General features: G+C 71.9%; 51 protein-coding genes (1 of these 51 cut by a window edge). 30 read left to right on the forward strand and 21 right to left on the reverse strand.

Features of this window, described 5'->3' with window-relative positions:
- The first annotated feature begins 10 nt into the window (after window positions 1-10).
- Window positions 11-541, forward strand: coding sequence for a hypothetical protein (locus tag V2J85_RS20410; RefSeq protein ID WP_330822394.1), 531 nt, complete (start codon window positions 11-13; stop codon window positions 539-541).
- A gap of 249 nt (window positions 542-790) precedes the next feature.
- On the opposite strand, the gene glpK is transcribed toward V2J85_RS20410, so the two are convergent.
- Together glpK and V2J85_RS20420 are read right to left on the reverse strand one after the other, a co-directional pair.
- The gene (gene glpK, locus V2J85_RS20415; RefSeq protein WP_261955895.1) at window positions 791-2305 is read right to left on the reverse strand and encodes a glycerol kinase GlpK; all 1515 of its coding nucleotides are present in this window, start codon (window positions 2303-2305) and stop codon (window positions 791-793) included.
- Window positions 2306-2342: 37 nt separating this feature from the next.
- Complete coding sequence (locus V2J85_RS20420) at window positions 2343-3110, reverse strand: IclR family transcriptional regulator (protein WP_261955894.1); 768 nt, start codon at window positions 3108-3110, stop codon at window positions 2343-2345.
- 163 nt (window positions 3111-3273) lie between these two features.
- On the opposite strand from V2J85_RS20420, the gene V2J85_RS20425 reads away from it, so the two are divergent.
- Both V2J85_RS20425 and V2J85_RS20430 read left to right on the forward strand, forming a co-directional pair.
- On the forward strand, window positions 3274-3684 hold the full coding sequence (locus tag V2J85_RS20425) for an ATP-binding protein (RefSeq protein ID WP_261955893.1): 411 nt from the start codon (window positions 3274-3276) through the stop codon (window positions 3682-3684).
- Between the two features lie 205 nt (window positions 3685-3889).
- Window positions 3890-4870 carry an alpha/beta fold hydrolase gene (locus tag V2J85_RS20430; protein ID WP_330822395.1) on the forward strand — a complete coding sequence of 327 codons (981 nt, stop codon included), beginning with the start codon at window positions 3890-3892 and terminating at the stop codon, window positions 4868-4870.
- Window positions 4871-4884: 14 nt separating this feature from the next.
- On the opposite strand, the gene V2J85_RS20435 is transcribed toward V2J85_RS20430, so the two are convergent.
- Complete coding sequence (locus V2J85_RS20435; RefSeq protein ID WP_261955891.1) at window positions 4885-5634, reverse strand: PIG-L deacetylase family protein; 750 nt, start codon at window positions 5632-5634, stop codon at window positions 4885-4887.
- Between the two features lie 397 nt (window positions 5635-6031).
- On the opposite strand from V2J85_RS20435, the gene V2J85_RS20440 reads away from it, so the two are divergent.
- From V2J85_RS20440 to V2J85_RS20465, 6 genes are all read left to right on the forward strand, one after another.
- On the forward strand, window positions 6032-6784 hold the full coding sequence (locus V2J85_RS20440; RefSeq protein ID WP_261955890.1) for a GntR family transcriptional regulator: 753 nt from the start codon (window positions 6032-6034) through the stop codon (window positions 6782-6784).
- Window positions 6785-7325: 541 nt separating this feature from the next.
- Window positions 7326-9044, forward strand: a complete 1719-nt coding sequence (locus V2J85_RS20445; RefSeq protein ID WP_261955889.1) for an APC family permease — start codon at window positions 7326-7328, stop codon at window positions 9042-9044.
- Window positions 9045-9307: 263 nt separating this feature from the next.
- Window positions 9308-9487: an SPOR domain-containing protein gene (locus tag V2J85_RS20450; protein ID WP_261955888.1), complete on the forward strand. Its 180-nt coding sequence runs from the start codon at window positions 9308-9310 to the stop codon at window positions 9485-9487.
- Window positions 9488-9537: 50 nt separating this feature from the next.
- Window positions 9538-9963, forward strand: coding sequence for a (deoxy)nucleoside triphosphate pyrophosphohydrolase (locus V2J85_RS20455; RefSeq protein ID WP_330822396.1), 426 nt, complete (start codon window positions 9538-9540; stop codon window positions 9961-9963).
- A 266-nt stretch (window positions 9964-10229) separates the two neighbouring features.
- Entirely contained in the window at window positions 10230-10691 is a 462-nt protein-coding gene (locus V2J85_RS20460) for an ATP-binding protein (protein WP_261957451.1), read from the forward strand.
- A gap of 171 nt (window positions 10692-10862) precedes the next feature.
- Entirely contained in the window at window positions 10863-13538 is a 2676-nt protein-coding gene (locus V2J85_RS20465; protein WP_261957450.1) for a SpoIIE family protein phosphatase, read from the forward strand.
- Window positions 13539-13587: 49 nt separating this feature from the next.
- Here V2J85_RS20465 and V2J85_RS20470 read toward each other — a convergent pair whose 3' ends face one another.
- From V2J85_RS20470 to V2J85_RS20495, 6 genes are all read right to left on the reverse strand, one after another.
- A complete protein-coding gene (locus tag V2J85_RS20470; protein ID WP_330822397.1) occupies window positions 13588-14475 on the reverse strand; it encodes an amidohydrolase family protein in 888 nt (295 codons plus the stop codon).
- Window positions 14472-14825 carry a hypothetical protein gene (locus V2J85_RS20475; RefSeq protein WP_330822398.1) on the reverse strand — a complete coding sequence of 118 codons (354 nt, stop codon included), beginning with the start codon at window positions 14823-14825 and terminating at the stop codon, window positions 14472-14474. The genes V2J85_RS20470 and V2J85_RS20475 overlap by 4 nt, the downstream gene beginning before the upstream one ends.
- A gap of 139 nt (window positions 14826-14964) precedes the next feature.
- Window positions 14965-15783 carry a succinate dehydrogenase/fumarate reductase iron-sulfur subunit gene (locus V2J85_RS20480; protein ID WP_410011273.1) on the reverse strand — a complete coding sequence of 273 codons (819 nt, stop codon included), beginning with the start codon at window positions 15781-15783 and terminating at the stop codon, window positions 14965-14967.
- A complete protein-coding gene (locus V2J85_RS20485; protein WP_330822399.1) occupies window positions 15780-17747 on the reverse strand; it encodes a fumarate reductase/succinate dehydrogenase flavoprotein subunit in 1968 nt (655 codons plus the stop codon). The genes V2J85_RS20480 and V2J85_RS20485 overlap by 4 nt, the downstream gene beginning before the upstream one ends.
- Before the next feature lie 88 nt (window positions 17748-17835).
- Window positions 17836-18663, reverse strand: a complete 828-nt coding sequence (locus tag V2J85_RS20490; protein ID WP_261955883.1) for a hypothetical protein — start codon at window positions 18661-18663, stop codon at window positions 17836-17838.
- A gap of 107 nt (window positions 18664-18770) precedes the next feature.
- Window positions 18771-19070 carry a hypothetical protein gene (locus V2J85_RS20495; RefSeq protein ID WP_261955882.1) on the reverse strand — a complete coding sequence of 100 codons (300 nt, stop codon included), beginning with the start codon at window positions 19068-19070 and terminating at the stop codon, window positions 18771-18773.
- 407 nt (window positions 19071-19477) lie between these two features.
- Between V2J85_RS20495 and V2J85_RS20500 the strand changes: the two genes are divergently transcribed.
- From V2J85_RS20500 to V2J85_RS20530, 7 genes are all read left to right on the forward strand, one after another.
- Window positions 19478-21883: an ABC transporter family substrate-binding protein gene (locus V2J85_RS20500; RefSeq protein WP_261955881.1), complete on the forward strand. Its 2406-nt coding sequence runs from the start codon at window positions 19478-19480 to the stop codon at window positions 21881-21883.
- A 183-nt stretch (window positions 21884-22066) separates the two neighbouring features.
- On the forward strand, window positions 22067-23971 hold the full coding sequence (gene typA, locus V2J85_RS20505) for a translational GTPase TypA (RefSeq protein ID WP_261955880.1): 1905 nt from the start codon (window positions 22067-22069) through the stop codon (window positions 23969-23971).
- 205 nt (window positions 23972-24176) lie between these two features.
- Window positions 24177-25799, forward strand: a complete 1623-nt coding sequence (locus V2J85_RS20510) for a peptide ABC transporter substrate-binding protein (protein ID WP_330822400.1) — start codon at window positions 24177-24179, stop codon at window positions 25797-25799.
- Between the two features lie 24 nt (window positions 25800-25823).
- On the forward strand, window positions 25824-26747 hold the full coding sequence (locus tag V2J85_RS20515; RefSeq protein ID WP_261955878.1) for an ABC transporter permease: 924 nt from the start codon (window positions 25824-25826) through the stop codon (window positions 26745-26747).
- Window positions 26740-27729, forward strand: a complete 990-nt coding sequence (locus V2J85_RS20520; protein WP_261955877.1) for an ABC transporter permease — start codon at window positions 26740-26742, stop codon at window positions 27727-27729. Before V2J85_RS20515 ends, V2J85_RS20520 begins: the two co-directional genes overlap by 8 nt.
- A gap of 11 nt (window positions 27730-27740) precedes the next feature.
- Window positions 27741-28760, forward strand: coding sequence for an ABC transporter ATP-binding protein (locus V2J85_RS20525; RefSeq protein ID WP_261955876.1), 1020 nt, complete (start codon window positions 27741-27743; stop codon window positions 28758-28760).
- Window positions 28747-29781, forward strand: coding sequence for an ABC transporter ATP-binding protein (locus V2J85_RS20530; RefSeq protein WP_261955875.1), 1035 nt, complete (start codon window positions 28747-28749; stop codon window positions 29779-29781). Before V2J85_RS20525 ends, V2J85_RS20530 begins: the two co-directional genes overlap by 14 nt.
- Window positions 29782-29789: 8 nt before the next feature.
- On the opposite strand, the gene V2J85_RS20535 is transcribed toward V2J85_RS20530, so the two are convergent.
- From V2J85_RS20535 to V2J85_RS20560, 6 genes are all read right to left on the reverse strand, one after another.
- Window positions 29790-30158, reverse strand: a complete 369-nt coding sequence (locus V2J85_RS20535; protein ID WP_261955874.1) for a MerR family transcriptional regulator — start codon at window positions 30156-30158, stop codon at window positions 29790-29792.
- Between the two features lie 84 nt (window positions 30159-30242).
- Window positions 30243-31376 (reverse strand): ABC transporter ATP-binding protein, encoded by a 1134-nt coding sequence (locus tag V2J85_RS20540; protein ID WP_261955873.1) that lies wholly within the window; start codon window positions 31374-31376, stop codon window positions 30243-30245.
- Between the two features lie 12 nt (window positions 31377-31388).
- The gene (locus tag V2J85_RS20545; RefSeq protein WP_330822401.1) at window positions 31389-32450 is read right to left on the reverse strand and encodes an ABC transporter ATP-binding protein; all 1062 of its coding nucleotides are present in this window, start codon (window positions 32448-32450) and stop codon (window positions 31389-31391) included.
- Between the two features lie 11 nt (window positions 32451-32461).
- Complete coding sequence (locus V2J85_RS20550) at window positions 32462-33433, reverse strand: ABC transporter permease (protein WP_261955871.1); 972 nt, start codon at window positions 33431-33433, stop codon at window positions 32462-32464.
- 142 nt (window positions 33434-33575) lie between these two features.
- Window positions 33576-35375: an ABC transporter substrate-binding protein gene (locus V2J85_RS20555; protein ID WP_261955870.1), complete on the reverse strand. Its 1800-nt coding sequence runs from the start codon at window positions 35373-35375 to the stop codon at window positions 33576-33578.
- Window positions 35376-35484: 109 nt separating this feature from the next.
- Window positions 35485-36519 carry an ABC transporter permease gene (locus V2J85_RS20560; protein ID WP_261955869.1) on the reverse strand — a complete coding sequence of 345 codons (1035 nt, stop codon included), beginning with the start codon at window positions 36517-36519 and terminating at the stop codon, window positions 35485-35487.
- A gap of 506 nt (window positions 36520-37025) precedes the next feature.
- On the opposite strand from V2J85_RS20560, the gene V2J85_RS20565 reads away from it, so the two are divergent.
- Window positions 37026-38147 (forward strand): hypothetical protein, encoded by a 1122-nt coding sequence (locus tag V2J85_RS20565; protein ID WP_330822402.1) that lies wholly within the window; start codon window positions 37026-37028, stop codon window positions 38145-38147.
- Window positions 38148-38299: 152 nt separating this feature from the next.
- Here V2J85_RS20565 and V2J85_RS20570 read toward each other — a convergent pair whose 3' ends face one another.
- A complete protein-coding gene (locus V2J85_RS20570; protein WP_330822403.1) occupies window positions 38300-40486 on the reverse strand; it encodes a S9 family peptidase in 2187 nt (728 codons plus the stop codon).
- 268 nt (window positions 40487-40754) lie between these two features.
- Here V2J85_RS20570 and V2J85_RS20575 point away from each other — a divergent pair, with 268 nt between their 5' ends.
- From V2J85_RS20575 to V2J85_RS20615, 9 genes are all read left to right on the forward strand, one after another.
- On the forward strand, window positions 40755-40949 hold the full coding sequence (locus V2J85_RS20575) for a hypothetical protein (protein ID WP_261955866.1): 195 nt from the start codon (window positions 40755-40757) through the stop codon (window positions 40947-40949).
- Between the two features lie 150 nt (window positions 40950-41099).
- Complete coding sequence (gene mshB / locus V2J85_RS20580) at window positions 41100-42041, forward strand: N-acetyl-1-D-myo-inositol-2-amino-2-deoxy-alpha-D-glucopyranoside deacetylase (RefSeq protein WP_330822404.1); 942 nt, start codon at window positions 41100-41102, stop codon at window positions 42039-42041.
- A complete protein-coding gene (locus V2J85_RS20585; protein WP_330822405.1) occupies window positions 42038-42565 on the forward strand; it encodes a DUF6113 family protein in 528 nt (175 codons plus the stop codon). Before mshB ends, V2J85_RS20585 begins: the two co-directional genes overlap by 4 nt.
- A 218-nt stretch (window positions 42566-42783) precedes the next feature.
- Complete coding sequence (locus V2J85_RS20590) at window positions 42784-44946, forward strand: hypothetical protein (protein WP_330822406.1); 2163 nt, start codon at window positions 42784-42786, stop codon at window positions 44944-44946.
- Window positions 44947-45123: 177 nt separating this feature from the next.
- Window positions 45124-46119: an ABC transporter ATP-binding protein gene (locus tag V2J85_RS20595; RefSeq protein WP_261955862.1), complete on the forward strand. Its 996-nt coding sequence runs from the start codon at window positions 45124-45126 to the stop codon at window positions 46117-46119.
- A complete protein-coding gene (locus tag V2J85_RS20600) occupies window positions 46116-46853 on the forward strand; it encodes an ABC transporter permease (protein ID WP_261955861.1) in 738 nt (245 codons plus the stop codon). The genes V2J85_RS20595 and V2J85_RS20600 overlap by 4 nt, the downstream gene beginning before the upstream one ends.
- Window positions 46850-48091: a sensor histidine kinase gene (locus V2J85_RS20605; RefSeq protein ID WP_261955860.1), complete on the forward strand. Its 1242-nt coding sequence runs from the start codon at window positions 46850-46852 to the stop codon at window positions 48089-48091. Before V2J85_RS20600 ends, V2J85_RS20605 begins: the two co-directional genes overlap by 4 nt.
- Window positions 48092-48145: 54 nt before the next feature.
- Window positions 48146-48751, forward strand: coding sequence for a response regulator transcription factor (locus V2J85_RS20610; RefSeq protein WP_261955859.1), 606 nt, complete (start codon window positions 48146-48148; stop codon window positions 48749-48751).
- Between the two features lie 80 nt (window positions 48752-48831).
- Window positions 48832-49965, forward strand: a complete 1134-nt coding sequence (locus tag V2J85_RS20615; RefSeq protein ID WP_330822407.1) for a PP2C family protein-serine/threonine phosphatase — start codon at window positions 48832-48834, stop codon at window positions 49963-49965.
- Here V2J85_RS20615 and V2J85_RS20620 read toward each other — a convergent pair.
- Both V2J85_RS20620 and V2J85_RS20625 read right to left on the reverse strand, forming a co-directional pair.
- Window positions 49932-50801 carry a transglutaminase-like domain-containing protein gene (locus V2J85_RS20620; RefSeq protein WP_330822408.1) on the reverse strand — a complete coding sequence of 290 codons (870 nt, stop codon included), beginning with the start codon at window positions 50799-50801 and terminating at the stop codon, window positions 49932-49934. The genes V2J85_RS20615 and V2J85_RS20620 overlap by 34 nt on opposite strands.
- 17 nt (window positions 50802-50818) lie before the next feature.
- Window positions 50819-51835, reverse strand: coding sequence for a GNAT family N-acetyltransferase (locus V2J85_RS20625; RefSeq protein ID WP_261955856.1), 1017 nt, complete (start codon window positions 51833-51835; stop codon window positions 50819-50821).
- 140 nt (window positions 51836-51975) lie between these two features.
- Here V2J85_RS20625 and fdxA point away from each other — a divergent pair, with 140 nt between their 5' ends.
- Together fdxA and V2J85_RS20635 are read left to right on the forward strand one after the other, a co-directional pair.
- Complete coding sequence (gene fdxA, locus V2J85_RS20630; RefSeq protein WP_018089397.1) at window positions 51976-52296, forward strand: ferredoxin; 321 nt, start codon at window positions 51976-51978, stop codon at window positions 52294-52296.
- Window positions 52297-52445: 149 nt separating this feature from the next.
- A complete protein-coding gene (locus V2J85_RS20635; RefSeq protein ID WP_261955855.1) occupies window positions 52446-53543 on the forward strand; it encodes a bifunctional succinyldiaminopimelate transaminase/glutamate-prephenate aminotransferase in 1098 nt (365 codons plus the stop codon).
- A gap of 79 nt (window positions 53544-53622) precedes the next feature.
- Here the strand turns inward: V2J85_RS20635 and V2J85_RS20640 are convergent, their stop codons facing one another.
- Window positions 53623-54162, reverse strand: a complete 540-nt coding sequence (locus V2J85_RS20640) for an ATP-binding protein (protein ID WP_261955854.1) — start codon at window positions 54160-54162, stop codon at window positions 53623-53625.
- 318 nt (window positions 54163-54480) lie between these two features.
- Window positions 54481-55416, reverse strand: coding sequence for a VldE C-terminal domain-containing protein (locus V2J85_RS20645; protein ID WP_261955853.1), 936 nt, complete (start codon window positions 55414-55416; stop codon window positions 54481-54483).
- Window positions 55417-55456: 40 nt separating this feature from the next.
- Here V2J85_RS20645 and dapE point away from each other — a divergent pair, with 40 nt between their 5' ends.
- Both dapE and V2J85_RS20655 read left to right on the forward strand, forming a co-directional pair.
- The gene (gene dapE / locus V2J85_RS20650; protein ID WP_330822409.1) at window positions 55457-56548 is read left to right on the forward strand and encodes a succinyl-diaminopimelate desuccinylase; all 1092 of its coding nucleotides are present in this window, start codon (window positions 55457-55459) and stop codon (window positions 56546-56548) included.
- Between the two features lie 124 nt (window positions 56549-56672).
- A complete protein-coding gene (locus tag V2J85_RS20655; protein WP_261955851.1) occupies window positions 56673-57428 on the forward strand; it encodes an LOG family protein in 756 nt (251 codons plus the stop codon).
- 53 nt (window positions 57429-57481) lie between these two features.
- On the opposite strand, the gene folP is transcribed toward V2J85_RS20655, so the two are convergent.
- Window positions 57482-57551, reverse strand: the final stretch of a protein-coding gene (gene folP / locus V2J85_RS20660; protein WP_261955850.1) for a dihydropteroate synthase. 791 nt of this gene lie beyond the right edge of the window; the window shows 70 of its 861 coding nt (coding positions 792-861); its start codon lies off the right edge, out of view — the gene reads right to left on this strand; the stop codon is at window positions 57482-57484.

Genomic DNA, 57551 nt, shown 5'->3' on the forward strand with positions numbered 1-57551 from the left:
GCAACCGGTCATGAGCGACTCATCCGTCCAGATCGCCACTGTGGTCATCTCCGTGGCGGCTCTCGTCTTCTCAACGACGGCGGCGTTCTGGGCCCTCGTCTACAACCGGCGCCAGGCGAGAGCAGTTGCCCAAGCCAATGCCCTCACAGAGAAGGCGCAACGCGAGCAGGCGGAGCCGTACGTCATCGTCGACATCCGGCCTCGTATCCCTGGGTCATCGCTGCTCGTGCTGGTGATTGAAACGTTCGGCCGCGTGGACCCGCTCATCTACACGGTGGATCTTGAAGCCCTCCGGGACAGTGCCCTAGAGACCGACTCGGTGGAGTGGAGTACCCATCAGATCGCGAAACATCTCAAGAGGAGCGCAGACGCGCAGGAGGAGCCGTCCCGCTCCGTCGAAGCGCTGAGCATTGAGGTCCGGAAGCGGCTGGGACGGCAGAGCTCGGAGCGGACCTCGGGTGTGGAGGCCCCCGAGTTGGCAGAACCCGCCCTCCTTGAGATCCCCATGAGACCGCTGAGAGATGACGGCGATCTCGAGTAAAGGGCAGCGGCATAATCCCGTGCTGATTCTGTGCTGACTTGAGCCTGCTGTAGGTACGTTTTCGCAGGTGAGAGCGTCGTTACGTACGTTCCGCTGCAACGTCTAGCGCCTGCCACGGCATCGACGTAGCGGTGCCCAAAGTGCGCAGGTCCAGCGGGGCCGGTTCCCTCCGGGGTCCGGCCCCGTTCGCGTGCCGATCGCCGGATCCGGGCCGTCCGCCGGTGGTCGGTTCGGCCGCGGGGCGGGGCGTCAGGGCGGGGGTGGTGGGGCGATCCAGCCGAGGGAGCGCTCGACCGCGCGCTTCCAGTCCGCGTACTCCGCCTGCCGCCGCTCGGGGGCCATGTCCGGCAGCCACTGTGCGGCCCGGTGCCAATTGCGGCGCAGGACCTCCAGGTCGGGCCAGTAGCCGGCGGCGAGCCCGGCGGCGTAGGCGGCGCCCAGGGAGACCGTTTCCACGGCCATGGGGCGCACCACGGGCACGTCGAGCACATCGGCCAGGAACTGCATGAGCAGGTTGTCCGACGTCATCCCGCCGTCCACCTTGAGCACCTTCAGGGCGAGCGAGGAGTCGGCGTTCATGGCGTCGACCACCTCCCGGGTCTGCCAGCCGGTGGCCTCCAGCACCGCCCGGGCCAGGTGCCCCTTGGTGATGTACGAGGTGAGGCCGACGATGACCCCGCGGGCGTCGCTGCGCCAGTGCGGTGCGTACAGGCCGGAGAACGCCGGGACGATGTAGCAGCCGCCGTTGTTCTCGACGGTGCGCGCGAGGGTCTCGATCTCGGGGGCGCTGCTGATCAGCCCCAGCCGGTCGCGGAACCACTGGACCAGCGCGCCGGTGACGGCGATCGGGCCTTCGAGCGCGTAGACCGCGGGCTGGTCCTCGATCTTGTAGGCGACGGTGGTGAGCAGTCCGTGCCGGGACCGTACGAGGTCGGTGCCGGTGTTGAGCAGCAGGAAGCTGCCGGTCCCGTAGGTGCACTTCGCCTCGCCCGGAGCGAAGCAGGTCTGTCCGAACAGCGCCGCCTGCTGGTCACCCAGCGCCGCGGAGATGCGGACGCCCGGGATGACGGAACGGGCGGTCCCGTAGGTCTCGGCCGAGGGGCGGATCTCCGGGAGCATCGACCGGGGGACCTCGAAGAACTCCAGCAGCTCCTCGTCCCAGTCGAGGGTGCTGATGTTCATGAGCATGGTGCGGCTGGCGTTGGTGACGTCGGTGATGTGTATGCCGCCGGCCGGCCCGCCGGTGAGGTTCCAGATCAGCCAGCTCTCCATCGTGCCGAACAGCACCTCGCCGTCCTCGGCGCGTTGCCGCAGCCCGTCGACGTGGTCGAACAGCCAGCGGATCCGGGGGGCCGAGAAGTACGTGGAAGGGGCCAGGCAGCAGCGCCGGAGGAAGAACTCGTCCCCGGGCCGGCTCCTGAGATCCTCGACCAGCGAACCCGTACGGGTGTCCTGCCAGACGATCGCCCTGCCCAGCGGGACGCCGGTACGCGGGTCCCACAGCACGGTCGTCTCGCGCTGGTTGGCGATGCCGACGGCGGCGACCTCATCGGGGCCGACATCGGCGTGGGAGAGCGCCTGCGGCACCACGCGCTGCAGGGTGTGCCAGATCTCGACCGCGTCGTGCTCGACCCACCCGGGCCGGGGGAAGTGCTGCTGGTGCTCCCGCTGGACGACCGACACCAGCCGCCCCTGGTGGTCGAAGAGGATGCATCGGGTGGAGGTGGTGCCCTGATCGATGGACATCACATACCGCTCAACCATGATCAGCCTTCCGTTGCGGGGCATGAGGCGGCGGGACTCACCAGCGGGCGGCCCCCAGATCCCTGGAGATCGCCTGGGCGGCGTGGCGGACCTGGCTGACCAGGGCCGACTGTGGGACCCCTTTGGAGTCACAGATCCGCTCGACCGTGCCGGAGGCACCGATGGCGCCCACCACGAGGCCACCGTGGCCCCGGATCGGCGCGGCGACGCCGGCGTCGCCCATGACCATCTCCTGCACTTCGGCGGCCCACCCGAGCTCCCGGACCTCGTTGAGCGCCCGGGTCAGGTGCCCCGGGTCGACCAGGGTGTGGCGGGTGTACGCCTCCAGCCCGGCCTCCACGGCCGGCTCCAGGGGCACACTGCCGAACGCCAGCAGCACCTTGCCGAGCGAGGAGGCGTGCAGGGGCAGCAGGGCGCCCACATCCAGCGTCTGCAGGGTGTCGTCGGGGCGGAAGACGTGGTGGACGATGAGCACCTTGCCCTCCAGGGGCGCGCCCAGGCGGACCGCCTCCCCGCTGCGGGCGGCCAGGGCGTCGGCCCAGTTGATGGAGCGGGACCGCAGCTCGTTCACGTCGAGGTAGCTGGTGCCCAGGTGCAGCAGCGCCGCCCCGAGCTGGTACTTCCCGGTCGCGGGGTCCTGCTCGACGAAGTCGATGTTCTGCAGGGTGCGCAGGATGCCGTGGGTGGTGCCCTTCGCCAGCCCGAGCGACACGGCCACCTCACCCAGCCCGAGCCGACGGGGCCCACTGGCGAGCAGACGCAGGATTGCCGCCGCCCGTTCGATCGACTGGACCGGGCCGGCCATGAGGCCATCGTAGTCCCGCGGTCGGCATCTGCCGGGGGAGAGGGCCCTGCGCGGGCGAGCGTTCGGTAATGCCGACCGGTGTTCATTGACCGCCTCCACCGTGCCTCATAGCGTCCCTCTCAAGCCCGGCGTTCCAGCCGGTAGAGGCCTCGGAGGAGGCGGCATGGCGGCACAGCTTGACGCGGCGGTTCGGGAAACGTCCGAACATGTCTTTCCGCTGCCGCACATCCCCGAGTCCGTTTCGGTCGTTCGCCGGCGGGCGCGTGCGGTCCTGGCCGACTGGAACCTGGCACCGGACCTCGCCGAGGACGCGCTCCTGGTGATCTCGGAGCTCATCACCAACGCCGTCGTCCACGCCCTGCCGCCGGCGGTGCTGCGGCTGTCGCGGGTCGCCGGCGGGCGCAACGGCCTGCGGGTCGAGGTGACCGACGCCGGGGCCGGCCGGCCGGCCGCCGAGCCCTGCCCGGGCGAGCACGGACGCGGGCTCGGCATCGTCACCGCCCTGGCGGCCGAGTGCGGCACACGGGTCCACCCGGGCGGCATCACATGGTGGGCGGAGCTCCGCGCCGCGTGAACCGTCAGTTCTGACCGGGCCGGGGCGGCGCACGCACGAGGGCGGCCGTCTCGGCAGTCCGTACCGCGGCGTCCCGGCGCCGGGACGAGGGCGGGCGGCAGCGCGCCGGGTGGAGGGGGATGATCCATTCTCTCCCGGAAAGGGGCCCCGGCGCATCGACTTCGCGGATGATCTTGAACGCGTTCGGCGGCCCTAGCGTGGACGCATGACACGAAGCGCGGGGAATACGGGCCGGGACCTGGTGTGCGAGGCCGGCGACGGGGTGGAGCTGGCGGTGCGGGACCACGGCGGGGCCGGGACGGCGGTGCTGTTGCTGCACGGGGCCGGACGGACGCTCCTGGACTGGGAACGGGCGGCGCCGCTGCTGGCCGCCGGGCACCGGGTGCTGGCGATGGACCTGCGGGGGCACGGGCGGTCGGGGGACGGCGCGGTGCCGTGGACGTTCGGGACGGCCGTCGAGGACGTACGGGCCGTGCTGGCGGGGTGCGGGATACCGCGGGCCGTGGTGGTCGGGCACTCCCTGGGCGGGATGGTGGCCGTGCGGTGCCTGGAGGCCCTGGCGGACCTCGTGCCCGCGGCGGTGAACCTCGACGGGCACGGAATGGGACGGCCGGAGCAGTACGCCGGGCTGGACCCGGAGTGGGTGCGGGAACGGCTCGCCGAGGCACGGCAGTTCGCCGAGGAGGCGGGCGGACGACCCTTCGGCACCGAGGCGTTGGCGGGCGTGATCGGCTATCAGACCGGTATGGCCGCCGAGTTGGGGATTCCCGCCGACGTGATGGAGGCGGGCGTGCGGCGGGCGCTGGCGGAGACCGGGGACGGGCGGCTCTTCCTGCGGCCCGGGCGGCAACAGGCCGGGGAACTGCAGGAGGCGATGGCCGGGATCGACCTGTTCGGCCGGTACCGGACCGTTTCCCGGCCGCTGCTGATCGCCCGGGCACTGCGCCCCAACCCGCCGGTGCCGGGCGTGCCGTCGTGGTTCGACGACCTGATGGCGGCCTATACGGAGGGCCTGCGGCACGATCTGGCGGAACTGGCCCGGACACAGCCGCACGTCACCGTCGCCGGGGTGGACGCGACCCATGCGATGGTGCTGGAACGGCCGCAGGAGATCGCGGAGTTGGTGACCACGTTCGTGGCCGTGGAGGTGAACGGGAGCTCGGGGCCCGGGACTCGGGATTCCTGACCGTACGGTGGGGCCTAGCGCGGGAACAGCTCGAACAGGGTCGCCGGCCGGCCCCGGTGGCGTTCCCCGCCGGTGCGGAGGGTCTGTTCGATGAAGGCGCGGGCGTAGGACTGCGCGTCCTGCCCGTGACCGCGCAGGCCGTTGATGTACGTACCGTGCGCCGCCAGGGAGGCCACCGCGCGGTCGATGCCGGGGCCGACCTCGGCGGCGTGGGTGGGGTACGGCGAGCCCGCCACGGCCACCCAGCGGACGCCGTTCCAGGGGGCGAGGCCGAGGGCGTCGGCGAGCTCCGGGAAGATCCAGCGGTTGCCGGCGTCGCCCGCCGCGTCCAGGACCGCCCGGCCGACCACCCGGTGGTCCGGGGTGTTCCAGTGCCCCCCGGCCCAGGTGTCGTGGTGGTTGAGGGTGATCAGGAGCTCCGGGCGGTGGCGGCGGATGGCCGCGGAGAGGTCGCGGCGCAGCGCCGTTCCGCCCTCGACCGTGCCGTCCCGGTGGTGGTCGAGGAATTCCACGGTGTGGACGCCGACGAGCGCGGCGCCGGCCCGCTGTTCGGTCTCCCGCACCCGGGCGCACTCCTCGGGGGCCAACCCGTCGATACCAGCCTCGCCACGGGTGACCAGGAGGTAGCTGACCTCGCGCCCGGCGGCGGTCCATTCGGCGATGGCCGCCGCGGCGCCGTATTCGAGGTCGTCGGGGTGGGCGGCGACGGCGAGGGCCCGCTGCCACTCCTTGGGCATGGGGGAGAGGTGGGACTCGGCGGGCATGGGCGCCTTCCTTCCTGCTCCGGGGTGGTCGTTTCCGTTCCGGGGTGGTCCGGTCCGCTCCGGGATGGTCCGGCACGGTCGCTTTTCGGTCGCTTTTCGGGGCGGTCGTCCGGCCGTCCCGTCGGGGCGTCGTCGGGCCGCCTGTTTGCCGTGGTCGTCATCGTGCCTGCCCCGTGGGTGGGGCATGTGGACGATCGTGACATGACGAGGTGGCGCGTGCGGGTGTGACGCCGGAGGTGGGCGAGGCGGAAGATGCGCACGGCCGGTGCCGGCGCGGACGGCCCCCAGGTGGCTGAGCTGGGTTTCATCACAACAGGTGAATATCTGGCCCGAGGTTGCGGTCGACCACGCGCGGTTGCCACGCTGTTGCTGACTGTCAAGCTGTTGGGAGGGGCACGTGCCTTTCGGTGAGCAGCCCGCGTACCTACGCGTCGCCGGCGACCTGCGCCAGAAGATCGTCGACGGGGTGCTGCCGCCGCACACCCGCCTCCCCTCCCAGGCCCGGATCCGCGAGGAGTACGGCGTCTCGGACACCGTCGCCCTGGAGGCCCGCAAGGTCCTGATGGCGGAGGGGCTCGTCGAGGGCCGCTCGGGGTCGGGGACGTACGTACGGGAGCAGCCCGTGCCGCGGCGTATCGCGCGGGTCGGGTTCCATGCGGTGGGTGGATGCACGCCCTTCCGGCAGGAGCAGACGGACGAGCGGGTGCGCGGCACCTGGGAGTCCAGCAGCGAGCAGGAGGCGGCCAGTTCGGCGGTCGCCGGCCGGCTGCGGATCCCGCCGGGCGGCAGGGTCATGCGGACCCGCTATCTCTTCCGCGCGGAGGGCGAGCCGGCGATGCTCTCGACCTCCTGGGAGCCGCTGGAGGTGACCGGCCGGACTCCGGTGATGCTGCCCGAGGAGGGGCCGCTGGCCGGGCGCGGCGTCGTCGAGCGGATGGCGGCCATCGACGTCGTGGTGGACAACGTCATCGAGGAGGTCGGTGCGCGCCCCGCGCTGGCCGAGGAGGCCATGGCGCTGGGCGGGGTCCCGGGCCATGCGGTGCTGGTGATCTCGCGGACGTACTTCGCGGGCGGCCGCCCGGTCGAGACGGCCGACATCATCACGCTCGCGGACCGCTACCGGGTCGCGTACCACCTGCCGGTGAAGTAGGCGGCGGGGCGGGCGCTCGGTCGGTCGCCGGCCTCTGCCCGGTAGAGCGGCCTTGCCCCTAGGGCGGGGGCGAACGGATCCCGTAGGGGTTGCGTGCGCCCCCTGTGGGCCGACAACGGGGCGGGGGGAGGAGGTATTCCCGAGGAGGCGGTCTTCCCGAGGGACGGCACCCCGCGAGGGACGGCACCCCGCGACGGGCGGCACCCCCGAGGGCGGCCCGAGGGACGGCCTTCCCGTGGGCTGGCCTTCCCGTGGGCCGGTGTTCCCGAGGGGACGGTCTTCTCGCGTGCGTCCCGCGTGCGTCTCGCGTGCGGGACCGAGGCTGCGTCCCGTGCGGGATCCGTAGTTACTTTCGGCCTCAAGTCCGTTGTCCGATTCGTCCAGAAATTGGCCTAAATGTTGGCCGGATCTTGGTGTTGCAAACCTCACAGACCCTCAACTGGGTGGCTGTTTTGGCCGAGTGCGGGAATCCGATCTTCGGATTCGCTCTTACGATGGCGAAGTTTGTGCACGGCACGGGGGAAGACCAGGAGACCAGCACGTGAGCACGACGAAAAACCCGGGTGCGGAGCAGGGTTCGCACTCGCATTACCGTCGGTCCCTCGGGACCATCGCCCTGACCGCCACGGGTCTCGGGTCCATCATCGGTTCCGGCTGGCTCTTCGGGGCCGAGCGGGCCGCCGCCATCGCGGGACCGGCCGCGATCCTCGCCTGGATCATCGGCGCGCTGGTCGCACTCACCATCGCCCTGACCTACTCCGAGCTCGGCGCGATGTTCCCGAAGGCCGGCGGCATGGTCCGTTACGGCCAGTACTCGCACGGCTCGCTCGCCGGCTACCTCGCCGCGTGGGCCAACTGGATCGCCATCGTTTCGGTCATCCCCGGCGAGGCCACCGCCTCCGTCCAGTACATGAGCTCGTGGGACTTCGGCTGGGCGCAGGCGCTCTACGACGGCAAGGAGCTGACCGGCTCCGGCGTCGGGCTCGCCAGCATCCTGCTGATCTTCTACTTCTTCCTCAACTGGTTCGCGATCTCGCTGTTCGCGAAGACCAACACCGCGATCACGGTCTTCAAGGTCGTCGTCCCGGTGCTGACCGCCAGCGCCCTGATGCTGGCGCACTTCGACACCAGCAACATCGCGCACCACGGGGGCTTCACCCCCAACGGCTGGAGCTCGGTCTTCACCGCCGTCGCGGTCTCCGGCATCGTCTGGGCCTACAACGGCTTCCAGTCCCCGCTGAACCTCGCCGCCGAGGCCCGCAACCCCGGCAAGTCGCTGCCCAAGGCCGTGGTCTCGTCGATCATCATCGCGCTGGTCATCTACGTGGCGCTGCAGGTCGCGTTCCTGATGGCGGTCCCCGGCGACAAGCTGGGCGCCAGCGGCGGCTGGGCCGGCCTCGGCTTCAACTCGCCGCTCGCCGACCTGGCCGTGGCCTGGGGCCTGAACTGGCTCGCGCTGCTGCTCTACGCGGACGCCTTCGTCTCGCCGTCCGGCACCGGCATGATCTACGCCGCCACCACCTCGCGCATGATCCAGGGCGTGCAGGAGAACGGCCACCTGCCCGGCGTCTTCGGCAGGGTGGACAAGAAGACCGGTGTGCCGCGCCCGGCGCTGCTGCTCAACCTCGTGATCGCGTTCCTCTTCCTCGCGGTCTTCCGCGGCTGGGGCTCGCTGGCCGAGATCGTCTCGGTCGCCACGGTCATCTCGTACATCACCGGCCCGGTCGCCGTGATGTCGCTGCGCCGGCTGTCGCCGGACCTCAAGCGCCCGGTCAAGCTGCGCGCCATGCCGGTCATCGCCCCGATCGCGATGATCTTCGGCTCGCTGGTCCTCTACTGGGGCCGCTGGCCGCTGACCGGCAAGGTCATCCTGATCATGGCCGTCGGCCTGCCCGTCTGGGCCTGGTACGAGATCGGCAAGCCGCTCACCCAGGGCCGCAAGCCGTGGGCCGCGCTGCTCCCGCACCTGAAGGCCGGTGCCTGGATGGTGGCGTACCTGCTGGTCATGGCCGCCGTGTCCTACCTGGGCGGCAAGGACTTCGGCGGCAAGGGCTACCTGCCGGAGGGCTGGGACATCCTCCTGGTCGCCGTGATCGCGCTCGCCTTCTACTACTGGGGCGTGCGCAGCTCCTGGCGCAACCCGTCCCTGGTGACGGTCGAGGACGAGCTCGCCGCCGAGGAGAGCCGTGCGGCGGACGAGACCGGAGAGGCCGACGGGACGGGAGCGGCCGAGGGGACCAAGGCGCCCGTGGGGGCGTAAGGGATCCCGCCCCTCGGGGTGGCCCGCGCCGGGTCGCCCCCTTCCCCACCACACGTGCCCGAGTCGTTCGGGCCACACCGGCCACTCGCAGGCCGCCTCCGGTACGCCGGGGCCCGCGGGTGGCCGGTTCGGTATCTCTTTGTGTAATTCCATATCCGGTGCGTAAAGGTCGGGCGTACGCTCGGGCATATGCGGATTGCGATTTCGGCATCAGCACACGAGGGGCGCGTCACGGCGCGCTGTCCGGCGGACGGAGGGGCGCAATGACCGACAACGGGGCCGTGCTGCCCTGGCTCGTCATCCGCCAGGACGAAGGCGGCAACCGGTATCGCGTGGGCCGTTATGCCACCCGAGCGGAGGCGGAGCGGGTGGCCGAACGGCTCGATACCCGGGGCAACCAGCGGCTTTACGTGGTCGAGAAGGTCGATCGCGCGGCGACCTGAGGGACGCCGCGCAGAAGCGGGACGAGGACGGGGGACGTAGGCTGCCGCGCATGACGACGGTGCACGTAGTGGTGGGCGGAGCGGTGTGCGAAGGCGGGCGGCTGCTGGCCGCCCGGCGCAGCGCACCGCCCGCGCTGGCCGGCCGCTGGGAGCTGCCCGGCGGCAAGGTCGAGGACGGCGAGACGCCCGAGCGGGCGCTGGAGCGCGAGCTGCGCGAGGAGCTCGGCGTCGAGACCGAGATCGGGGACCGCATCCCGGGAGAGTGGGTGCTGCGGCCCGGCTACGTCCTCCAGGTGTGGACGGCGCGGCTGGTGTCCGGGGTGCCGCGGCCGCTCGAGGATCACGACGAGCTGCGCTGGCTGCGGCCCGGGGAGGAAGAGCAGGTCGACTGGCTGGACCAGGACCGGCCGGCGGTCGCCGAGGCGATGCGACGGCTGGCCGCCACGGCTGCCGGGGTGCCGGGCGTACGCCGCTGAGCGCGGACCGGGGCCCCGCCGCACGCCGCCGAGCGGGCCCCTGAGGGCGCGCGGTCGGCCGTCCGCCGCCCGGCACGCCCGGCGTGGCGCGGCCCTTCTGCCGCGCACGCGTGCCCGCCCACCAGGCCTCTCTCACGTCACTGCAGACATATGCGCCATTTGCTCCACGGTGCACGGTTGCGGGCGATACTTCACCCTCGATATCGGGTATGTCCTGATTGAGCCCTTGAATGCGGGTACTCCGACGGGGATGCCTCGGCTGGGATGTGATCGGCGTGAGCGACAGCGCAGCGGAAGGCTCCCCGGCACCCGGCACCGACCACGTCCGCAAGCGCGGCAGGGCCACCGGCTCACCGATCGCCGAATGGAGCTTCCCGGCCGACCCGGGGGCCGTGCGCACCGCCCGCACCGTCGTCCGCCGGGTGCTCAACGACTGGGGCCTGAACGGCGCCGCCGACGTGGCCGTACTTCTCGTCAGCGAGCTCGTCACCAACTCCCTGCGTCATGCCACCGGACCGATCGGGGTGCGCATGGTCCTGCTGAGCGCCGGCGAGCTCCTCGTCGAGGTCTCCGATCCGCTGCCCGACCCGCCGCAGGAGCGCACCGCCGCCCCCGACGACGAGGGGGGACGCGGATTGCAGCTGGTCGCCTGCAGTTCGCGGCGCTGGGGGACCCGTCGCGGAAAGAGTGGCAAGACAGTGTGGTTCGAGCTGTCGGTGGCTGGTTAGGAGACAGGTGGGGTCCTGATCGTTGCCATTTCATCGACATTTTGTCGATGGCCTGCGATCGAGACTGTGCTGTGATCGTGAAGACCGTGTTCCGGATAGCCGCGGTGTTGGATACTCAGGCTGGTCCGGTCCGGGCACGATGAGCTGGAGGGGACGGGGCTCGTGAGCGAGATGTCATCTGGCGGGGCAGAACCCGCACAGGCCGATGGTCGGGGCGGTGTGGACGGCCCCGGCGACCCAGGTGCCCGTCCGCACGCGCGCGAACCGCAGGGCCCGCCCGTCTGGCAGAGCAGCCGCCCCGGATCGATCTACGACTACATCCGGGTGGCCTCCTTCTCCCTCGGACCCGACGGACGCATCGACCAGTGGAGCGAGCGCGCCGAGCAGATGCTCGGCATCCCCGCCCGCTACGCCCTCGGCAAGGACCCCGTAGCGGCCTTCGTACCCAGCGAGTTGCGGGAAACCGGGCGCCGCAAGGTCTCCGAGATCCTCGACGGCCGGGAGTGGACCGGCCTGGTGCCCTACCGCCGGAACGAGGACGGACCGGCCGACGGGCTCGCCGAGATCTACGTCATGCCCTCCCGCAACGAGGAGGGCGAACGCGCCGCGGTCTGCGTCGTCGTCGACGTCCGGGCGCTGCGCGGTATCGAGACCGACCTCGCCGCCTCGCAGGCCGTTTTCGGTCAATCTCCCATGGGCTTCACCCTGTTCGGCACGGACCTGAAGCTGCTGCGCGTCAACGAGCGCTTCGCCACGGTCTTCGGCGGCCCGGCGAGCAAGTACCGCGGCTGCACCCCGTACGACTTCCTGCCCCGCCCCGAGGCCGAGCGGATGACCGTCGCCCTGCGCCGCGTCCTGGACACCGGCGAACCGGTCACCGAAATGCAACTGGTCGGCGCGGTACCCGGCGAGGACGAGCGCCGCCGCTGGTCGATCTCGCTCTACCGGCTGCACGGCGCCAGCGGCCGCCCCATCGGCGTCGCCGCGCTCGCCGCCGACGTCACCGGCCGGCGCCGGGCCGAGCGCGAGGCCGCCAACGCCCGCCGCAACCTCGCCCTGCTGAACGAGGCCGGCGCCCGGATAGGCAACTCCCTCGACCTGGAGACCACCGCCCGCACCCTCCTCGACGTCGCCGTCCCCCAGTTCTGCGACCTGGCCTCCGTGGACCTCTACCAGGGCCTGCTCTCCGGCGACGAGGCACCGCCCGGCACCAGCGACGGCAGCGCCGAGCTCCGCCGGGTCGCCTTCGCCAGCGCCGTCTCCGACGCCCCGCTCGCCGGGGGCCCCTGCTGCGAGTCACAGGACGCACCGGGCCCGGTCGCGGTCGGCGCCGTCCACCGCTACCCGTTCAACTCCCCCTGCGCCGGCGCCCTGCGCACCGCCCGGGCCCAGATCATCCCCGGCCGGGAGAGCGACGACGGGCCGGGGATGGGCGCCGTGGTGCACTCCACCCTCGCCGTCCCGATGGTCGCCCGGGACACCGTCGTCGGGCTGGTGCAGTTCTCCCGCACCAAGGGCAGCGAACCGTTCGGCGAACGCGACACCGCACTCGCCGTCGAACTCGCCGCGCGCGCCGCGGTCTGCATCGACAACGCCCGCCTCTACCGCCGCGAACACGAACGCGCCCTGATATTGCAGCGCAGCCTGCTGCCGCCGGGCGACCCGGAGGCGGCCGGCCTCGACATCGCCTGCCGCTACCTCCCCGGCACCACCGCCACCGAGGTCGGCGGCGACTGGTTCGACGTCATCGAACTCCCCGGCCACCGCACGGCGTTGGTCGTCGGCGACGTCATGGGCCGCGGACTGCGCGCCGCCGTGGCCATGGGCGAACTCCGCACCGCCGTGCGGACGCTGGCCCTGCTCGACCTGGAACCGGCCGAGGTGCTCTCCGCGCTGGACGAGATCGCCCGCGGGCTCGGCGGCGGCGGCGACGGCCGCGCCAAGGGCCGGGGTGCGCGCGGCCGTTCGGGCACCGCCGCCTCCGCCCCGGAGCCGAGGCGCTCCGCCCGTACCGCCGACCTCTCCGAGGTCTACCTCGCCACCTGCGTCTACGCCGTCTACGACCCGGTCACCCGGCGCGCCACGTTCGCCAACGCCGGACATCTGCCGCCCGTGCTCGTCGAGGAGGGCGAGGACGCGCTGCTGCTCGACGTACCGCCGGGGATGCCGCTGGGGGTGGGCGGCGAACCGTTCGAGGAGATCGAGGTCGAACTGCCGGACGGGGCGCTGCTCGCGCTGTACACCGACGGCCTGGTCGAGTCCCGCGAACACCCGCTGGACGAGGGGCTGCAGGCGTTCCGCCGGGCGCTGTCGGGCGCCGACCGCCCGCTGGAGGACGCCTGCGACCACGTGCTCAGCGCCCTGGACACCTCGCACGGCGAGGACGACATCGCGCTGCTGATGGCGCGGGTGCACGGGCTGCCCAAGGACGCGGTGGGCGACTGGAGCCTCGCGCCGGAGGCCCGCTCGGTGGCCCGGGCCCGCGAACTGGCCCGCGACCAGCTGACCGACTGGGGCCTGCAGGACCTGGTCGACACGACGGAACTGCTGGTCAGCGAGTTGGTGACCAATGCGCTGCGGCACGGCCACGGCGAGATCCGGCTCCGGCTGCTGCTGGACCGCACGCTGGTGTGCGAGGTCTGGGACGCCGACCTCGCCCAGCCGCGCCGCCGCCGCGCCCGCGACACCGACGAGGGCGGCCGCGGGCTGCAGCTCGTCGGCCTGCTGAGCGAGGGCTGGGGCAGCCGCCGCACCCCGCGCGGCAAGACGGTCTGGTTCGAACTCGCCCTCCCCGACGGCGAATCCACGGCGATCGACCCGACGGAGGCGTTGCTGAGCCTCTTCTGAGGGGCGTACGCACCCGGGGGCCGGGCGGGGGTACGTTGACCGCTACCCCTCAGGCCGCGCCCCGTACGCGGGCCGCCGCGCGTTCCGCCTCGTGGACGACGCGGGACGGGTCGACGTGGACCAGCCGGCCCCGGTGTTTGCGGAGGTGGCCGTCGACGAAGACCTCGCTGACGTTCGGCGGCTGGCCGTTGAGCACGATCTGGCTGGTCCAGTCGAAGCGCGGGGCGAAGTTGAGCGTGCCGGGGTCCAGGACGACGACATCGGCGCGCTTGCCCGGTGTCAGCGACCCGACCCGGTCCGCCATGCCGATGCACTCCGCGCCGCCCAGCGTCGCCATCCGCAGCACCGCCGGGATCGTCGGGTGGATCGACGCGTCCTCGTGCCGGGCCCGCTGGAGGCCGACCGCCGCCTTCATCACGTTGAACATGTCCGAGGTGTCGTTGGTGCCGCCGTCGTGCCCCAGCCCGGCCCGTACGCCGTGCCGGTGCAGGGCCGGCCGCGGCATGATGCCGGACGCCAGCCGCATGTTGCTGAGCGGGCAGTGGGCGACCCGGACGTCGTGGGCGCCGGTCAGCGCGATCTCCTCGTCGGTGAGGTGGATCGCGTGGTTCATCAGCAGGTCCGGCCCGAACGCACCGGTCTCGCGCAGCGAGCGGATCGGGTCGTCCTTGCGGTCGTCGCGGTGTTCCAGGACGTGGGAGTTGAGCATCACCCCGAGGTCCCGGGCGAGCTCGTGGAACTGCCGCAGCTCCTTGCGGGCGGACATCCCGGCGTGCACCGACACCTGCGCGGAGGCCAGCGGCAGCGGGTCCAGGAAGTCCTTCTTGACCCGGGGGACGAGGTCGAGGTCGGCGGCGTAGACGAACCGCGGTTGCAGCCGGCCAGCCAGCCGTACAGGTCCTGGGTCGAGCAGCCGCCGCGGATGCTCGACTGTCACAGGTGGTTGTGCAGATCGACGAAGCCGGGCAGGACGAGCTTCCCGCCGGCGTCCATGACCCGGGCGCCGGCGGGCGCGTCGAGCTTCCGGCCGACCGCGGCGACCGCGCCGTCCTGGAGCAGGACGTCGACGCCGTCCTCCAGCGTGCCCAGCGGGCCGTCGCCGAGTTCCGGGTCCATGGTCAGCACCAGGTCGGCGCCGCGCAGCAGGGTGGTCCGCCTGCCGTCCGGCGCCGGACCCGGCCCTCCGGGACGCTCCCGGCCGCGCGCCGGTACCCCTGCCGCGGCCGCCAGCGGCACGCTGCCGATACCGGCGAGGACCCGGCGCCGGCTCAGTTTCGGAAAATTCATTCCGTTTTTATACCGCGTTGACAAGTGCATGCCGGCAGGCGAGATCAAGCCATTTGACGTGCTGTCAGAAAGTGTCGACGTAGCGGCAGTTGGACGGACATATCGGGTTGCGGGGCAGGCGCGTCCGGCCGCCCGGCGATCATTCGGTGCGGCGCCGGATCTTGTTCCCGAGCCACACCAGCGGGTCGTACTTCCGGTCCGCGGCGCGTTCCTTGAGCGGGATCAGCGCATTGTCGGTGATCTTGATGTGCTCGGGGCAGACCTCGGTGCAGCACTTGGTGATGTTGCAGTAGCCCAGCCCGTGCTCGTCCTGCGCGGTGCGCTTGCGGTCCACCCCGGACTCCGGTGCCGCGTCCAGCGGATGCATGTCCAGCTCGGCGATCCGCATCAGGAACCGCGGCCCGGCGAACGCCGCCTTGTTCTCCTCGTGATCACGGACCACATGGCAGGTGTCCTGGCACAGGAAGCACTCGATGCACTTGCGGAACTCCTGCGAGCGCCCGACGTCCTCCTGCCGCATGCGGTACTCGCCCGGCCCCAGCTCCGGCGGCGGCACGAACGCCGGGATCTCCCGGGCCTTGGCGTAGTTGAAGGACACATCGGTGACCAGGTCCCGGACCACCGGGAACGCGCGCATCGGCGTCACCGTGATCGTCTCCGTACGGTCGAACACCGACATCCGGGTCATGCACATCAGCCGCGGCCGGCCGTTGATCTCCGCGCTGCACGAACCGCACTTGCCCGCCTTGCAGTTCCAGCGGACCGCGAGGTCCGGGGCCTGGGTGGCCTGCAGCCGGTGGATGATGTCGAGCACCACCTCGCCCTCGTGCACCTCGACCGTGAAGTCGGAAAGGCTCCCGCCCTCCGTGTCACCCCGCCACACCCGGAAGTGCGCCTGGTAGGCACCGGACGCCGCCGGCTGCTCCGCCACGTGCTGCGCTGTCTGCTGCTCGGTCACCGGGTCAGCTCCTCGTCGGTCAGGTACTTCGCCAGCTCGTCCTTCTCGAACAGCTCCAGCAGGTCGCGGCGGATCGGCGGGGTCTCCCGCCGGGCCAGCCGGATCTGGCCCAGCGACGGGTCCGCGGCCCGGGCGTCGCCCTGCGGATCGGCCAGTTCGCAGACGAGGTTGATGTTGCGCCAGCTCCGGTCCATCGCCGGGTGGTCGTCGCGGGTGTGCCCGCCGCGGCTCTCCTCGCGCTCCAGCGCCGCCCGCGCCACGCACTCGCTGACCAGCAGCATGTTCCGCAGGTCGATGGCCAGGTGCCAGCCCGGGTTGTACTGCCGGTGGCCCTCGACGCCGGCCCGCCGGGCCCGCACCCGCAGATCGGCCAGCCGCTTGAGCGCCTCGAACATCTCGCTCTCCTTGCGGATGATGCCGACCAGGTCGTTCATCGCCTGCTGCAGCTCCTGGTGAAGGGTGTACGGGTTCTCCGCCGGGCCGCGGTCGGCGGCGTCCTCCGGCTCCGCGCCCTCGGCACTGAACGGACGGAGCGCCTCCGCCTCCGCGGCGTCGATCTGCAGCGGATCGGCGGCCGGCCGCGTGGTCAGCCCGCTCACGTACTCGGCCGCGTGCAGTCCCGCCCGGCGGCCGAAGACCAGCAGGTCGGAGAGGGAATTGCCGCCCAGACGGTTGGAGCCGTGCATGCCGCCGGCCACCTCACCGGCGGCGAACAGGCCCGGTACGCCGGTCGCCGCCGCGGTGTCCGGGTCCACGTCCACCCCGCCCATCACGTAGTGGCAGGTCGGCCCGACCTCCATCGGCTCCGCCGTGATGTCGACGTCCGCCAGCTCCTTGAACTGGTGGTGCATCGAGGGCAGCCGGCGCTTGATCATCTCGGCCGGCATCCGGGTCGAGACGTCCAGGAAGACGCCGCCGTGCGGGGAGCCGCGGCCCGCCTTCACCTCGGCGTTGATGGCCCGGGCGACCTCGTCGCGGGGCAGCAGCTCGGGCGGGCGGCGGTTGTGGTCCGGGTCCTCGTACCAGCGGTCGCCCTCGTCCTCGGTCTCGGCGTACTTCTCCTTGAAGACGTCCGGGATGTAGTCGAACATGAAGCGCTTGCCGTCGCTGTTGCGCAGCACCCCGCCGTCGCCGCGCACCGACTCGGTGACCAGGATGCCCTTGACCGACGGCGGCCAGACCATGCCGGTCGGGTGGAACTGCACGAACTCCATGTTGATCAGCGGCGCCCCGGCCAGCAGCGCCAGCGCGTGCCCGTCGCCGGTGTACTCCCAGGAGTTCGACGTCACCTTGAAGGACTTGCCGATGCCGCCGGTGGCCAGCACCACCGCGGGCGCCTCCAGCACGAAGAACCGGCCGGACTCCCGCTCGTAGCAGAAGGTGCCGGACACCTTGCCGGAGCCCGCGGCCGAGCCGCTCTTCGCATCCGTGAGGACGCGGGTGACCGTGCACTCCTGGAAGACCTTCAGCCGGGCGTCGTACGCGCCGAACTCCTTCTCGTCCTCCTGCTGGAGGGAGACGATCTTCTGCTGGAGGGTGCGGATCAGCTCCAGGCCGGTACGGTCGCCGACGTGCGCCAGCCGCGGGTACTCATGGCCGCCGAAGTTGCGCTGGGAGATCCGGCCGTCGGGCGTACGGTCGAACAGCGCGCCCCAGGTCTCCAGTTCCCAGACCCGGTCCGGCGCCTCCCGGGCGTGCAGCTCGGCCATCCGCCAGTGGTTGAGGAACTTCCCGCCGCGCATGGTGTCGCGGAAGTGGACCTGCCAGTTGTCGTGCTCGTTGGCGTTGCCCATGCTGGCCGCGATACCGCCCTCGGCCATCACCGTATGGGCCTTGCCGAACAGGGACTTGCAGATCACGGCCGTCCGCATGCCTGCCTCGCGGGCCTCGATGGCGGCGCGCAGCCCGGCGCCGCCCGCGCCCACCACGACCACGTCCCATGTCTGCCGGTCCACATGCGCCATCGGGGGGCACAACCTTCCTTGGAGAACTGTCGTAGGAACAGGAGTTGTTGAGGGGGAGGGGAGAGCCGCGGGCCCCCGGGACGCCGCGTCAGAAGAAGCGCGGGTCCGCGAACGCCCCGCTGGCCAGCAGGAAGACGTAGAAGTCCGCCAGCGCCACGCTGATCAGCGACGACCAGGCGAGCAGCATGTGCCGCTCGTTGAGCTTGCCGATCCAGCCCCAGAGCCGGTAGCGCACCGGGTGCTTCGAGAAGTGCCGCAGCCGCCCGCCGACGATGTGCCGGCAGGAGTGGCAGGAGAGGGTGTACGCCCAGATCAGCACGATGTTGGCGAGGAACACCAGGGTGCCCAGGCCCATGTGGCCCCAGGCGTAGTGCTCGTCGCGGAAGGTGAGCGCGGTGTCGTAGGTCAGCACGCCGGCCACCAGCACCGCGAAGTAGAAGAAGTAGCGGTGGATGTTCTGCAGGATCAGCGGGAAGCGGGTCTCGCCGGTGTACTTCTTGTGCGGCTCGGCGACCGCGCAGGCCGGCGGCGAGGCCCAGAAGCCGCGGTAGTAGGCCTTGCGGTAGTAGTAGCAGGTGAGCCGGAAGCCCAGCGGGAAGATCAGGATCAGCAGGGCCGGGGACAGGCCCCACCAGCTCCCGACGATCTCCCAGTTGGGCCCGCCGTGCATGGTGTGGCAGTTCTGGGCCAGGCACGGCGAGTAGAACGGCGAGACGTAGGGCGCGCTGTAGTAGTCGGCGTTCGCGAACGCCCGCCAGGTCGAGTAGACGATGAACGCGAACAGCCCGGCGGCGGTGGTGGCCGGTGCCAGCCACCAGCGGTCGGTCCGCAGGTGGCGGGCCGGGATGGCGGCGCGCGACGGGGTGTGCACGCCGGTCGTGCCCGTTTGCGAGGTGGGTTCGGTGCCAGTGGCCAACGTCGGTCTCCGTGAAGGGCGCTCCGTCGCGGCACGGCGCGGCGGGGCGGGATGAGGGGCGGACGGGGGTGTGCCCAGGGGGAGGACTCCTCCTGCGGTCCGGTCCGTCAGGGGGCGTGCCCGTGTCTCGACCCGAGGCCCTCGTCGTCGGCACCGGCCCACAGCGCGGAGTTGTAGGGCGCGTCGGAGATCGTGACCATCTCGGCCTGGACGGCCTGCCCGCGGGCGGCCGGTCCGCAGGCCGCGCTCTGCTTGAGCAGGGCGAGGCTCTGCCGCAGGTGGTCGGTGTCGCTCCGGACCCGGCGGACGTCCAGGCCGCCGCCGAGCCGCACCTCGAGCCTGCCCACCGACCGGACCAGGTCGTCCAGGCTGCGTTCAACCGCCGTCAATTCGTCCTGAAGGGACATAACGTGCCCTCACTTTTGAAGGTGTGCTGGGCGATCTCATGCGCCCGAGAGTGTCGCGCGTCACAGTAGGGGTTGGGAAGGGGTCCGGCGCGATTACGACTCGAACCGGTGCGTTTCGGCATTCATGCGCCGCGGCGGGGGGCGAACGCCATTGCGGGAAACGGCGCATGCGGCACCCCTCGCGCCCCCCTCGTGCGCCGGTCTCCACTCCGCCGTACGGGCCTGATGTTGGGCCGGGCGGGTGGCCTTGGCGTGGCAGTCGCCGTGTCGGGATGCCGGTCCGTCTCCGGTCGCCTTCAGTAGGGATGCCATAGATGTGATGAGCCGCAAAGTCGGCCGAACGTGGTGCGCCGGTCCGGCACCAGGCGGTGCTCGGCGCGGCGCGGGCGAGCCCGGAGGTAACCGTCATGACCGACCACGACCACCCCTCAGGCCGCCGCTCGGCGGGCCGCAGACGCCGCTGTGCCGCGCTCGTCGCGGCGGGGGTGCTGCTCCCCCTGCCGGCCCTGGCCGGATGCAGCACCGACGACCGGGAGGCGTCCGCCGAGGCGTCCCAGGACATCGCCCCGGCGCCGCGCGGCGAGCTCAAGGACGGCGGCACCCTGCGCTGGGCCGTCGACGCGATGCCCGGCACCTTCAACGCCTTCCAGGCCGACGCCGACGCCACCACCGCCCGGATCACCGGCGCGGTGCTGCCCAGCATGTTCACCGTCGACGCCGAGGGCACCCCGCAGCGCAACGCCGACTACCTCGACGCCGCCGACGTCAGCGCCCGCGACCCCAAGCAGGTCGTCACGTACAAGATCAACCCCAAGGCGCGGTGGAGCGACGGCAAGCCGATCACCGCCGCGGACTTCATCGCCCAGTGGACCGCGCTGCGCGGCAAGGACAACGCGTTCTGGACCGCCCGCAACGCCGGCTACGACCGGATCGGCAAGGTCGAACAGGGCGCCGGCGCCCACGAGGTCAAGGTCACCTTCGCCCGCCCCTACGCTGACTGGCGCTCGCTGTTCACCCCGCTCTACCCCCGGAGCGTGATGGGCAGCCCGAACGCCTTCAACGACGGGGTGCGCGAGCAGCTCAAGGTCGGCGCCGGCCCGTTCCTGGTGCGGAAGCGGGACGCCGACGAGGGGCGGGTCGTCCTGGTCCGCAACCCCTCGTGGTGGGGCGCCCGCGCCAAGCTGCAGAAGATCGTGCTGCAGGCGCTGCCCGCGGAGAAGCGGGCCGCGGCGCTGGCCGCGGGCTCCATCGACGTCGCCGCGGTCGACCAGACGGCCGCCGAGCGGGTCGAGGCGGCCGGGAAGTCGGACGGCGGCAACGCCGGCCCGCAGTCCGGCCGGGCCGGCTCCGGCACCAAGGCCGCCGCCGGGAGCAGGGCGCTGCGCGGGTACGTCATCCACAAGGCTTTGGAACCCGCCTACACCCAGCTCGCCCTCAACGGCAGCAGCGGCCCGCTGGCCGACGACCGGGTGCGCCGCGCGGTGGCCCGCGCCATCGACCGGCAGGCCCTCGCCGACACCGTGCTGAAGCCCCTCGACCTGCCGTCCAAGCCGCTCGGCAGCCATCTGCTGATGGCCGGGCAGCCCGGCTACGAGGACCACAGCGACGCGCTCGGCGACCAGGACGCCGGCGCCGCCAAGGCGCTGCTCGCCGATGCCGGCTGGAAGCCCGACGGCGCCGGCCACCAGCAGGCCGGCGAGAAGGCCGGCGCCCCCGCACCCGGCGGCTGGCTCGGCGCCCGCGACTACGGCGACGAGGACGAGGACGAGCGCTCCGGCGACCGCGCGGACAACGGGTACGACGACGGCGACGAGGGCGGCTACGACCCGGACGCCGACGGTGCCGCCGACGGCCGCAACCCCGGCCGCCCGGTCCCCGCCCAGGCCGTCCGGCCCGCCAAGGGCGACCACGGGGAGGGCGCCCGGCCCGCCGCGGCCGAGGCCCCGCTGTCCTTCACCGGCGCGGTCGGCTCCGAGGTCCAGCAGGCCGCCCTGCTGCGGCAGAGCGCCGCCTTCTACAAGGACGCGGCCGCCGCCGAGAAGAAGGACGCCGACGGCGACACCGGGTCCGACGCCTACGCCAAGTACAAGCGGTACAAGAAGCACGCCGCCCAGGCCCTGAGCGCGGCCGAGGTGATCGAGACCGGACAGGCCCCCGACCTGCCCGGATCCGGCGGCCACCCGGGCTCCCGGCACGCCGCCGTCCCGCGCTCCTACGACGCCCCGCTCACCGCCGTCTCCCCGGCCGGCGACAAGGCCGGCCGGCGAGTCGGCGGCTTCGCCGTCAAGAAGGACGGCAAACCGCTCACCCTGCGCTTCGTGCTCCCCGACGGCGCGGCCTCCGAGCAGCTGCGCACCGTGGGCACCCGGATCGCCGCGATGCTCGCCAAGATCGGCGTGCAGACCTCCCTCCAGCGGGTCTCCGACGCCAGCTACTTCCAGGACCACGTGGCCTCCGGCGACTACGACCTGGCGCTGTACTCCTGGCCCGGCACCGCCTACCCGGCCACCGACGCCCGGCCGATCTACGCCAAGCCGCAGCCCGCGCCGGACGGCTCGCTGACCGTCGAGCAGAACTACACCCGGGTGGGCACCGACCACATCGACCAGCTCTTCGACCAGGCCGCCTCCGAGCTGGACGAGGACGCCGCGCGCACGCTCGTGGAGCAGGCCGACGCCCGGATCTGGGCGGCCGCCGGCTCGATCCCGCTCTACCAGCGGCCCGAGCTGGTGGCCACGAAGAAGTCGCTCGCCAACGTCGGCGCCTTCGGCTTCGCCACCCCCCGCTTCCAGGACATCGGCTACCGGAAATAGGACCCCGCGCAAACCCTTTTTTCGAAAGGAAAGCGCAGGTCAGCGGTGCTGTGTACGGGCTGGGGCGGCCTTTGTCGCCCCGGCCCCGTACCATGGGGTGAGGCCGTGGCGTCTTCATGCCCGGCGGGCGCGCGTACCGGTCCGTACGCGCTGCCATCCACGATTCCGGGAGAAGCACCGCTAGTGCCCACGCGCCACGACATTCGTAACGTCGCCATCGTCGCCCACGTCGACCACGGCAAGACGACCCTCGTCGACGCCATGCTGAAGCAGGCCGGCGCGTTCGCCGAGCACGCCGCCGAGAAGCTCGACGACCGGATGATGGACTCCAACGACCTGGAGCGTGAGAAGGGCATCACGATCCTCGCCAAGAACACGGCGGTGAAGTATCACCCCAAGGACGGCGGGGAGCCCATCACGATCAACATCATCGACACCCCCGGCCACGCCGACTTCGGCGGTGAGGTCGAGCGCGGCCTGTCGATGGTCGACGCGGTCGTCCTGCTGGTCGACGCCTCCGAGGGCCCGCTGCCGCAGACCCGCTTCGTGCTCCGCAAGGCGCTCGCGGCCCGGATGCCGGTCATCCTGTGCATCAACAAGACCGACCGCCCGGACTCCCGCATCGACGAGGTCGTCAACGAGACCTACGACCTCTTCCTCGACCTCGACGCGGACGAGGACCAGATCGAGTTCCCGATCGTCTACGCCTGCGCCCGGGACGGCGTCGCCTCGCTGACCAAGCCGGAGGACGGCACGGTCCCGGCCGACAGCACCAACCTGGAGCCGTTCTTCTCCACGCTGCTGGAGCACGTCCCGGCGCCCGAGTACGACGACGCCGCCCCGCTGCAGGCGCACGTCACCAACCTCGACGCGGACAACTTCCTCGGCCGCATCGCGCTGCTCCGCGTCGAGCAGGGCGAGCTGCGCAAGGGCCAGAACGTCGCCTGGATCAAGCGCGACGGCACGATCTCCAACGTCCGCATCACCGAGCTGATGATGACCGAGGCGCTCACCCGCAAGCCCGCCGAGAAGGCCGGCCCGGGCGACATCTGCGCGGTCGCCGGTATCCCCGACATCATGATCGGCGAGACGCTGGCCGACCCGGAGAACCCGATCGCGCTGCCGCTGATCACGGTCGACGAGCCCGCGATCTCGATGACCATCGGCACGAACACCTCGCCGCTGGTCGGCCGCGGTGGCACCGGCAAGGGCGCGGACGCCAAGGCCGCGGTCAAGGACCGCAAGGTCACCGCCCGCCAGGTCAAGGACCGCCTCGACCGCGAGCTGATCGGTAACGTCTCGCTCCGCGTCCTGGACACCGAGCGCCCCGACGCCTGGGAGGTGCAGGGCCGCGGTGAGCTGGCGCTGGCCATCCTCGTCGAGCAGATGCGCCGCGAGGGCTTCGAGATGACGATCGGCAAGCCGCAGGTCGTCACCAAGGAGGTCGACGGCAAGACCTACGAGCCCGTCGAGCGCATGACCATCGACGTGCCCGAGGAGCACATGGGCGCCGTCACCCAGCTCATGGGCGTCCGCAAGGGCCGGATGGACAACATGTCCAACCACGGCTCCGGCTGGGTCCGCATGGAGTTCGTCGTCCCCTCCCGCGGTCTGATCGGCTTCCGTACGGAGTTCCTGACCAACACCCGCGGCACCGGCATCGCGCACTCCATCCACGAGGGCCACGAGCCGTGGTTCGGCGCGCTGCAGACCCGCAACAACGGCTCCCTGGTCGCCGACCGCTCCGGTTCCGTCACCGCCTTCGCGATGACGAACCTCCAGGAGCGCGGCGTCCTCTTCACCGACCCGGGCACCGAGGTGTACGAGGGCATGATCGTCGGTGAGAACTCCCGCGCCGACGACATGGACGTCAACATCACCAAGGAGAAGAAGCTCACCAACATGCGCTCCTCCTCGGCCGACTCCTTCGAGGCGATCGTGCCGCCGCGGAAGCTGTCGCTGGAGCAGTCCCTGGAGTTCTGCCGCGACGACGAGTGCGTCGAGGTGACCCCGGAGGCCGTGCGCATCCGCAAGGTCGTCCTGGACCAGAAGGAGCGCGGGCGCACGGCGTCGCGCGCGAAGCGCTGAGGTCCTCCCCCCCTGAATTGAGGCCGGTGGGGGTGCACGTGATCACTTACGTGCACCCCCACCGGCCTTTTCGCACCCCCGGCGGTCCGTCGCCGCACTCCCGCGCGGCGGCAAATGGAGCAGTGGCAGTCGCCGTCGAAGTGCGCTACATCCCGGTTTGCGATCTTATGTGGGCTAGGCCTGATCGCGGATCTGAGGAGGCGTCATGCGCGGACGCGGGCGCGTGCAGTGGGGGGCCTGCGCCCTCGCCGCGGCCGTCGCGCTGACGGCCACCGCCTGCGGGGGCGGAAGCACCGGCCGGTCCGGTGTGGTCACTGCTTCGTGGGGGGATCCGCAGAACCCGCTGGAGCCGGCGAACACCAACGAGGTCCAGGGCGGGAAAGTCCTGGAAATGCTGTTCCGGGGGCTCAAGCGGTACAACCCGAAGACCGGCGCGGCGGAGAACGTGCTCGCGGAGCGGATCGAGACGCCGGATTCGCAGAACTTCACGGTCACCCTGAAACCGGGCTGGACCTTCAGCAACGGGGAGAAGGTCACCGCCAAGTCCTTTGTCGACGCCTGGAATTACGGCGCCTTCATCGGCAACAAGCAGAAGAACGCGCCGTTCTTCCAGTACATCGACGGCTTCGACCGGGTGCATCCGGAGAACGGGAAGCCCACCGCCCGGACGCTGTCGGGGCTGGTGGTCAAGGACGACAAGACCTTCACCGTCCGGCTGAACCAGAAATTCTCCAGCTGGCCGGACACCCTCGGCTATTCCGCGTTCATGCCGCTGCCCCGGGCGTTCTTCACCGACCATGACGGCTGGCTGCGGAAACCGGTGGGGAACGGGCCGTATCTGGTGGACTCCTACGAGAAGGGGTCCGTTATGCGGATGCGGAAATGGGGGAAGTACCCGGGCAGTGATCCGGCGCGCAACGGCGGGATCGATCTCCGGGTCTACACGGACAACAACACCGCGTACACGGATCTGCAGGCGGGGAACCTCGATCTGGTGGACGACGTGCCGGCCTCGCAATTGCGGCACGTGACGTCGGATCTGGGCGGGCGATACATCAACCAGCCGGCCGGGATCATTCAGACGCTCACCTTTCCGATGTACCGGAAGGAGTGGTCGCGGCCGGGGTCGGACAAGGTCCGGCGGGGGCTGTCGATGGCCATCGACCGGAAGCAGATCACGAAGGAGATCTTCGAGAACACCCGCACCCCGGCGACCGACTGGACCTCGCCCGTACTGGGTGCGGACGGCGGCTACCGGGCCGGGCTGTGCGGTGCGGCCTGCGAGTTCGACCCGGCCGAGGCACGGCGGCTGATCAAGGAGGGCGGGGGACTGCCGGGCGGCCGGATGACCCTCTCGTACAACGCGGACACCGGCTCGCACAAGGACTGGATCGACGCGATCTGCAACAGCATCAACCGGACGCTGGGCAACGACCGGGCCTGTGTGGGCGATCCGGTCGGTACCTTCGCCGACTTCCGGAACAAGATTTCGGCGAAGGGGATGACCGGGCCGTTCCGGGCCGGCTGGCAGATGGACTACCCGCTGATCCAGAACTTCCTGCAGCCGCTGTATTACACCAACGGATCCGCCAACGACGGAAAGTTCAGCGACCGGCGGTTCGACAAACTGGTCGACGCGGCGAATGCGGCGACGGACCGGGGAAAGGCCGTGGCGACGTTCCAGGACGCGGAGAAGATCCTCGCGCAGCAGATGCCGGCGATTCCGCTGTGGTACCAGAACGGCAGCGGCGGCTACTCGGAGCGGATCAGCCATGTCGCGCTGAATCCGTTCAGCGTGCCGGTCTACAACGCGATCACGGTCAACTGAGCGGAAAAGAGAGGCGGGGCGCGCGTGGGACGTTATGTGGTCCGGCGGCTGTTGCAGATGATCCCGGTGTTCATCGGCAGCACCTTCCTCATCTTCTTCATGGTCTATGCCCTGGGTGACCCGGTCGCGGCCATGTTCGGCGACCGGGCACCGGACCCCGCCACCGCCGCGCAGATCCGCCGCGACCTCTATCTCGACCAGCCACTGGGAAAGCAGTACCTGCACTACATGGGCCAGATCTTCCAGGGGAATTTCGGCACCGCGTTCAACGGGCAGTCGGTCACCGAACTCATGGCCTCCGCCTTTCCCGTGACGCTCCGGCTGACCCTGGTCGCCATCGTGCTGGAAATGCTGGTGGGCATCACGCTGGGGGTGTTCAGCGGGCTGCGGCGCGGCCGGGGCATCGACACCAGCGTGCTGCTGCTGTCGCTGATCGTGGTCTCCGTCCCGACGTTCGTCAGCGGCTATCTGCTGCAGTTCGTGTTCGGTGTCCGGTGGGCCTGGGCGGCGCCCTCCGTCGCCCCGGAGGCGCCGCTGAACGAACTGCTGCTGCCCGGACTGGTGCTGGCGCTGGTCTCGCTCGCCTACGTGACCCGGCTGACCCGCACCTCCATCGCCGAGAACGCCCGCGCCGACTACGTCCGCACCGCGCTCGCCAAGGGCCTGCCCCGACACCGCGTCATCACCCGGCACCTGCTGCGCAATTCGCTGATCCCGGTCGTCACCTTCATCGGCACCGACATCGGCGCCCTGATGGGCGGCGCGATCGTCACCGAGCGGATCTTCAACATCCACGGCGTGGGATTCCAGCTCTACCAGGGGATCCTGCGGCAGAACTCGCCGACCGTGGTGGGCTTCGTGACGATCCTGGTGCTGGTCTTCCTGCTCGCCAACCTCCTCGTCGACCTGCTGTACGCCGTCCTCGACCCGAGGATCCGCTATGCCTGATCCCTACGTCCCCAAGGAAGCCATCGGCCACGGCGACGGCGGTACCGCCGCGCTGGCCATCGGCGAGGCGGAGTCGCTGGAGCGCCGCCCGTCCGCCGCACCGCCGTCCGCCGGCCCGCCCGGCGCCCCCGTCGGCAAACCCCGCAGCCTGTGGAGCGACGCCTGGCACGATCTGCGCCGCAACCCGGTCTTCGTGCTCTCCGCGCTGGTCATCGTCTTCCTGGTGGTCATCGCGATCTGGCCGCAGCTGATCGCCACCGGCAACCCCTACCGCGCCGACCTCGCCAAGGCCCAGCAGGGCTCCCAGCCCGGCCACCCCTTCGGCTTCGACACCCAGGGCCGGGACGTCTACACCCGGGTCGTCTACGGCGCCCGGGCCTCCATCACCGTCGGCGTCTGCGCCACCGCCGGCGCGGCGCTGCTGGGCAGCCTGCTCGGCGGGCTGGCCGGGTTCTTCGGCGGCTGGGGCGACACCCTGCTCTCCCGGCTCGCCGACATCTTCTTCGGCATCCCGGTGATCCTCGGCGGCCTGGTCTTCCTCTCCGTCGTCACCAGCACCACCGTCTGGCCGGTGGTCGGCTTCATCGTGCTGCTCGGCTGGCCGCAGGTCTCCCGGATCGCCCGCGGCTCGGTCGTCACCGCGAAGCAGAACGACTACGTACAGGCCGCGCGGGCGCTGGGCGCCGGCAACGGGCGGCTGCTGCTGCGGCACATCGCGCCCAACGCGGTGGCGCCCGTCATCGTCGTCGCCACCATCGCGCTCGGGACGTACATCGCGCTGGAGGCCACGCTCTCCTACCTGGGCGCGGGCCTGAAGCCGCCGACCGTGTCCTGGGGCATCGACATCTCCACGGCCTCCGCCTACATCCGCAGCGCCCCGCACATGCTGCTGTGGCCCGCGGGCGCGCTGAGCATCACCGTCCTGGCCTTCATCATGCTCGGCGACGCGGTCCGCGACGCCCTCGACCCCAAGTTGCGCTGAGGAGACGGCAGATGACGAACGACGGGCACGGCGGGGAGGGCGGCGGGACGGCCCTGCTGGACGTACGGGACCTGACGGTGGAGTTCCGGACCCGGGACGGGGTGGCGCACGCCGTCAACGGCGTCAGCTACCGCGTGGCGCCGGGGGAGACCCTGGCGGTGCTCGGCGAATCCGGCTCCGGCAAGTCCGTCACCGCCCAGGCCGTGATGGGCATCCTCGACTCCCCGCCCGGCCGGGTGACCGGCGGCCAGGTGCTCTTCCACGGCCGGGACCTGCTGACCCTGCGCAGGGAGGAGCGGCGCCGGATCCGCGGCGCCAAGATGGCGATGATCTTCCAGGACGCGCTGTCCGCGCTGAACCCGGTCCTCAGCGTCGGGGCCCAGCTCGCGGAGATGTTCCGGGTCCACGAGGGGACGTCCCGCAAGGAGGCCCGCGGCCGGGCCGTGGAGCTGATGGAGCGGGTCGGCATCCCCGCCGCCCGGGCGCGGGTGGACGACTACCCGCACCAGTTCTCCGGCGGGATGCGCCAGCGCATCATGATCGCCATGGCGCTGGCCCTCGGCCCGGACCTGATCATCGCGGACGAGCCGACCACCGCGCTGGACGTCACCGTGCAGGCCCAGGTGATGGACCTGCTCGCCGAGCTGCAGCGCGAGCTCACCATGGGACTGATCCTGATCACCCACGACCTCGGGGTGGTCGCGGACGTCGCCGACACCATCGCGGTGATGTACGCGGGCCGGATCGTCGAGACCGCGCCCGTCCACGCCCTCTACCGCGCGCCCGCCCACCCGTACACCCGCGGACTGCTGGAGTCCATCCCGCGGCTGGACCACAAGGGCCGCCGGCTGCACGCCATCAAGGGCCTGCCGCCCAGCCTGACCGCCATCCCGCCGGGCTGCCCCTTCCACCCGCGCTGCCCGCTGGCCCAGGACATCTGCCGCACCGACCCGCCGCCGCTGTACGAGGCCGGCCCCGGCCGGGCAAGCGCCTGCCACTTCTGGAAGGAGACCCTCGATGGCGCCCGGTGAACCCCTCCTCGAAGTGCGCGACCTGGTCAAGCACTTCCCGCTCACCCAGGGCGTGCTCTTCCGGAAGCAGATCGGCGCGGTCAAGGCCGTCGACGGGGTCTCCTTCGACCTCCGAAAGGGCGAAACGCTCGGCGTGGTCGGTGAATCGGGGTGCGGGAAATCCACCCTCGCCCGGCTGCTGGTCGGCCTGGAGCGCCCGACGTCCGGCCGGATCCACTACCGCGGCGAGGACATCACCGCCCTCTCGGGCCGCGCCCTCACCTCCGTGCGCCGCAACATCCAGATGGTCTTCCAGGACCCCTACACCTCCCTCAACCCCCGGATGACGGTGGGCGACATCATCGGCGAACCGTACGAGATCCACCCGGAGGTCGCCCCCAGGACGGACCGCCGCCGGCGGGTCCAGGAACTCCTCGAAGTCGTCGGGCTCAACCCGGAGTTCATCAACCGCTACCCGCACCAGTTCTCCGGCGGCCAGCGCCAGCGCATCGGCATCGCCCGCGGCCTGGCACTGCGCCCGGAGATCATCGTCGCCGACGAACCGGTCTCCGCGCTGGACGTCTCCGTCCAGGCCCAAGTGGTCAACCTCCTGGAGCAGTTGCAGGACGAGTTCGACCTCTCCTACGTCTTCATCGCGCACGACCTGTCCGTCGTCCGGCACATCTCCGACCGGATCGCCGTGATGTACCTGGGCCGGATCGCCGAGACCGGCACCGACGAGCAGATCTACGACCACCCCACCCACCCCTACACCCAGGCCCTGCTCTCCGCCGTCCCGGTCCCCGACCCGGAGGCCCGCGCGCACCGCGACCGCATCCTGCTCAGCGGCGACGTCCCCTCACCCGCCGACCCGCCGTCCGGCTGCCCCTTCCGCACCCGCTGCTGGAAGGCCCGCCCGCTCTGCGCCGAGGTCGTCCCGCCGCTCGACGTCCCGCCGGAGTTCCGGGAGTCGACCGGACCGGCACACCACGCCTCGGCCTGCCACTTCGCCGAGGAGCGGCACGTCGTGCCGAGCGAGTAGCCGGCGCCTCAGGCCCGGACGCCGCCGCGCACGACGGCCAGATACGCGCCGATGGCGTCACGGTTGCGGCACAGGGTCTCGATGCGTTCGGTCATCCGGTCCCGCTCGTGCTCCAGCGTGGCGAGCATCTCCGGGGTCGCGTCCGGGAAGTGGATCGCCCGGGGACCGTTCAGACAGGGCAGGATCTGCCGGATGATCCGGGTCGGCAGCCCGGCGTCCAGCAGGCCCCGGATCTGCAGCACCCGGTCGACGGTCGGCTCGTCGTAGGCCCGATAGCCGTTGGCGCAGCGGTCCGAGACGATCAGCCCCTGCTCCTCGTAATAGCGCAACAGCCGCCGGGGCGTGCCCGTACGCTGCGAAAGCTCCCCGATCCGCATCGGCCCCCACCTCCTGTGGAAACGACAGCGCCGCCGTGGCGGGGATCATTCCCGCCACGGCGGCGCAGGGCCGTCGCGTCCGCGTTACTCGGAGCTCTCCGACTCCGCCGCGGCCTCCTCGATGGCCGCCAGCGCCGGGTCCAGGACGATGTCCTCGTCGCGGGCCGCGGTGGTCGGCTCCTCGGGGAAGTGGCAGGCCGTCAGGTGACCGCCGGCGTTGCCGTCGAGCTGGATCAGCGGCGGCTCCTCCGTCGCGCACTTCTCCTGCGCCTTCCAGCAGCGGGTGCGGAAGCGGCAGCCCGAGGGCGGGTTGACCGGCGAGGGCACGTCACCGGCGAGGCGGATGCGCTCTCGCTCCTCCTCCTCGCTCTCCACGAACTTGGCCTCGGGCACGGCCGAGAGCAGCGCGTGGGTGTACGGGTGGCGGGGCCGGTTGTAGATCTCGTCGCGGCTGCCCACCTCGACGACCTTGCCGAGGTACATGACCGCGACCCGCTCGCTGAAGTGCCGCACGATCGCCAGGTCGTGGGCGATGAACAGGAACGCGATGCCCAGCTCCCGCTGGAGGTCCTGGAGCAGGTTGACGACCTGCGCCTGGATCGACACGTCGAGCGCGGAGACCGGCTCGTCGGCGACGATCAGCTTCGGCTCCAGGGCGAGCGCCCGGGCGACGCCGATGCGCTGCCGCTGGCCGCCGGAGAACTCGTGCGGGAAGCGGTTGTAGTGCTCCGGGTTCAGGCCCACGGTCTCCAGGAGTTCGCGGATCCGCTTCTCCCGGCCACCGGGCGGGTTGATCCCGTTGATCTCCATCGGGCCGCCGATGATCGTGCCGACCGTCTGCCGCGGGTTGAGCGAGGCGTACGGGTCCTGGAAGATCATCTGGATCTCGGAGCGGATCGGCTCCAGTTCCTTGCGGCCCGCGTGGGTGATGTCCTGGCCCTGGTAGGTGATCCTGCCGGAGGTCGGCTCCATCAGCCGGGTGAGCAGCCGCCCGGTGGTGGACTTGCCGCAGCCGGACTCGCCGACCAGGCCGAAGCTCTCCCCGGCGTGCACGGTCAGGTCGACGCCGTCGACGGCCTGCACCGCGCCGACCTTCCGCTTGAACGGGAAGCCGCCGTAGATCGGGAAGTGCTTGGTCAGGCCCTCGGCGGTGAGCAGCGGCTCGCCCTTCGCGGGCACGGCGTCACGGGGCGCGGGGAGGGTGACGTTGTCGGTCATGGTGGTCGCTCCCTAGCCCAGCCGGGGCTTGATCTGCTCGATGAAGAAGGTCTGCTTCTGCTCGGCGCTCAGGTGGCACGCGGCGGCGCGGCCCGGCGCCAGCGGCGGCCGCTCGTCGGTGCAGCTGCTGCCGCCGACCTCGCCGGTGAAGCCGCAGCGGGGGTTGAACGGGCAGCCCGACGGCGGGTTCAGCAGGCTCGGCGGCGAGCCCGGGATCGGGTGCAGCGCCTCGCTGACGTCCGAGGAGAGCCGCGGCATCGAGCTGAGCAGGCCCCAGGTGTACGGGTGCCGCGGCTCGGTGAGGATCTCCTTGACGGAGCCCCGCTCGACCGCCCGGCCCGCGTACATCACCAGGAGCTTGTCCGCCGTGTTGGCGACCACGCCGAGGTCGTGGGTGATCAGGATGATCGCGGAGCCGAACTCCTGCTGGAGGTCCTTGAGCAGGTCGAGGATCTGCGCCTGGACGGTGACGTCGAGGGCGGTGGTCGGCTCGTCGGCGATCAGCAGCTGGGGGTTGCAGACCAGTGCCATGGCGATCATGGCGCGCTGGCGCATACCGCCGGAGAACTGGTGCGGGTAGTCGTCCACCCGCAGGTTGGGCTGCGGGATGCCGACCTTGGTCAGCATCTCGATGGCGCGCTGCCGGCCCTCGCGCTTGCTGGCGCCGGTGTGCTTCATGAACGGCTCGGCGATCTGCCGGCCGACCGTGTAGTACGGCGACAGCGCGGTCAGCGCGTCCTGGAAGATCATCGCCATCTTGTTGCCGCGGAGCTTCTCCAGGGTCCGTTCCTTGGCCCCGGTCAGCTCCTGGCCGTCCAGCATGATCTCGCCGCTGATCTCGGTGGCCTTGGGGTTGTGCAGGCCCAGGATCGCCAGGTTGGTCACCGACTTGCCGGAGCCCGATTCGCCGACGATGCCGAGCGTTTCGCCGCGTTCCAGATCGAAGGAGAGACCGTCGACCGCCTTGACGATGCCGTCCTCGGTGGAGAACCGCACGTGCAGATCACGGACGGACAGGAAGGGGTCGGACCCGGACGGCACGGTGGTGCCTTCGGTCTTGGTGAGTGTGGTCACTTCAGGCTCTCCTAGGACAGGCGCACGCGCGGGTCGATGAAGGCGTACGTCGCATCCACGATGATGTTGAACACCAGGATCAGGGCGGCGCTGAAGACCAGCACGCCCAGGACCATGGGCAGATCAAGGGTGATGACGGAGTCGATCGCGAGCCGTCCGACGCCGGCCAGCTGGAAGGTGAACTCGGTGATCATCGCGCCGCCGAACAGCGAGCTGAGGTCCATGCCGAGGATGGTCACGATCGGGATCAGCGAACCGCGCCAGGCGTAGCGCAGGAAGACGTAACTGCTGGACATGCCCTTGGCCTTGGCCGTCCGGACGTGTTCCTCCTGCAGCTGCTCGATCATCGTCGAGCGGGACATACGGGTGTACTGCGCGGTGAAGATGGTCGCCATCACGACCCAGGGGAGCAGCAGGCCCATGAACCAGCCGGCCGGGTCCGAGGTGAAGTTCACGTACTTGGGCGAGTCCATCAGGCCGCTGTACACGAACAGGCCGAGCGCGATCGGGCCGAGGATGTAGATCTGCGCCGAGCTCAGCACCATCGAGATCGAGGTGAGCACCTTGTCGATCAGCGAGCCGCGCTTGTAGGCGGCGAGCAGGCCGGTGCCCAGACCGACGGTCAGGAACACCGCGGCGCCGCCGATGGCCAGCGAGGCGGTGGTGGGGAGCCGGTCGATCAGGGTGGACCAGACGTCCTGCTTGGTGGCGAAGGAGTAGCCGAAGCAGGGGGCGCTGCAGTGGCCGATGGAGTAGTCCCGGCCGGCGAAGATGCCGACCAGCCAGTCCCAGTACTGGGTGGGCAGCGGCTTGTCGAGGCCGAGGTTCTGGTGGATCAGCGCGATGTTGTCCGCGGTGCAGTTCTTTCCGCAGGACATCGCCGCCGGGTCACCGGCGCCGAAGAACACGAAGAAGGTGAAGGCACTGAGCAGGACGAGGATGACAACAGCGCCGAACGTCCGGCGAAGTAGGAATTGAAGCATGGCAGTTCGCTGCTCTCAGGACGGCGGCGGCAGTGGGCGTGAGGGGTGGCGGACGAAGACCCCGGAGGGCGCGCGTTCCGCCGTGTGCGCGCTCTCCGGAGTGCCTTCGTCGGGCGGTTGCCTCAAGGGGCAACCGCTCCTGCTACTTCTTCAGGTACAGCGTGTTCGGGTCGAGGTAGCTGACATCCAGGTTGTAGCGGATGCCACCGACGTTCGAGCCGTACAGCTGGAGCACCTTGGTGTAGAAGGCCGGCGCGGCCGGGTTGACCTTCTCCACGATGTACTGGTGCAGCTTCTGCCACTCCTCGGTCGCCTTCTTGACGTCGGTGATCTCGGAGATGCGGGCGATCTCGGAGTTCACGTGCTTGTCGTTGACGTGGGAGTAGTTCGAGGCGCCGTCCTGGATCGTGGTGCCGTCGTACGACGGCGGGATCACGGTCGAGGCGTCCGGCCAGTCCTGGCCCCAGCCGGTCATGTAGATGTCGAAGCCGTTGTCGACCTTGCCCATCTGCTCGTACCAGGAGGCCGCGTCGACCTCCTTCTTCTGCACGTTGAAGCCGGCCTTGGTCAGCGCGTCCTCGATGGCGACGGCTTCCTTCTGGCGGGACTCGGTGTTGGAGTAGGCGTAGACGAGCTTCATGCCCGTCTTGCCGGCCTCCTTGAGGAGCTTCTTGGCCTTCTCCGGCTCACCGTTGGGGTGCGAGAGCTTGCCGTAGGGGTCGTAGCCCTTCTTGTAGCCCGCGACGGTCGGCGCGAGCAGACCGCCGGCGATCTCACCGCCGTAGCTGCCGCCGTTGAGGCGGACGAGCTGCTGGTCCGGCAGCGCGTAGGTGATCGCGTCACGGATCCGCTTGTCCTTCAGGCGGTCCATGTTGAAGTTCATCTGCCAGACGTAGGGCTGGTAGCCCTGCACCATGCGCTTGCTGGCGCTGGCGTTGTTCAGCACGTCCTTGGTCAGCGTGGGGTCCACCGCGTTGGTGAAGCTCACCGCGTTCTTGGCCTCACCCTGGTCGGCCATCAGGCGCTTGGTGGAGTCCGACGCCTGGTGGTTGAAGGTGATGTTGAAGCCGTCCGGGTACTGGTGGTGGACCGGGTCGGTCTTCGCGTCCCAGTTCTTGTTGCGCACCAGCTGCATGGACTTGCCGGACTTGAACGACGCGATCTTGTACGGACCGGAGCACACCGGCGCCACGTCGTAGGCGTCCTTGGTGTCCTTGGCGCTGTCCGGGACCACGCTGTAGCCGGGCATCGTCAGCGCGTACGGCAGCTGCGACTGCGGCTTCTTGAAGTGGAAGATGATGGTCTTGTCGTCCGGCGTGTCCAGGACGCTCTTGGGCAGGTGGTCGCCCTTGTACGGACCGTCCGGCAGCGCCTTGCGGTACGTGGTGCCGGCGCCCGACAGCCAGGTCTGGACGTAGGTCGGGCCGTCGGTGATGAACTTGGCGTACAGACGCTCTATGGAGTGGCGGATGTCCTTCGAGGTGATCGGCTTGCCGTCCTCGAACTTGATGCCGTCCTTGAGCGTGTACTTCCAGGTCTTGCCGCCGTCGGACATCTGGCCGGCGTCGGTGGCGAGGTCACCGACGACCTTGGCGTTGCCCTTGTCGTCCTGCTTGAAGGCGGTCAGCCCGCGGAAGATCAGCTGCGACAGCGCCTTCATGTCGCTGACGTACATCTGACCCGGGTCCAGGTGGTTGTAGCTGTCACGCTGGTACACGCGGATGGTGCCGCCGTTGCGGGCACCCTTGACGGCGACGGCCGGGCCGGTGGAGTCGGCGGCGGTGCCCATCGGGATCGTCTTGGCCTGGGCCGCGGCGTCCGCGTCGGTCTGCGCCTTGTCCTTGTTGTTGTTGCTGCCGCCGCTGCAGCCGGTGAGCGCGAGCGATCCGGCCGCGAGGGCCACGATCGCCGCGCGTGCTCTGCGCGTAGAAAGTGCGTTCATGGGGTTCCAAGCACCTGCCTGTCAGTTGGTGGGTCCAGATGTGCTGTCTGACGCATCCCGGGACAGGCCCGGACGGGTGGGGTGACAGCAAGCCCCCTCAAGCGGACGATCAGCGCCCGGACTTGGGATCGAAGGCGTCGCGTACCGAGTCTCCGAGCAGGTTGAAGCAGAGCACGAAGACCACCATGGCCACGGCGGGGATGAGCAGGAAGGTCGGGTCGTTCTCGTAGAAGCGCGCGCCCGCCTGGAACAGCGCACCCCAGTCCGGGGTCGGCTCGACGATGCCGACGCCCAGGAAGGACAGACCCGCCTCCGCGGTCACGAAGAGGGGCAGCATGTAGGTGCCCTGCACCAGCACCGGAGTGACGACGTTCGGCAGCAGTTCCTTGCGGATGATCCGCCAGGGCGAGGCGCCGGTGATCTTCGCGGCCTCGACGAACTCCCGCTCGCGCAGGGAGAGCACCTGGCCGCGGAGCAGTCGGGCCAGACCCATCCAGCCCAGGGACCACTGCACGATGATCAGGGCGCAGACCCGCACATAGGTCGGGGTCTCGTCGCCCGGCGGCACGAAGAGCGCCACCACGACCGGCATGAAGGCCACGAAGGTCAGCTGGCTCGGGAACGCCAGCAGGAAGTCGATCACCCGGCTGAGGAAGTAGTCCGTCTTGCCGCCGATGTAGCCGGCGGTGATGCCGATGATGATGCCGGTGACCACGGTCAGGAGGGTCACCGCGACGGAGATGCCGAGCGACATCCGCATGCCGTAGACCAGCCGCATGAACACATCGCGGCCCAGCTGCGGCTCGATGCCGAACCAATGCTCCGGGGAGATCCCGCCGTTGGGTCCGGCCGGATAGCCGAATTCATCGAGGAGATTCGGGTCGTCGCTGCCGTAGAGGGTGTACGGGTCCTTGCCGTACAGCGCACTGATCACCGGGGCCAGTGCCGCGATGACGAAGAAGGCGAGTACGACGATCGCGCAGATCATGCCGGTGCGGTCGCGCTTGAAGCGCGTCCACATCAATTGGCCGGGGGAACGGCCGACGAGCTCACCGCCCTTGCCCTTCTTTTCCTTCTTCAGGCCGCCGGATCCAAGCCCTGGGGTGTCGGACCTGTCAGCGGCGGTCTGGGATGGACTAGTCATCGCGAAGTGCCCCCGCGCCGAGTTCTCTTGGAACGTGAAGCGGTGTCGATTCGCACCGCTGGATGAGCGGACTTTCGCAAGTGATTTATGGCGGAGTCAAGGGGATCGGGTGTGCTCGCGAACAGGTCGTCTACTTCTTGAGCGAAGATTGCGCAGATCGACGCCAGGGCGTGCTTGACAGGGGGGCGCGATATGCGACATGGGGGACAAATGCGCACCAAATGCTTTTACTTGACGGTAACTTGACTGTCGCAACACCGATATACGGACGCGCCATGATGAACAACGTACGGCCGTGCGGGTGCCGTGGACCGGCCGGGACGCCAGGTGGCGGCCCGGCCGGTTGCCGTTTCGGGGTATTTCGTCCCCGCGGCGCGGCGGCCCGTCGCCGCACCTCGTCCCGGTCTGTTGTGCCCGCGCCGGTAGTGGAGTAGATCTGCGGTGGACGCCGCGTCCCCGCGGCGCCCGAGGCCACCCGGCACACCGACACGGACGGGGGACGGGCCGTGTCCACAGAGCGGGACAGCTTTCTCACCAACGGCAGGCGCCGCGCCGCCACTTGGCTCTGCGTGCTGCTCGCGCTGTCCGGCGCCGGCTGGATCGTCCGGGACCTCACCGTCGCCGGGCAGGGCGCGGACCTGTGGCGGCACTGGTGCGGCGCGGCCCTCCGCCCGGGCGGGGACACCGTCTGGGCCACCTCGGCCCTGGACCCGCTGCTGGTGCTCGGCGCGCCGGCCGCCGCGGCGGCCGTACGGCACCGGGCCCCCGCCCCGTCCGTGGCCGCCGGCGCCCTGTGCTCCCTCGCGGCCGGCACCGCCCTGCTGCGGCTGCCGGTGCTGTGGACGGCGGCGGCCCGGCTGCCTGTTCAGGACGACCGGCTGCTGACCTGGACCCGGGCGACCGCCGCGGCCCAGCTCGTGGCGGCGGCGGTGCTGTGCGCGGTGGCGGCCGGTGCGGTCCGGCGGCGCGGGCGCCCGGGCCGGCCCGGCGGACGTCGTACCGACGCCCTGCCCGAGGTGGCGTCCTCGGCGTACGGGGTCGTGCACGCGGTGCCGTACGGGGCGGACCCCGGTCCGGCCGGCCGGCCGCACAAGGGGCCGGCGGTCGTCGCCGGCCTCCTCCTGGCCGTCGCGGGACTGGCCCTGACGGCCCGGGAGATCCACCACTGGGTACGGCTCGGCGGCGAGGCGTACGGCAGGCGGCTGACCGGCGGGACGGGCGCCGTAGGGGCCCTGCTGGAGCCCCCGGCCGACTGGGAGGCGGCGGTGCTGGCGCTGTTGGCGCTGGCCGCCGCGGCGGCCGCGTTCCGCCGGGCCGCCTGGGCCCGGCCGGCGACGGCCGCCGCCGGGGCACTGCTGGCCGTGCACGGTGCGGTGGCGCTCGCCCTCGCCATGCGCGCGGGGGAGTTCGGGCGGTTGGCGGTGCTGCCGGGCGGGGCCCAGCTCGGGCTCGCCGCGGCGGCCCTGTCGGCGGCCGCGGGCCCGCTCGTGCTGATCGCCGCGGCCCGGCCCGGCCTGCCGCCGCCCGCCGCGGACCCGGACGAGGTACACGCCTACGGCTCCGCCCCGGGCGAGGCCCGGCCCCCGCACGCCCCGCCCCCGCCGACCACCCTCCCGCCGGGCTGGTGAACCACGGGGCGGGGTGGGTGGGTCGGCCGGGGCCCTGGGGGGCGGTCGAACGGATCCCGTAGGGGACGCGTGCGCCCCTTCGGGGCCGCAACGGGGCGGGGGTGCGGGGGTATTCCCGCGTCAAGGCGCCGACGGCGGAGCGGCGACCTCGGTCAGGCCCGCATCCCCAGTGACCGCTTGAGGAAGTCGACCTGGAGGAGCAGCAGGTTTTCGGTCACCTGTTCCTGGGGCGTCATGTGGGTCACGCCGGACAGCGGCAGGACCTCGTGCGGCCGGCCGGCGGCCAGCAGGGCCGAGGAGAGTCGCAGTGAGTGGGCGACGACCACGTTGTCGTCGGCCAGGCCGTGCACGATCAGCATCGGGCGGTGCGGTTCCTTCGCCCCGGCCAGCCCCTCGTCCGTGACCAGTGAGTTCTCCGCGTAGACGGCCGGTTCCTCGTCCGGGTGGCCGAGGTACCGCTCCTGGTAGTGGGTGTCGTACAGCCGGAGGTCGGTCACCGGGGCGCCGACCACCGCGGCATGGAAGACATCGGGCCGGCGCAGCGCGGCCAGCCCCGCCAGATAGCCGCCGAAGGACCAGCCGCGGATCGCCACCCGCCCGAGGTCCAGGGGAAAGGATCCGGCCAGTGCCTGCAGCGCGTGCACCTGGTCGTCCAGGGTGATCTCGGCCAGCCGCCGGGAGACCGCCTTCTCCCAGCCGGGGGAGCGGCCCGGGGTGCCCCGGCCGTCCGCGACGATCACCGCGAACCCCTGGTCGGCGAACCACTGCGACGTCAGATGCGCGTTGTGCGCGGCGACCACCCGCTGGCCGTGCGGACCGCCGTACGGGTCCAGCAGCACCGGCAGCGGACCGTCGCCCTCCGCGTAGCCGTCGGGCAGCAGCACCGCGCACGGGATCTCCCGCTCGCCGGCCAGGACCAGCCGGGGTCGGGCGGTGAGCGCCGGCTCCTCGGCGTACGAGCCGATCGTGGCGAGGGTCTTCTCGCCGCCGTCCGGATCCAGCCGGACCACGTCCACCTGGGTGCCGGGGCGCTCCAGCGACGTCTGGGAGAGCACGGTCAGCTCGCCGCCGCGCACCGCGGAGGACACCGTCGGGTACGGCCGGTCGCCCACCCGCTCCCAGCCGCCCTGGTCGCCGCTGCCGCGGAACCAGGCGCGGTAGACGCCGATGTCGTGCATGTCGGCGCCGCTCGCGGAGAACAGCACGTCCTCCTCGCCGATGTCCAGCACCGCCCGTACGTGCAGCGGCGCCCCGGTCAGCGGCCGGTCGCCGACGAACAGCTTGCGCGCGCCGCCCTCGTCGGCGATCCGCACCAGCCGGCCGTCCGGCGTCCAGGCGGGCACCCCGGGGAACGGCTCGACCCACGCCTCGTCCTCGTCCTCGTGCACCGTCCGGGTCGCGCCGGTCGCGGTGTCGACCGTCAGGTAGCGCTGGTCGCGCTGGTCCCGGGCCTGGACGAGGAGCAGCGGCGGGCCGGCCGCGGACCAGTGGACGCGGGCGAGATAGGGGTAGCGCGCGCGGTCCCAGTCGATGTCGGTGCGCGAGCCGTCCAGCCCGAACAGGGACAACGAGACCTCGGCGTTGGCGGTGCCGGCGGCCGGGTACGCGATCCGGGCGGGCTCGCGGTCCGGGTGCGCCGGGTCGGAGATCCACCAGCGCCGCACCGGCGCCTCGTCCACCCGCGCGGCCAGCACCGCGTCGCTGTCCGGTGACCACCAGAAGCCCCGGTACCGCCCCATTTCCTCGGCCGCGATGAACTCCGCGAGGCCCCAGGTCACCTCGGGCCCGTCCGGCTCGGCCAGCACCCGGTCCGCCGTCCCGCCGCCGTCCGCCGTCCCGTCGCCGTCCGAGGTCGTCGCGCCGTCCACCGCGACCACCCGCAGCCGGCCCTCCGCCACGAAGGCGACGTGCCGGCCGTCCGGGGACGGCCGGGGGTCCACCACCGGGCCCGGCACCGGGAGTTCACGCGTGGTGCCGGCCCGCAGCTCGGAGACGAACAGCCGGCCGGAGAGCGGGAACGCCGCCAACTCCACGGCGGCGTCCGTGGCATAGCCCACGATGCCCGCCGAACTCTCCCGGCTGCGCTCGCGGCGCGCCCGCTCCTGCGGGGAGAGATCCTCCTCGGCGCCGGCCAGCAGGGCCGCGGGATCGGCGGCGGTGAACTCCCGCCCCTCGTCCAGGTCCAGCACCCACAGCTGCTGGCTGCGCTCGGTGCCCGAGGGAGAACGGAGGAAGACGATCCGCGCGGCGTCGGGGGAGACGGTGTAGCTGCGCGGGGCGCCCAGGGTGAAGCGCTGCGTACGGGCGTACTGCCGCGGAAACGAAGGCTGTCCGGTCATGGGCCGAGCCTAGGCGAGGTGCCCCCGGATCGGGCCGGTTCGTGAGTGGGGGATTGTCCGGCTCACCGCGTCGCGCTCGTGAAGATCGTGTGCGCCCCCGGTCTGCTTCCGTGCTCCGACTTATGCGCTTGGACGGAAAGTTATGATCCCTTGCGCGTAGTGGGTACGGGGTAAAGAGCCCTTGGCATACCCCGGTGTGCGGGTCCGCGACCGCGGTCCGTGCACCATCAACTCTGTTCGGGCCGTGGATACTTGGAGGTGAGCCGCCGTGGCACTCTCGATTTCGGCGGTGGTGCTGCTGGCGATCATCGTCTTCTTGCTCGTCAAGAAGTCCGGGCTGAAGGCCGCGCATGCCTTCATCTGTATGTTGCTGGGCTTCTATCTGGCCAGCTCGTCCATCGCACCGACGGTCAAGCAGCTGACGACGAACGTCGCCAGCATGATCGGCGGCATCAAGTTCTGAGCAGCGGGTCCTGAGCAGCGGGCCGGGCGGCACGTCCTGAGCGGTGCGTTCCGGGCGGCACGTCCTGCGCGGTGCGTTCCGGCCGGTCCCCGGTCGGCGGGGCCCGAGCGCGGGGTGAGGGTGTCGGCGGCGGCTCGTAGGCTTGTCCGCATGACCGCGCACCCTCCCTCCGCCCGTCGTCTCCTGCTGGTCCACGCCCATCCGGACGACGAGTCGATCAACAACGGCGTGACCATGGCCAAGTACGCGGCCGAGGGCGCGCTGGTCACCCTCGTCACCTGCACGCGCGGCGAGGAGGGCGAGGTGATTCCGCCCGAGCTCGCGCATCTCGCGCCGGACCGGGACGACACCCTCGGCCCGTACCGCGACGGTGAGCTGGCCGCCGCCATGGCCGAGCTGGGCGTCACCGACCACCGCTTCCTCGGCGCGCCGGGCCGGTACCGCGACTCCGGCATGATGGGCGCCCCGCAGAACGATCGGCCCGACTCCTTCTGGCAGGCCCCGCTCGACGCGGCGGCCGCCGATCTGGTGGCCGTCATCCGTGAGGTCCGGCCGCAGGTCCTGGTCACCTATGACCCGAACGGCGGATACGGCCACCCCGACCACATCAAGGCGCACCGCGTGGCCATGCGCGGCGCCGAGCTGGCCGCGCAGGCGGATTTCCGGCCGGAGCTGGGCGGCGCGTATGCGATCGGGAAGATTTACTGGAACTGCAACCCCCGCTCCGTGGTCGAGGAGGGCTTCGCGCGGCTGCAGGCGGCCGGGCACAGCTTCCCCGGCGTGGCCACCGTCGACGACGTACCGGGGGTGGTGCCGGACTCCGAGGTCACCGCCTCGATTTCCGGCGGCCCGGAGTACGCCGCCGCCAAGGCCGCGGCGATGCGCGCCCACTACACCCAGATCGCGGTCGACGGGCCGTTCTTCGCGCTCTCCAACGACTTGGGGCAGCCGCTGTTCGGCACGGAGCACTATCGGCTGGTGCACGGCGTTCCGGGGGCGGTGGCCGGGGATCGTGAGGACGACCTCTTCGCGGGTACCGGCGAAATGGTGGGTATGGAGGACAGTGCCCGGATTGAGGAGGCGGCGGAATGAGCACGGCGAAGGGCGGCAACGGCGGCGCGGCCGCTGACGGCGGCAAGGGCGGCGCGGGCAAGGGGCAGCGGTCCCGCGCGGCGTCCGGTGGTGGGTCCGGGACCCGCAGGGGGTCCGGCGCGCCCGCCGCGCCCGCGGCCGGACCGGCCCCGCTCACCCCCGGACGAATCGGCATATACGTGCTGCTCCTGGTCGCGGGCGTGCTGGTGGCGCTGGCCGGGACGCTGGTGCAAGCCGCCTGGTTCCCGGGCGGATTGGTGCTGGCGCTGGCGGCCGTCGGCGGCCTCTTCTACGGCGGTACCCGGGCGACTGGCACCACCGCCGGCGCGCTGGTGCCCGGCGCGGCCTGGCTGGTGACGGTGTTCCTGCTGCTGAGCGACGTCCGGCCGGAAGGCGACTTCCTGTTCGGCCCGGGCGCCGGCTCCTACGTCTTCCTGCTGGGCGGCATCCTGGTGGCTGTGATCTGCGCCACCGCGGCCCAGATGCGCACGACGGGCGCCCAGCCCGGCCGAGTTGGCGGATGACGTGGTGCATACCGGGACGTATGCCGCGCAGGTCCGGGCGAACGGCCCCGGCGCAGGGGGTTCGCCCATGGTGGCGGTGTTCGTAAGCTCCCCGGGTGCCCGCCCCCGGCGGACAGTATGGTGGTGCGCGCCGTCGCGCCGCCCTGGGGGCACCCTCCGGTCCTGAGGCCGGGGATCATCTCTGACGAGCGGCGGAGCGCCAACCGGGAGAACCTGCTTTGAGTCGTGAATCTGACAGTTCGTCCTCCGGCCCGCGGGGCCGTGGCGGAGCCGCGTACCCGTCAGGGACGCCGCCGTACGGCTCGCCCAGGGGAGACGCCGACGAGGCGCTGGCGCCCGGTGCCGCGGCGCAGCCGGAGGAGCCCAAGACCGAGACCACGCTGACGACGCGGATCAAGATCAACATTCCGGGCTCCCGCCCGATCCCGCCGGTCGTCGTGCGCAAGCCCGTCGGTGAGGAGTCCGGCATGAACGGATCGGCCGCGTCCGGCGGTTCCCGCGGTGCCCCGCGCCCGGCGCGCGGTGCCGAGCGCGGTGCCGAACGCACCGGCAGCACCCCCCGCCCGGAGGCCGCCGCGGACGACGCCACCACGGGCGGCCGCGGCGAGAAGACCAGCGACTGGTTCGCGCCGCGCAAGCCGCAGGCCGGGCCGTCCCCGGCGGCCGGCTCGTCGTCGAGCACCGGATCGCACCCCGCGCCGCCCGCCCCGGGCGGTACGACCCCGCCGCGCGGCCCGTCGGGCACCGGCACGCCCCAGCGCCCCGACCTGCCGTACTTCTCCGACGCCCCGGCGGCGCAGGGCGGCACCTCGCCGTTCGACGAGGGCGCCCGGTCCGGTGGCCCCTCGCCGTTCGACGGCGGGCAGCGGGACGCCGGTTCGCCCTTCGACGGCGGCCCGCGGGACCCCGGTTCGCCGTTCGACGGCGCGGGCCACGGCAGCGCCTCGCCGTTCGACGCCCCCACCGGCGTGACCCGGGACCACAGCCCCTTCGACGCCCCGGTGCCCGGCCCGAACGGCCCCGCCGGCCCCACGACGGGCCCGGCCACGGGCGACTCGGCGCTCAACCTCCCGCCCGGCTTCAGCGGCCCGGCACCGAAGATCGACGACACCGCCGAACTCACCCCGCAGGCCCCCGGTCCGCTGACCGGCCCGGGCAGCGGCCTCGGCGCCGGCGGCATCTCGGGCGGTCTGCCCGGCTCGCAGGCCGGCCCGGCGTCCGGCGGCCCGAAGGGCGGCCCGAAGGGCGGCACCCGGGGCCAGGCGCCCGGCCGCCGCGACCGGGTGTCCGGCGACACCCTGGTCAGCGGCATCCCGGCGACCCCCGGGGCGGACGGCCCGTCGGCCCCCTCGCCGTTCGCCTCCGCACCGGGTGACGGCGACAGCGCGGCCCCCAAGCCGCGGCCCAAGATCCCCGAGCCGATCAACCCGCCCAAGAAGGGCCGCAACAAGCTGGTCCTGGCGGGCGTCGCGGTCGTCGTCCTGGCCGGCGTCGCCTACGGCGCGGGCCTGCTGCTCGACCACGCCGACGTGCCCAACGGCACCACCGCGCTCGGCGTGGACATCGGCGGCACCACCAAGGAAGAGGCCGTCAAGAAGCTGGAGTCGGCGCTCAAGGACCGCCGCACCGCGCCGCTCAAGCTCACCGTCGACGGCAAGGCCGAGACCCTGCTGCCGGCCAAGGCGGGCCTGGACATCGACCCGCAGGCGACGGTCCGCAACGCGGCCGGCCGGGACTACAACCCGGTCTCCGTCATCGGCTCGCTGTTCGGCGTCGACCGAACGGCCAAGCCCGCCATGGTCGTCGACGACGAGAAGCTGGCCGTCGCGCTGGAGAACGTCGCCGGTCCCGGCGGCGCCGCCGAGGACGGCGGGATCACCTTCGAGAACGGCAAGGCGGTGCCCCACTACGGCGTCCCGCACAAGGCGATCGACGTCAAGGCGTCCCGCCAGAAGGTCACCGACGCCTACCGCGAGCGGGTCACCAACGGCACCGACACCCCCGTCGTGCTCACCGCCGGCACCCAGCAGCCGCGGGTGAGCAAGGCCGCGGTGGACCGGGCGATGAAGCAGTACGCCGAGCCCGCGATGTCCGGCCTGGTGACGGTCCGTTCGGGTGCTCACGCGGTCTCGTTCAGCCCGCAGAAGTCCATCCCGAAGTTCCTGTCGTTCAAGATCGGCAGCAACGGCGAGCTGGTGCCGTACTACGACCGGACGGCCCTGAAGGAGCTCTACGGCGACACCTTCAACGGCGTGCTGCTCACCAAGGGCGACGGCTCGAAGAAGCCGGTCACCGTCGAGGAGGTGGCCAGCGCGGTCGCCAAGGCGCTGCTCGGCCGCACCCCCGCCGAGCGGGTCCAGACCGTCGGCGCGGACGGCTGACCGCGGACCGTACGACTCCGGCCGACCGGCCGGCCACCGGCCCGAGGCCCCCTGGAGGCACTCCCGGCGCACCGCCCCGGGAGAACCCCTAGGGGGCCTCCCCCATGACAGATGTCATGCCGGAGTGCGTACGTCCGACACTGCCGGGCACCGGGGCGCGACCGGGAAGCTGGCAGCATGACGACGACAGCGACCAGCACAGCCACCACCGCCCAGGAGGCGGACCGGGCACCGGTGGTCAGCTTCCGTCAGGTCAGCAAGAGCTACGGCGCGGTGCGCGCGGTCGCCGACCTGAACCTGGAGCTGCACCCCGGCGAGACCGTCGCCCTCCTCGGCCCGAACGGGGCCGGCAAGTCCTCCACCCTCGACCTGCTGCTCGGCCTGCGCGGCGCGGACACCGGCACGGTGACCCTCTTCGGCACGACCCCGCAGCACGCCATCGAGCAGGGCAGGGTCGGCGCCATGCTGCAGAGCGGCGGCCTGATGGAGGGCGTCAAGGTCCGGGAGCTGGTGAAGCTCGCCCGCGATCTGCACCCGCGCGGCTATCCGCTCGACGACATCATGGACACCGCCGGCATCACCGAGATCGCCGACCGCATGGTCGACAAGCTCTCCGGCGGCCAGGAGCAGCGGGTCCGCTTCGCGCTCGCCACCGCCGGCGCCAACGACCTGATCGTGCTGGACGAGCCGACCACCGGCATGGACGTCTCGGCCCGGCAGACCTTCTGGGGCACGATGCGCCGACAGGCCCAGCAGGGCCGCACGGTGCTGTTCGCCACCCACTACCTCGAAGAGGCCGACGCGATCGCCGACCGGGTGATCGTGCTGCACCGCGGCCGGGTGCTGGCCGACGGCACCGCCGCCGAGATCAAGGCCCGGGCCGGCGCCCGCCGGGTCACCTTCGACCTCGACGAGCCGGTCGACCACGACGCGCTGCACGGCCTGCCGTACCTGACCTCGCTGACCGTGTCCAACAGCGGCTCCGCCGCGGGCTCCGGGCGCACCGTCCGGATCCAGTCCCAGGACGCCGACGCCACCGTGCACGCCGTCTACCGCCTCGGCCTCTACCCGCACAACCTGGAGGTCGCCGGCCTCGGCCTGGAGCAGGCCTTCATCGCCCTCACCACCGCGTCCGACCAGAGCCCCGCCACCGCCGAGGAGGCGGCCCGATGACCACCCTGATCAAGCTGGAGATCGTCCGCGCGCTGCGCAACAAGAAGTTCATGTTCTTCTCGGTGATCTACCCGCCGGCGCTGTACCTGATCATCGCCGGCGGCGCGGACAGCACGCCGCTCCCCGGCATGAAACTGGACATGGGGCTGTACTTCATGGTGTCCATGGCAGCATTCGGTGCCATGACCGCCGTGCTGCTGGGCAACAGCGAGCGCATCGCCAAGGAGCGCGAGAAGGGGTGGGTGCGGCAGCTGCGGCTGACCGCCCTGCCGGGCCGCGGCTACGTCGCCGCCAAGATGGCCGCCGCCGCGACCGTCAGCCTGCCGTCGATCGTGCTGGTCATGCTCGCCGCCGCCCTCGTCAAGGGCGTCCGGCTGGAGGCCTGGCAGTGGCTGGCGATCGCCGCCGGCACCTGGCTCGGCAGCTTCGTCTTCGCCGCCCTGGGCGTCGCCATCGGCTATCTGGCCACCGGTGACGCGGTCCGCCCGATCGCCATGCTGATCTACTTCGGCCTGGCGTTCCTCGGCGGCCTGTGGATGCCGCTGACGATCCTGCCGCAGTGGGTGCAGGACATCGCCGAATGGCTGCCCACCCACGCGTACACGGCGCTCGGCACCGCCGTCGAGGCCGGCGCCGCGCCACACGTGAAGGACATCGCCATCCTCGCCGGCTACCTGGTGCTGTTCGCCGGCGGCGCGGCCTGGCTCTACCGGAAGGACACCCGCAGGGCATGAGCGGAGCGGAGACCGACGACAACCCGGTGAAGATCGGCACCCCGCCGCGCACCCGCCGCCAGGCACTGGTGAAGTCCGCCTGGATCGTCATCTGGTTCGGGTACCTCGCGGGCCCGATCGGGAGCCTCGCCGAGGGCGGACTGTCCCCGGTCCACGAGGTGCTGGGCTGGGTCGGTTTCCTGACGTTCGTCGGCGTCTACTTCACCCTGGTCTTCCGGCACATGGCCCAAAGGCCGATGCCCTCGGGCGCGCTCCGGGCGTGCGCGGTGTTCATCGCGGCGCTGGCCGTGCTGCTGTCCTGGACGCTCGGCCCGGAATGGCTGGTGCTGTTCACGTTCGTGTCCGTCGCGGTCGCGGTCACCCAGCCCTTCCGGACGTCCCGGTGGGCCATCCCGGCGCTGACCGCCGTCCTCGTCCTGGTCGGCACGCGCTACCCGGACGTGCGGATGTACCTCTTCGCGTACGCCCTGCCCTGCCTGCTCAGCGGGTTCGCGATGGTCGGCGTGCAGCACCTGATCCGTACGACCGAGGAGCTGCGCGCCGCCCGCCAGGAGGTCGCCCGGCTCGCCGCCAACGAAGAGCGGCTGCGGCTCGCCCGCGATCTGCACGACCTGCTCGGCCACTCGCTCTCCCTGATCACGCTCAAGAGCGAGCTGGCCGGCCGGATGCTGCCGGACCGCCCGGACGACGCCGCCCGCCAGGTCGCCGACATCGAACGGGTCAGCCGGCAGGCCCTGGTCGACGTGCGGGAGGCGGTTACCGGCTACCGCCGCCCCCGGATCGCCGTCGAGCTGGCCGGGGTCCGGGCCGCGCTGCGCACCGCCGGCATCACCGCCGCCGTCGACCCGGCGCTGGACGACGAGCACCGGGGCCTGGCGGCCGACGAGGAGGGCGCCCTGGCCTGGGCGCTGCGCGAGGCCGTCACCAACGTCGTCCGGCACAGCGGCGCCCGCCGCTGCGAGCTGCTGCTGACCGAGGAGTGGGAGGCCGACGAGCGGCGCTACCTGTGCCTCGCGGTCATCGACGACGGCATCGGGCCGCCGCGCGGCGGCGGCCACGACGGCAACGGCCTGACCGGCCTGCGCGAGCGCCTGGCCCTGACCGACGGCCGCCTGGAGACCGGCCCGGCCCCGCGCGGCCGCGGCTTCGCGCTGCGCGCCTACGTGCCCCTGGCCGCCCCGGCCCCCTCGCCGCCCGTCGCCGAGACCGCCGCGGAGCCGCTGCCGGGCCAGGCGTAGCCAGCCGCCGTACGCCCGCCCGAAGGCCCCCGCCCACCCTCTAAGCTGACCGGCATGATCAGGGTGTTGCTGGCCGAGGACCAGTCGATGGTCCGGGAGGCGCTGGCCGCGCTGCTGTCGCTGGAGGCGGACCTGGAGGTCGTCGCACAGGCGGCGCGCGGCGACGAGGTGCTGGCCACCGCCCGGGCGCACGACGTGGACGTCGCCCTGCTGGACATCGAGATGCCGGGCCTCACCGGCCTGGACGCGGCGGCCGTGCTGCGCCGCGAACTGCCCGGCGTGAAGATCGTCATCCTCACCACCTTCGGCCGCCCCGGCTATCTGCGCCGCGCCATGGAGGCCGGCGCGGACGCCTTCCTGGTCAAGGACGCCCCGGCGGCCCGGCTCGCGGACGCGGTGCGCCGGGTGCTGCGCGGCGAGCGGGTCATCGACCCGGCGCTGGCGGCGGCCGCGCTGGCCGACGGCGCCAGCCCGCTCACCGAGCGCGAACGGGAGGTGCTGCGGACCGCCGCGGACGGCGCCACCAACGCCGAGATCGCCGCCGCCCTCCACCTGTCCCAGGGCACGGTCCGCAACTACCTCTCCACCGCCATCCAGAAGACCGGCGCCCGCAACCGCGCCGAGGCGGTCCGCACGGCCCGCGACAAGGGCTGGCTGTAAGCACCCGCGGGCCGGCGGCCTGCCCCGGGGACCTTCGCCCCTGTGCGCCGTCGGGCCCCGTCCCGCAGGCTTGAAGTGTTATGCCCCTCAACCGCGCCCCGGAAGGCGGCCGCGGCACCACCGTGGTGCTGATCCTCGTGATCGTCGGCGTCACGGTCCTGGACGCGGTCGACATCGGCCCCGAACTGCACCAGTCCGCCTTCCTGGGCATCGCCCCGCTGTACGCCGCGCTGCGCTGCTCCCTCCGGCGGACCGTGCTGGTCGCGGCCGTCTACCTGGTGTGCCTGACGTACGTCGACACCTTCACCGTCGCCGACTGGGCCCCGGTCAGCCGGATCACCGCCGTCTTCGGGGCCTGCCTGGCCGCGGCCTTCTCCGTGATGCTGTGCCGCGTCCGCCTCCAGCGGGAGGCACTGCACGCCCGGACCAGCCTGGTGGCCGACACCGTGCAGCGGGCCATGCTGCGCGAGCTGCCGCTGCGCGCCGGCCCGGTCGAGGCGTACGGCTTCTACGTCTCCGCCCAGGAGGGCGCCCGGGTCGGTGGCGACATCTACGAGGCCGTCGACACCCCGCACGGGCTGCGGCTGATGATCGGCGACGTACAGGGCAAGGGCATGCCGGCGATCGGCGCCGGGCTGGAGGTGCTGGCGGCGTTCCGGGAGGCGGCGCACTACCACGACGCCCTGGAGACGGTGGCCGACCGGATGGAGCAGGCGCTGGCCCGCTACAACGCGCGCTCGGCCGAGCAGGGCACCGACGAGCGGTTCGTCACCGCGCTGCTGATGGAGGTGCGGGACGGCGGGACCGGGCCGCCGCGCGGCCGGGTGCTGTCCTGCGGCCACATCCCGTACTACCTGATCCGCGACGGCGCGGTGTACGAGCGCCAGGACGGCGAGGGCGGGCTGCCGCTGGGCCTGGGCACGCTCGGCGGCGAACCGCGGCGCGGCGCACCGGTCCGCCCGGAGCCCGGAGACCGGATCCTGCTGTGCACGGACGGCGTGACCGAGGCGCGCGGCCCGGACGGCACCTTCTACCCCCTGGGCGAGCGGCTGGCCGGCTGGAGTCGGCTGGAACCGCCCGAGCTGGCCCGCACCCTCCGGGCCGACCTGGAGGGCTTCACCGGCGGCGACCTCAAGGACGACGCCACCGTCCTGGTCGTCGGCCGCCGGGCCGAGGCGGCTCAGTTGAGCATCGCGCGGGCCGCCGCGGCCTGACGGCGGATCGTCTCCGCACCGGCCGGGTCGACCGCCGCCACCACCTCGGCGTACTCCGTCAGCTCCGCCGCCCCTTCGAGGAACTCCCCGCGCCGGACCAGGAGTTGGGCCCGCTCATGGCGCAGCCGCGCGGGATGGCTGGGCAGCAGCAGCGACAGGTCCAGCGCCCACAGCTGCACCGCGCTGTGCTCGGGCCGGGCCTCGGCCCAGGCCCGGATGTTGTTGAGCACCCGCAGCACGATCTCCCGCGGATCGGCCGGGGCCGTCATCGGCCGGGTCAGCTGCCCGCCGGTCGCCCCCGCGACCAGCAGCGCCGCGTCCTCGTCGGTGAGCGGCCGCCCGCCGGCGAACGGGTCGGCGAGCACATGCGCCCCGGCCGGATCGCCGAAGCCGACGACGAAATGGCCCGGCAGCGCCACCCCGTACACCGGTGCGCCGGCCCGCCGGGCGACCTCCATCCACACGATCGACAGCAGGATCGGCAGACCGCGGCGGCGCCGCAGCACCTCGTGCAGCAACGAGGACTCCAGCCGCCGGTAGTCGGCGGGCGAGCCGCCGAAGCCGCAGCGGGTGCCGAGCAGCTCGGCCAGATTGCGGGCCCACGCCCCCGGGCCGCCCGCCGGGTGGTACGGCAGCAGCCCGGCCAGCCGGTCCAGCTCGATCTGGGCCGCGTCCATGCCCGCCTCGTCCAGCCCCGGATCGGCCTCGGCCGCCACCAGCAGGCAGAGCAGGGACAGATCGGGCCGCTCCTCGCGCGCGGCCGCGGCGAACCGGCGCCGCCGCGCGGCCCGCGCGTCCGACTCCGGCCCGGGTTCCTCAGGCGTACGGGATGCCATACCTGACCGATACCCGTTCAGCGCCCGCCGGGCAGGGCCCGCCGGTAGTGATAGCCGTGGTGGTCGGTGAAGCCGAGCCGCTCGTAGAGCGCCAGCGCGCCCGCGTTGTCCGCCTCGACCTGGAGGTACGCCGCGGAGGCGCCCTCGTCCAGCGCCCGTTCGGCGAGCGCCGCCATGACCAGCGAGGCCAGTCCCCGCCGCCGCTGGGCCGCGGCCACCTCCACCGCCGCGAAGCCCGCCCAACGACCGTCCACGACCAGCCGCCCGATGGCCGCCGCCCCGCCGTCCTCGCCCCGTACCGTCGCGAACCACACCGACGGGCCGCCGGTCAGCACCTTCAGCGCCGCGGGGCCCGGGCCGCCGGCGTCGCCGGTCCGGTTGTAGAGGGCCAGCCAGGACTCGTCCGGCTCCCGGGACAGCGTGACGCGGGAGAGGTCCGCGTCGGTGTCGGCCAGCGGGGCCAGCGCCGAGATCAGGACCCGGGTGTGCGCCTCGCCCTCCCAGCCGCGCCGCTCCAGCTCGGCGGCGAGCGCCTCGTCGGCGTCCGCGCGCCCGGTGGCGACCACGATCACCGGCGGCAGCCCGCGCGCCGCGTACCACTGCGCGATCCGCTCCAGCGCGGTGTCCAGCGGCACACCGGGATCGCCGACCGGCAGCACCGAATTGCCCCGCCGGGAAAATCCCCCGCTCGCCCGCAGCGTCCACTCCCCGAGACGCTCGGTCTCCGTGGCGGGCCAGCCGCGCGCCGCGACCTCCTGGAGCTCGCGCGCGCCGGCGGAGGGGACCTTCCTGCGGGGCCGGGCCGCGGGCACGACCTTGGCGGCGACCAGTGAGGACTCCTCGATCCGTACGCACTCACCGGAGCGGCGTGTGATGCTCAGCACACCCTCGTCCCACGATGTGAGCACCCCGACCGCGTCCGTGAACGCCGCTCCCCCCTCCCGGTCCCCGGTGAGGCGCCGGACGGATACCCTTTTGCCCACGTCAGCACGGGTGATGCGGACCTCCGCGCGACCGCCGGCCAGGAATTCCATCGCTCAAACCGCCCCTCTTGTTCGTCTCGTGCCCGGGAACGGAGATACTAGGTGGCGGGCATCGACGACGCCGCGCTCCCGCGCGCCCTGCGGCGGTACCGCCAATCGGTCCGCCGGCCCTAACGAGGAGGAACGACAGCGTGACCTACGTCATCGCGCAGCCTTGTGTCGACGTCAAGGACAAGGCGTGCATCGAGGAGTGCCCGGTCGACTGCATCTACGAGGGCTCCCGGTCCTTGTACATCCACCCGGACGAATGCGTCGACTGTGGCGCCTGTGAGCCGGTCTGCCCGGTTGAGGCCATCTTCTACGAGGACGACACCCCGGAGGAGTGGAAGGACTACTACAAGGCGAACGTCGAGTTCTTCGACGAGCTGGGCTCGCCCGGTGGCGCCAGCAAGCTCGGCCTGATCGAGCGCGACCACCCCTTCATCGCAGCGCTGCCGCCGCAGAACCAGTAACCGCCCGGGCGGAGGGAGCCGGCCGGCTCCCCCTCCCCGGCGTCATCAGCGGCCGCACGGCGCCGCCCCGGTCCCGTACGGCCCGATCGCCTTGATCGCCGCCGTACGGGACCGAGGCGTTTGCCGCACCGAGGAAAGTGAGCCACCCCGTGTCCGCAGTCTCCGCACGCCTTCCGGTCTTTCCCTGGGACAAGCTGGAGCCGTACAAGAAGACGGCCGCAGCCCACCCCGACGGGATCGTCGACCTCTCCGTCGGCACCCCGGTCGACCCGGTCCCCGAGCTGGTCCAGAAGGCGCTGATCGACGCGGCGGACTCCCCGGGCTATCCGACGGTCTGGGGCACCCCCGCCCTGCGCGACGCGATCACCGGCTGGCTGGAGCGCCGGCTGGGCGCCCGCGGGGTCACCCACCACCACGTCCTGCCGATCGTCGGCTCCAAGGAGCTGGTGGCCTGGCTGCCGACGCAGCTGGGCCTCGGCCCCGGTGACAAGGTCGCCTACCCGCGCCTGGCCTACCCGACCTACGAGGTCGGCGCCCGCCTGGCCCGCGCCGACCACGAGGTCTACGACGACCCGCGCGACCTGGACCCGGCGCACCTGAAGCTGCTCTGGCTGAACTCGCCGTCCAACCCGACCGGCAGGGTCCTGTCCAAGGACGAGCTGACCGGCATCGTCGCCTGGGCCCGCGAGCACGGCGTGCTCCTCGTCTCCGACGAGTGCTACCTCGAACTGGGCTGGGAGGCCGACCCGGTCTCGGTCCTGCACCCGGACGTCAACGGCGGCTCGTACGAGGGCCTGGTCGCGGTCCACTCGCTCTCCAAGCGCTCCAACCTGGCGGGCTACCGCGCGGCCTTCCTGGCCGGCGACCCGGCCGTCCTCGGCCCGCTGCTGGAGATCCGCAAGCACGGCGGCATGATGACCTCGGCGCCCACCCAGGCCGCGGTGGTGGCGGCGCTCGGCGACGACACGCACGTCCGGGAGCAGCGCGAGCGCTACGCCGCCCGCCGCACGGCGCTGCGCGAGGCGCTCCTGAACCACGGCTTCCGCATCGAGCACAGCGAGGCGTCGCTCTACCTGTGGGCGACCCGCGACGAACCCTGCTGGGAGACCGTCGGCGCCCTCGCCGAACGCGGCATCCTGGTCGCCCCCGGCGAGTTCTACGGCGCCGCGGGCGAGCGGTTCGTCCGGATCGCCTTCACGGCCACCGACGAGCGGGTGGCCGCCGCGGTGCGCCGCCTGGCGGGATGAAGCCGCGCCGGCTGAACGCACACGCGCAGGGGCCCGGGGAGGGTGTCTCCCCGGGCCCCTGCGCGTCGTTCGCCCGTCGTTACGCCTGGCCACCGAGCGGCAGCCCGCCGAGCAGCCTGCCCGGAGCCTGCCCGCCGACCAGCCCGGTGGCCTTCCCGGCCAGCGCGTCGGGCGCGCCGAGCAGCCCGGCGGCCTTCCCGGCCAGCGCGTCCGGCGCCCCGAGCAGGCCGCTGGCCGCCTTGACCGGCAGCGAGTCGGTCGAGACCCCTTCCTTGGCGACCGGGCGGACCACCTTCTCGGCCTTGTCCGCCGCGCCCTGGGTGAGCGGCATGGCCTTCTTGACGACCGGGCCGGCGGTCTCGACCAGCGCCGGGGCGAGCTTCGTCGCCGCCTTGTTGCCGGCCTCGTTCAGCACGCCGACGCCGTGGTGCGCGGCGCGGTCGAGGGTGTCGCCCGTCTTGTGGGAGTCCAGGGGCGCCGTGAGTCCGCCGACCAGGTCGGGTGCCTTGACAGGCAGGTTCGCTGCGCTCGCGGTACCGGCCGCAGCGACCACGGGAGCGGCGCCTGCTGCGACGAGCAGGGCGGCTCGGGCGATCCGACGCGTAACGGGGAGGGACATGGTGCTCCTTTTACGGAGAAGGACTCGGACTTCTGACAGATGTGCTGTGCCATGTCCGCCGGGCGGACGCACTGACTACCGCGTCAGACCCCCGAAGGTTGCGGTGAACTCCGGTAAAGAGTTGGTAACGCATCGCATAATCGGGCGTGCCGAAAGAAGGGCGATATGGACACGCGCCCGCGGGTGCGGAAACGTCACGGCCCTTGGCCCGCAAGGGAATTGACGGAAAAGGTATTCCCTCGGGCGTCAACTCGCGCCATTTTCAAGGGAATTGCCGCGGTCCGCGGCTCGGGGAACCCTTACGGGCGATACCGCAAACTATTGCGCGGTGATGATACGAACGTCGCGCCCGTCCGCCGCGGAACCACCCGGCCGGTTCTGCCAGCCCTTCCCCGCATCGTCCGCCGTCCACGTCCGGCCGGCGTAAGAGATCTGTTCGATGCGCAGCTCCGCGGAGTGCGCCATCGCCCAGGTCGCCAGCTCCCAGCCGCGCCGGGCGCCCTCGGACCCCGGGGCCGCGGCCTGCCCGCCCTGCCCCACCGGTACCGTCACCCCGCGGTTGCCGCCCGCGCCGCGGCCCCCGGCGGCGTCCGTCCGCGGCAGCACCCCGGCCCCGAACTCCCGCACCAGTTTCTCCCGCACCGCCGCGGCGCCGCCCGCCCGGCTGTCCTCCGGCCGGCTCTCGGTGCAGGTCATCGCGCCCGGGTCGCGTCCGGTCAGCGCGCCGGTCAGCCGCGCGGCGTTCGCCTCGTGCTTCGCGTACGCCTGCGGATAGCCACTGCGCTGCACCCTCTGCGCGGCGACGGTCAGCGGCAGCCGGGAGTAGCCGGGCACCTTCGCCAGATGGCGGTAGAACTCCCCGGCCGAATAGACCGGATCCATGATCTGCCGCACCGTGCCCCAGTCCTGGGACGGCCGCTGCTGGAAGAGCCCGACCGAGTCCCGGTCGCCGAATTCGATGTTGTGCAGCCCGGACTCCTGCATCGCGGTCGCCAGCGCGATGGTCACCGCACGCTCCGGCAGGCCCCGGGAGGACGCCACCGCCGAGATCGTCGCGGCGTTCGCGGCCTGCTCCGGCGACAGCTCGTACGCCTCCTCGTCCCCCTCGGCGCGCACCGTGCAGTGCGGCGCCCCGGGGCCGCCGGTGATGTACTGCACCAGGAGGTAGCCGGCCAGTCCGAGGAGTACGGCGAAGGCTGCGGCGAAACGCCACAGGCGCGTGCGGCGGACGGCAAAGGCGGGGCGGGCGGACACGAGCCCACCGTACTGGAGTGCTGCCGATAGGGTCGGAACCATGGAGCGCACCACACACCCCCCGGTCCTCGACCTGTCGCTCGACGCCGCCGCGCTCACCGCGCAGCTGGTCGACATCCCCTCCGAGAGCGGCAACGAGAAGGACCTCGCCGACGCGGTCGAGAACGCCCTGCGCGCCCTGCCGCACCTGACCGTCGACCGGTACGGCAACAACGTCGTGGCCCGTACGCAGCTGGGCCGCGACGAGCGGGTGGTGCTCGCCGGACACCTCGACACCGTGCCGATCGCGGACAACGTCCCGTCGCGGCTCGACGAGGACGGCGTGCTGTGGGGCTGCGGCACCTGCGACATGAAGTCCGGGGTCGCCGTCCAGCTGCGGATGGCCGCCACGGTCCCCGCCCCCAACCGGGACCTCACGTTCGTCTTCTACGACAACGAAGAGGTCGCCGCGCACCTCAACGGCCTCGGCCATGTCGCCGACGCCCACCCCGAGTGGCTCGCCGGTGACTTCGCCGTCCTCCTGGAGCCCTCCGACGCCCAGGTGGAGGGCGGCTGCCAGGGCACCCTCCGGGTCCTGCTGCGCACCACCGGGGAGCGCGCGCACTCCGCCCGCAGCTGGATGGGCGCCAACGCGATCCACGCCGCCGCCCCGATCCTGGCCCGGCTCGCCGCCTACGAGCCGCGCCGGCCGGTGATCGACGGCCTCGAATACCGCGAGGGCCTCAACGCCGTCCGCGTCGAGGGCGGGGTCGCCGGCAACGTCGTCCCCGACGCCTGCACGGTCACGGTCAACTTCCGCTACGCCCCCGACCGGACCCCGGAGGAGGCGATCGCCCACGTGCGGGAGGTCTTCGCGGACTGCCCGGTCGACGAGTTCGTCGTCGACGACCACTCCCCGGGCGCGCTGCCCGGGCTGTCGCACCCCGCGGCGAAGGCGTTCATGGCGGCGGTCGGCGGCACCGCGATGCCCAAGTTCGGCTGGACCGACGTCTCCCGGTTCAGCGCCCTGGGCGTCCCGGCCGTCAACTACGGCCCGGGCTACTCGCTGCTCGCGCACAAGAAGGACGAACGGGTCGAGACCGAGCGCATCCTGCACTGCGAGGAGCGGCTGCGCGCCTGGCTCACCGCCTGAAGGGCCGTGCCGCACCGCTCGGGACCGGTGGCCGACCCCCGGCGGACCAGCGAAATTCCCCTGCGCTTCAGGCCGTCGGATCTACGCTGAAACGGCAAACGATCGTCAGCGGAGGGAGCATGTCATGGCCAGTCCCGAGGGAGCACCGGCCCCCGGTGAGCAGCGGCTGGGTCGCGTTCTGCGCCGCCACGACCAGGTGCAGGCCGGCACCACCGACCAGCGGCTGCTGGACTCCGCAGGCCCCTCCGAGTGGGTGCACACCGACCCCTGGCGCGTGATGCGCATCCAGTCGGAGTTCGTCGAGGGCTTCGGCGCGCTGGCCGAGCTGGGCCCGGCTGTCAGCGTCTTCGGCTCGGCCCGTACGCCGCGCGACTCCAAGGAGTACGAGATCGGTGTGCGGATCGGGCGGGCCCTGGTGGAGGCGGGCTTCGCGGTGATCACCGGCGGTGGCCCGGGTGCCATGGAGGCCGCCAACAAGGGCGCCCACGAGGCCGGTGGCACCTCCGTCGGACTGGGCATCGAGCTGCCCTTCGAGCAGGGCATGAACCAGTACGTGAACCTCGGCGTCGACTTCCGGTACTTCTTCGTCCGCAAGACGTGTTTTGTGAAGTACGCCCGGGGATTCGTGGTTCTGCCCGGCGGGCTCGGCACCCTCGACGAGCTCTTCGAGGCGCTCACCCTCGTCCAGACCCGCAAGGTCACCCGCTTCCCGATCGTGCTGTTCGGCACCGCCTACTGGGCCGGGCTGGTCGACTGGCTGCGCGACACCCTGATCGCCCAGGGCAAGGCGTCGATGCACGACCTGGAGCTGTTCCACCTCAGCGACGACGTGGACGAGGCGATCGCGCTGGTGACCAAGGAGGTCGGCATCCAGCCCTGAGCGGGCCGGATGCCGGGGTGTCTCCCCGATCCGGCCTGATCGGGGAGGCGCCCCTAGGCCAGGCCCCGGCGGGCGACCGCCGGGGGCCGGTGGCCGGCGATCGAGGAGACCATGTCGAGGATC

The organism is Streptomyces bugieae (genome assembly GCF_036352915.1).
GTDB lineage: Bacteria > Actinomycetota > Actinomycetes > Streptomycetales > Streptomycetaceae > Streptomyces > Streptomyces endophytica.

Bases quoted from the DNA above. Each gene is read 5' to 3' on its own strand.
- V2J85_RS20410 (WP_330822394.1), top strand. From the start codon at position 11: ATGAGCGACTCATCCGTCCAGATCGCCACTGTGGTCATCTCCGTGGCG.
- glpK (WP_261955895.1), bottom strand. From the start codon at position 2,305: ATGGTTGAGCGGTATGTGATGTCCATCGATCAGGGCACCACCTCCACC.
- V2J85_RS20420 (WP_261955894.1), bottom strand. From the start codon at position 3,110: ATGGCCGGCCCGGTCCAGTCGATCGAACGGGCGGCGGCAATCCTGCGT.
- V2J85_RS20425 (WP_261955893.1), top strand. From the start codon at position 3,274: ATGGCGGCACAGCTTGACGCGGCGGTTCGGGAAACGTCCGAACATGTC.
- V2J85_RS20430 (WP_330822395.1), top strand. From the start codon at position 3,890: ATGACACGAAGCGCGGGGAATACGGGCCGGGACCTGGTGTGCGAGGCC.
- V2J85_RS20435 (WP_261955891.1), bottom strand. From the start codon at position 5,634: ATGCCCGCCGAGTCCCACCTCTCCCCCATGCCCAAGGAGTGGCAGCGG.
- V2J85_RS20450 (WP_261955888.1), top strand. From the start codon at position 9,308: ATGACCGACAACGGGGCCGTGCTGCCCTGGCTCGTCATCCGCCAGGAC.
- V2J85_RS20455 (WP_330822396.1), top strand. From the start codon at position 9,538: ATGACGACGGTGCACGTAGTGGTGGGCGGAGCGGTGTGCGAAGGCGGG.
- V2J85_RS20465 (WP_261957450.1), top strand. From the start codon at position 10,863: ATGTCATCTGGCGGGGCAGAACCCGCACAGGCCGATGGTCGGGGCGGT.
- V2J85_RS20475 (WP_330822398.1), bottom strand. From the start codon at position 14,825: ATGAATTTTCCGAAACTGAGCCGGCGCCGGGTCCTCGCCGGTATCGGC.
- V2J85_RS20485 (WP_330822399.1), bottom strand. From the start codon at position 17,747: ATGGCGCATGTGGACCGGCAGACATGGGACGTGGTCGTGGTGGGCGCG.
- V2J85_RS20495 (WP_261955882.1), bottom strand. From the start codon at position 19,070: ATGTCCCTTCAGGACGAATTGACGGCGGTTGAACGCAGCCTGGACGAC.
- V2J85_RS20500 (WP_261955881.1), top strand. From the start codon at position 19,478: ATGACCGACCACGACCACCCCTCAGGCCGCCGCTCGGCGGGCCGCAGA.
- V2J85_RS20510 (WP_330822400.1), top strand. From the start codon at position 24,177: ATGCGCGGACGCGGGCGCGTGCAGTGGGGGGCCTGCGCCCTCGCCGCG.
- V2J85_RS20520 (WP_261955877.1), top strand. From the start codon at position 26,740: ATGCCTGATCCCTACGTCCCCAAGGAAGCCATCGGCCACGGCGACGGC.
- V2J85_RS20525 (WP_261955876.1), top strand. From the start codon at position 27,741: ATGACGAACGACGGGCACGGCGGGGAGGGCGGCGGGACGGCCCTGCTG.
- V2J85_RS20530 (WP_261955875.1), top strand. From the start codon at position 28,747: ATGGCGCCCGGTGAACCCCTCCTCGAAGTGCGCGACCTGGTCAAGCAC.
- V2J85_RS20535 (WP_261955874.1), bottom strand. From the start codon at position 30,158: ATGCGGATCGGGGAGCTTTCGCAGCGTACGGGCACGCCCCGGCGGCTG.
- V2J85_RS20540 (WP_261955873.1), bottom strand. From the start codon at position 31,376: ATGACCGACAACGTCACCCTCCCCGCGCCCCGTGACGCCGTGCCCGCG.
- V2J85_RS20550 (WP_261955871.1), bottom strand. From the start codon at position 33,433: ATGCTTCAATTCCTACTTCGCCGGACGTTCGGCGCTGTTGTCATCCTC.
- V2J85_RS20555 (WP_261955870.1), bottom strand. From the start codon at position 35,375: ATGAACGCACTTTCTACGCGCAGAGCACGCGCGGCGATCGTGGCCCTC.
- V2J85_RS20560 (WP_261955869.1), bottom strand. From the start codon at position 36,519: ATGACTAGTCCATCCCAGACCGCCGCTGACAGGTCCGACACCCCAGGG.
- V2J85_RS20570 (WP_330822403.1), bottom strand. From the start codon at position 40,486: ATGACCGGACAGCCTTCGTTTCCGCGGCAGTACGCCCGTACGCAGCGC.
- mshB (WP_330822404.1), top strand. From the start codon at position 41,100: ATGACCGCGCACCCTCCCTCCGCCCGTCGTCTCCTGCTGGTCCACGCC.
- V2J85_RS20585 (WP_330822405.1), top strand. From the start codon at position 42,038: ATGAGCACGGCGAAGGGCGGCAACGGCGGCGCGGCCGCTGACGGCGGC.
- V2J85_RS20595 (WP_261955862.1), top strand. From the start codon at position 45,124: ATGACGACGACAGCGACCAGCACAGCCACCACCGCCCAGGAGGCGGAC.
- V2J85_RS20600 (WP_261955861.1), top strand. From the start codon at position 46,116: ATGACCACCCTGATCAAGCTGGAGATCGTCCGCGCGCTGCGCAACAAG.
- V2J85_RS20605 (WP_261955860.1), top strand. From the start codon at position 46,850: ATGAGCGGAGCGGAGACCGACGACAACCCGGTGAAGATCGGCACCCCG.
- V2J85_RS20610 (WP_261955859.1), top strand. From the start codon at position 48,146: ATGATCAGGGTGTTGCTGGCCGAGGACCAGTCGATGGTCCGGGAGGCG.
- V2J85_RS20615 (WP_330822407.1), top strand. From the start codon at position 48,832: ATGCCCCTCAACCGCGCCCCGGAAGGCGGCCGCGGCACCACCGTGGTG.
- V2J85_RS20620 (WP_330822408.1), bottom strand. From the start codon at position 50,801: ATGGCATCCCGTACGCCTGAGGAACCCGGGCCGGAGTCGGACGCGCGG.
- V2J85_RS20625 (WP_261955856.1), bottom strand. From the start codon at position 51,835: ATGGAATTCCTGGCCGGCGGTCGCGCGGAGGTCCGCATCACCCGTGCT.
- V2J85_RS20640 (WP_261955854.1), bottom strand. From the start codon at position 54,162: ATGTCCCTCCCCGTTACGCGTCGGATCGCCCGAGCCGCCCTGCTCGTC.
- dapE (WP_330822409.1), top strand. From the start codon at position 55,457: ATGGAGCGCACCACACACCCCCCGGTCCTCGACCTGTCGCTCGACGCC.
- V2J85_RS20655 (WP_261955851.1), top strand. From the start codon at position 56,673: ATGGCCAGTCCCGAGGGAGCACCGGCCCCCGGTGAGCAGCGGCTGGGT.